Origin of the sequence: Neobacillus nitrireducens (genome assembly GCF_030915405.1) — a bacterium.
Taxonomy (GTDB): domain Bacteria; phylum Bacillota; class Bacilli; order Bacillales; family Cytobacillaceae; genus Neobacillus.
On record NZ_CP133262.1, the window covers coordinates 1,557,126 to 1,614,796 of the forward strand.

53 protein-coding genes (2 of these 53 cut by a window edge) are annotated in these 57,671 nt (G+C 38.4%); all 53 read right to left on the reverse strand.

Annotation, left to right across the window (positions count from 1 at the left end; translation table 11 throughout):
* A protein-coding gene (locus RCG22_RS07435; RefSeq protein WP_308106397.1) for a 2-oxoacid:acceptor oxidoreductase subunit alpha crosses the window boundary here: on the reverse strand, positions 1–808 show its 5' portion. Its footprint begins 926 nt before the window's first position; the window shows 808 of its 1,734 coding nt (coding positions 1–808); its start codon is at positions 806–808; its stop codon lies beyond the left edge, outside the window.
* A gap of 469 nt (positions 809–1,277) precedes the next feature.
* On the reverse strand, positions 1,278–1,538 hold the full coding sequence (spoVS, locus tag RCG22_RS07440; protein ID WP_026566505.1) for a stage V sporulation protein SpoVS: 261 nt from the start codon (positions 1,536–1,538) through the stop codon (positions 1,278–1,280).
* A gap of 208 nt (positions 1,539–1,746) precedes the next feature.
* The gene (locus RCG22_RS07445; RefSeq protein WP_308106398.1) at positions 1,747–2,544 is read right to left on the reverse strand and encodes a TIGR00282 family metallophosphoesterase; all 798 of its coding nucleotides are present in this window, start codon (positions 2,542–2,544) and stop codon (positions 1,747–1,749) included.
* A gap of 109 nt (positions 2,545–2,653) precedes the next feature.
* Positions 2,654–4,204 carry a ribonuclease Y gene (rny, locus tag RCG22_RS07450; RefSeq protein ID WP_176525523.1) on the reverse strand — a complete coding sequence of 517 codons (1,551 nt, stop codon included), beginning with the start codon at positions 4,202–4,204 and terminating at the stop codon, positions 2,654–2,656.
* A 269-nt stretch (positions 4,205–4,473) separates the two neighbouring features.
* Entirely contained in the window at positions 4,474–5,517 is a 1,044-nt protein-coding gene (gene recA, locus RCG22_RS07455) for a recombinase RecA (protein ID WP_098261214.1), read from the reverse strand.
* A 269-nt stretch (positions 5,518–5,786) separates the two neighbouring features.
* A complete protein-coding gene (locus tag RCG22_RS07460) occupies positions 5,787–7,040 on the reverse strand; it encodes a competence/damage-inducible protein A (protein WP_308106399.1) in 1,254 nt (417 codons plus the stop codon).
* A 36-nt stretch (positions 7,041–7,076) separates the two neighbouring features.
* Positions 7,077–7,661 carry a CDP-diacylglycerol--glycerol-3-phosphate 3-phosphatidyltransferase gene (gene pgsA, locus RCG22_RS07465; RefSeq protein WP_098261212.1) on the reverse strand — a complete coding sequence of 195 codons (585 nt, stop codon included), beginning with the start codon at positions 7,659–7,661 and terminating at the stop codon, positions 7,077–7,079.
* A gap of 51 nt (positions 7,662–7,712) precedes the next feature.
* Positions 7,713–8,612 carry a helix-turn-helix domain-containing protein gene (locus RCG22_RS07470; RefSeq protein ID WP_308106400.1) on the reverse strand — a complete coding sequence of 300 codons (900 nt, stop codon included), beginning with the start codon at positions 8,610–8,612 and terminating at the stop codon, positions 7,713–7,715.
* 21 nt (positions 8,613–8,633) lie between these two features.
* Complete coding sequence (locus RCG22_RS07475; protein ID WP_098261566.1) at positions 8,634–9,425, reverse strand: DUF3388 domain-containing protein; 792 nt, start codon at positions 9,423–9,425, stop codon at positions 8,634–8,636.
* Positions 9,426–9,591: 166 nt separating this feature from the next.
* On the reverse strand, positions 9,592–9,849 hold the full coding sequence (locus RCG22_RS07480) for a DUF3243 domain-containing protein (protein WP_308106401.1): 258 nt from the start codon (positions 9,847–9,849) through the stop codon (positions 9,592–9,594).
* Positions 9,850–9,926: 77 nt separating this feature from the next.
* Positions 9,927–10,646 (reverse strand): elongation factor P 5-aminopentanone reductase, encoded by a 720-nt coding sequence (ymfI, locus tag RCG22_RS07485; RefSeq protein ID WP_308106402.1) that lies wholly within the window; start codon positions 10,644–10,646, stop codon positions 9,927–9,929.
* 72 nt (positions 10,647–10,718) lie between these two features.
* Positions 10,719–12,011: an EF-P 5-aminopentanol modification-associated protein YfmH gene (gene yfmH, locus RCG22_RS07490; RefSeq protein WP_308106403.1), complete on the reverse strand. Its 1,293-nt coding sequence runs from the start codon at positions 12,009–12,011 to the stop codon at positions 10,719–10,721.
* Positions 12,012–13,292: an EF-P 5-aminopentanol modification-associated protein YfmF gene (gene yfmF / locus RCG22_RS07495; RefSeq protein ID WP_308106404.1), complete on the reverse strand. Its 1,281-nt coding sequence runs from the start codon at positions 13,290–13,292 to the stop codon at positions 12,012–12,014.
* A 190-nt stretch (positions 13,293–13,482) separates the two neighbouring features.
* Positions 13,483–14,442 (reverse strand): ABC transporter permease, encoded by a 960-nt coding sequence (locus tag RCG22_RS07500; protein ID WP_098261207.1) that lies wholly within the window; start codon positions 14,440–14,442, stop codon positions 13,483–13,485.
* 1 nt (position 14,443) lies between these two features.
* A complete protein-coding gene (locus RCG22_RS07505) occupies positions 14,444–15,490 on the reverse strand; it encodes an ABC transporter permease (protein WP_098261206.1) in 1,047 nt (348 codons plus the stop codon).
* The gene (locus RCG22_RS07510; RefSeq protein ID WP_098261205.1) at positions 15,483–17,018 is read right to left on the reverse strand and encodes an ABC transporter ATP-binding protein; all 1,536 of its coding nucleotides are present in this window, start codon (positions 17,016–17,018) and stop codon (positions 15,483–15,485) included. The genes RCG22_RS07505 and RCG22_RS07510 overlap by 8 nt, the downstream gene beginning before the upstream one ends.
* A 209-nt stretch (positions 17,019–17,227) precedes the next feature.
* The gene (locus RCG22_RS07515) at positions 17,228–18,310 is read right to left on the reverse strand and encodes a BMP family lipoprotein (RefSeq protein WP_098261204.1); all 1,083 of its coding nucleotides are present in this window, start codon (positions 18,308–18,310) and stop codon (positions 17,228–17,230) included.
* 87 nt (positions 18,311–18,397) lie between these two features.
* Positions 18,398–19,123: a GntR family transcriptional regulator gene (locus RCG22_RS07520; RefSeq protein ID WP_308106405.1), complete on the reverse strand. Its 726-nt coding sequence runs from the start codon at positions 19,121–19,123 to the stop codon at positions 18,398–18,400.
* 339 nt (positions 19,124–19,462) lie between these two features.
* Positions 19,463–21,808 (reverse strand): DNA translocase FtsK, encoded by a 2,346-nt coding sequence (locus RCG22_RS07525; protein ID WP_308106406.1) that lies wholly within the window; start codon positions 21,806–21,808, stop codon positions 19,463–19,465.
* A gap of 132 nt (positions 21,809–21,940) precedes the next feature.
* A complete protein-coding gene (locus RCG22_RS07530; RefSeq protein WP_308106407.1) occupies positions 21,941–22,177 on the reverse strand; it encodes a YlzJ-like family protein in 237 nt (78 codons plus the stop codon).
* Positions 22,174–22,929, reverse strand: coding sequence for a ClpP family protease (locus RCG22_RS07535; protein ID WP_098261200.1), 756 nt, complete (start codon positions 22,927–22,929; stop codon positions 22,174–22,176). The genes RCG22_RS07530 and RCG22_RS07535 overlap by 4 nt, the downstream gene beginning before the upstream one ends.
* Before the next feature lie 100 nt (positions 22,930–23,029).
* On the reverse strand, positions 23,030–24,724 hold the full coding sequence (locus RCG22_RS07540) for a ribonuclease J (RefSeq protein ID WP_374049432.1): 1,695 nt from the start codon (positions 24,722–24,724) through the stop codon (positions 23,030–23,032).
* Positions 24,725–24,925: 201 nt separating this feature from the next.
* On the reverse strand, positions 24,926–25,798 hold the full coding sequence (dapA, locus tag RCG22_RS07545; protein WP_308106409.1) for a 4-hydroxy-tetrahydrodipicolinate synthase: 873 nt from the start codon (positions 25,796–25,798) through the stop codon (positions 24,926–24,928).
* Between the two features lie 89 nt (positions 25,799–25,887).
* Positions 25,888–27,132, reverse strand: a complete 1,245-nt coding sequence (gene dapG / locus RCG22_RS07550; RefSeq protein ID WP_308106410.1) for an aspartate kinase — start codon at positions 27,130–27,132, stop codon at positions 25,888–25,890.
* A 34-nt stretch (positions 27,133–27,166) separates the two neighbouring features.
* The gene (gene asd / locus RCG22_RS07555; RefSeq protein ID WP_308106411.1) at positions 27,167–28,216 is read right to left on the reverse strand and encodes an aspartate-semialdehyde dehydrogenase; all 1,050 of its coding nucleotides are present in this window, start codon (positions 28,214–28,216) and stop codon (positions 27,167–27,169) included.
* A 193-nt stretch (positions 28,217–28,409) separates the two neighbouring features.
* A complete protein-coding gene (gene dpaB / locus RCG22_RS07560; protein ID WP_308106412.1) occupies positions 28,410–29,009 on the reverse strand; it encodes a dipicolinate synthase subunit B in 600 nt (199 codons plus the stop codon).
* Positions 29,006–29,908: a dipicolinic acid synthetase subunit A gene (gene dpaA / locus RCG22_RS07565; protein ID WP_308106413.1), complete on the reverse strand. Its 903-nt coding sequence runs from the start codon at positions 29,906–29,908 to the stop codon at positions 29,006–29,008. The genes dpaB and dpaA overlap by 4 nt, the downstream gene beginning before the upstream one ends.
* A 166-nt stretch (positions 29,909–30,074) precedes the next feature.
* Positions 30,075–30,320, reverse strand: coding sequence for a YlmC/YmxH family sporulation protein (locus RCG22_RS07570; protein WP_098261193.1), 246 nt, complete (start codon positions 30,318–30,320; stop codon positions 30,075–30,077).
* Positions 30,321–30,430: 110 nt separating this feature from the next.
* Positions 30,431–31,669, reverse strand: a complete 1,239-nt coding sequence (locus tag RCG22_RS07575; RefSeq protein WP_308106414.1) for a M16 family metallopeptidase — start codon at positions 31,667–31,669, stop codon at positions 30,431–30,433.
* 103 nt (positions 31,670–31,772) lie between these two features.
* On the reverse strand, positions 31,773–32,717 hold the full coding sequence (locus RCG22_RS07580) for a polysaccharide deacetylase family protein (RefSeq protein WP_308106415.1): 945 nt from the start codon (positions 32,715–32,717) through the stop codon (positions 31,773–31,775).
* Positions 32,718–32,831: 114 nt separating this feature from the next.
* Complete coding sequence (gene pnp / locus RCG22_RS07585) at positions 32,832–34,949, reverse strand: polyribonucleotide nucleotidyltransferase (RefSeq protein ID WP_308106416.1); 2,118 nt, start codon at positions 34,947–34,949, stop codon at positions 32,832–32,834.
* A gap of 241 nt (positions 34,950–35,190) precedes the next feature.
* Positions 35,191–35,460, reverse strand: coding sequence for a 30S ribosomal protein S15 (gene rpsO, locus RCG22_RS07590; protein ID WP_026566475.1), 270 nt, complete (start codon positions 35,458–35,460; stop codon positions 35,191–35,193).
* Between the two features lie 240 nt (positions 35,461–35,700).
* Positions 35,701–36,645: a bifunctional riboflavin kinase/FAD synthetase gene (gene ribF / locus RCG22_RS07595; protein ID WP_308106417.1), complete on the reverse strand. Its 945-nt coding sequence runs from the start codon at positions 36,643–36,645 to the stop codon at positions 35,701–35,703.
* A 30-nt stretch (positions 36,646–36,675) separates the two neighbouring features.
* Positions 36,676–37,596 (reverse strand): tRNA pseudouridine(55) synthase TruB, encoded by a 921-nt coding sequence (gene truB, locus RCG22_RS07600; RefSeq protein ID WP_308106418.1) that lies wholly within the window; start codon positions 37,594–37,596, stop codon positions 36,676–36,678.
* A gap of 59 nt (positions 37,597–37,655) precedes the next feature.
* On the reverse strand, positions 37,656–38,027 hold the full coding sequence (gene rbfA, locus RCG22_RS07605; protein WP_088086394.1) for a 30S ribosome-binding factor RbfA: 372 nt from the start codon (positions 38,025–38,027) through the stop codon (positions 37,656–37,658).
* Between the two features lie 17 nt (positions 38,028–38,044).
* Positions 38,045–38,326 carry a DUF503 domain-containing protein gene (locus RCG22_RS07610; RefSeq protein WP_308106419.1) on the reverse strand — a complete coding sequence of 94 codons (282 nt, stop codon included), beginning with the start codon at positions 38,324–38,326 and terminating at the stop codon, positions 38,045–38,047.
* Complete coding sequence (gene infB, locus RCG22_RS07615) at positions 38,323–40,641, reverse strand: translation initiation factor IF-2 (protein WP_308106420.1); 2,319 nt, start codon at positions 40,639–40,641, stop codon at positions 38,323–38,325. Before infB ends, RCG22_RS07610 begins: the two co-directional genes overlap by 4 nt.
* Before the next feature lie 19 nt (positions 40,642–40,660).
* Positions 40,661–40,963 carry a YlxQ family RNA-binding protein gene (locus tag RCG22_RS07620; RefSeq protein ID WP_098261185.1) on the reverse strand — a complete coding sequence of 101 codons (303 nt, stop codon included), beginning with the start codon at positions 40,961–40,963 and terminating at the stop codon, positions 40,661–40,663.
* Positions 40,964–40,971: 8 nt separating this feature from the next.
* Complete coding sequence (rnpM, locus tag RCG22_RS07625; protein ID WP_066252747.1) at positions 40,972–41,244, reverse strand: RNase P modulator RnpM; 273 nt, start codon at positions 41,242–41,244, stop codon at positions 40,972–40,974.
* 19 nt (positions 41,245–41,263) lie between these two features.
* Positions 41,264–42,385 carry a transcription termination factor NusA gene (gene nusA, locus RCG22_RS07630; protein WP_098261184.1) on the reverse strand — a complete coding sequence of 374 codons (1,122 nt, stop codon included), beginning with the start codon at positions 42,383–42,385 and terminating at the stop codon, positions 41,264–41,266.
* 36 nt (positions 42,386–42,421) lie between these two features.
* Positions 42,422–42,892: a ribosome maturation factor RimP gene (rimP, locus tag RCG22_RS07635; RefSeq protein WP_066252744.1), complete on the reverse strand. Its 471-nt coding sequence runs from the start codon at positions 42,890–42,892 to the stop codon at positions 42,422–42,424.
* A 215-nt stretch (positions 42,893–43,107) separates the two neighbouring features.
* Positions 43,108–47,433 (reverse strand): PolC-type DNA polymerase III, encoded by a 4,326-nt coding sequence (locus RCG22_RS07640; RefSeq protein ID WP_308106421.1) that lies wholly within the window; start codon positions 47,431–47,433, stop codon positions 43,108–43,110.
* A gap of 143 nt (positions 47,434–47,576) precedes the next feature.
* Entirely contained in the window at positions 47,577–48,836 is a 1,260-nt protein-coding gene (rseP, locus tag RCG22_RS07645; RefSeq protein WP_308106422.1) for an RIP metalloprotease RseP, read from the reverse strand.
* Between the two features lie 60 nt (positions 48,837–48,896).
* Entirely contained in the window at positions 48,897–50,039 is a 1,143-nt protein-coding gene (gene dxr / locus RCG22_RS07650) for a 1-deoxy-D-xylulose-5-phosphate reductoisomerase (RefSeq protein ID WP_308106423.1), read from the reverse strand.
* 36 nt (positions 50,040–50,075) lie between these two features.
* Complete coding sequence (locus RCG22_RS07655; RefSeq protein ID WP_308106424.1) at positions 50,076–50,870, reverse strand: phosphatidate cytidylyltransferase; 795 nt, start codon at positions 50,868–50,870, stop codon at positions 50,076–50,078.
* A gap of 24 nt (positions 50,871–50,894) precedes the next feature.
* Complete coding sequence (gene uppS, locus RCG22_RS07660) at positions 50,895–51,671, reverse strand: undecaprenyl pyrophosphate synthase (protein ID WP_308106425.1); 777 nt, start codon at positions 51,669–51,671, stop codon at positions 50,895–50,897.
* A gap of 272 nt (positions 51,672–51,943) precedes the next feature.
* Positions 51,944–52,501 (reverse strand): ribosome recycling factor, encoded by a 558-nt coding sequence (gene frr / locus RCG22_RS07665; RefSeq protein WP_098261178.1) that lies wholly within the window; start codon positions 52,499–52,501, stop codon positions 51,944–51,946.
* Positions 52,501–53,226 carry a UMP kinase gene (pyrH, locus tag RCG22_RS07670; RefSeq protein WP_098261177.1) on the reverse strand — a complete coding sequence of 242 codons (726 nt, stop codon included), beginning with the start codon at positions 53,224–53,226 and terminating at the stop codon, positions 52,501–52,503. The genes frr and pyrH overlap by 1 nt, the downstream gene beginning before the upstream one ends.
* A gap of 125 nt (positions 53,227–53,351) precedes the next feature.
* Complete coding sequence (gene tsf, locus RCG22_RS07675) at positions 53,352–54,233, reverse strand: translation elongation factor Ts (protein ID WP_098261176.1); 882 nt, start codon at positions 54,231–54,233, stop codon at positions 53,352–53,354.
* A 131-nt stretch (positions 54,234–54,364) separates the two neighbouring features.
* The gene (rpsB, locus tag RCG22_RS07680) at positions 54,365–55,069 is read right to left on the reverse strand and encodes a 30S ribosomal protein S2 (RefSeq protein ID WP_088086379.1); all 705 of its coding nucleotides are present in this window, start codon (positions 55,067–55,069) and stop codon (positions 54,365–54,367) included.
* 197 nt (positions 55,070–55,266) lie between these two features.
* Positions 55,267–56,046, reverse strand: a complete 780-nt coding sequence (gene codY / locus RCG22_RS07685) for a GTP-sensing pleiotropic transcriptional regulator CodY (protein WP_066252725.1) — start codon at positions 56,044–56,046, stop codon at positions 55,267–55,269.
* 51 nt (positions 56,047–56,097) lie between these two features.
* Positions 56,098–57,501: an ATP-dependent protease ATPase subunit HslU gene (gene hslU / locus RCG22_RS07690; protein WP_308106426.1), complete on the reverse strand. Its 1,404-nt coding sequence runs from the start codon at positions 57,499–57,501 to the stop codon at positions 56,098–56,100.
* 20 nt (positions 57,502–57,521) lie between these two features.
* Positions 57,522–57,671, reverse strand: the final stretch of a protein-coding gene (hslV, locus tag RCG22_RS07695; RefSeq protein WP_066252722.1) for an ATP-dependent protease subunit HslV. It continues 393 nt past the right edge of the window; the window shows 150 of its 543 coding nt (coding positions 394–543); its start codon lies beyond the right edge, outside the window — the gene reads right to left on this strand; it ends in the stop codon at positions 57,522–57,524.

A 57,671-nucleotide genomic window follows, 5' to 3' on the forward strand; every position in this document is an offset into this window, starting at 1 on the left:
TAATCGAACGTACACCACCATAGTTAGCTCCAATTGCCATTGTACAAGCAGCAATTTCATCTTCTGTTTGTATGACAGCCCCACCTAGTGCAGGAAGCTTTTTAATTAAATATTCCATTATTTCAGATGCTGGTGTAATTGGGTATGCAGCCATAAAACGGCAACCGCCTGCAATAGCTCCAAGTGCAATCGCATCATTTCCAATCATAAACATCCGTTTTTTGCCGTCAGCCTTTTCAAGCTCCATTGTTTTGATACCTGTGGAAAGATTTTCCTTCATCTTATCAAAACCGGCTTTAATTGCATCCATATTTTTTGCGACTACCTGGTCACCTTTTTTGCCAAAAATCTCGCGAACTACCACTTCAAATACATTAATATCTAAGTCTAATACTGCAGATGTTGCACCAATTGCCACCATGTTTTTCATTAATGAAGTTCCTAATTCAGTAGCTATTTCAGTAAATGGTACCGCATACAATGATGCTTCAGTATCTTCAGGTTTCTTTGGTGAAAACTTAGCATCAGCAAGAATTACACCTTTGCTATGGAGCTCTTTGTAGTTTAAATCAATAGTTTCTTGGTCAAAAGCTACCAGGATATCTAAGTCATCAGAAATAGATCGAACTTCTGTTGTACTAACCCTGATCTTATTGTTGGTATGACCACCTTTAATACGTGAAGAAAAGTGACGATAACCGTACAAGTAATAACCTAAGCGATTTAGTGCGATAGCAAAGATTTCCCCTGTACTTTCAATACCTTCCCCTTGTTGTCCTCCAACTTTCCATGAAAGTTGATTGATCATGACTTACACCCCTTTTGGATATGTAAAAATAAGTAGATTAGATAGAATCCATTATAGTCTAGCACTATTCCGAGTAAATCACTAGAAATTAGCTCAATATTTATCTAAATAAAACTAATAAAAGCTTTCAGAGATATGTACTAAACGCTTACAATTCTAGACCTATGCACAAAAAAATGCAACCCTTTAACGCGAAATATTGTCTAAAATATGAATATTTTTTTATTATTTGAAATATACTTGCATTCGATAATATCGACCCTTACCTTAACATTGATTATTCCCCGTTATATGCTAGTTTTTCAAAGTCATACTAAATATCAATATTCAATATTTATATTCTAGAAATCATCAAAATATATATTGGTATAATGTTTTTAATTTATCAAAACGAAAAAATACCTGCTTGTTGAACAAGCAGGTAACATAAATTCCTTATCGTCTGATCTCATGTAATAGTCTATCGCTTTCAACGCGGTTCTACAATTAGCTTGATAGCTGTGCGTTCTTCTCCGTCAATTAAAATATCGGTAAACGCAGGGATACAGATTAAATCAACTCCGCTAGGTGCTACAAATCCTCGAGCAATCGCTACTGCCTTAACGGCTTGATTCAATGCACCCGCCCCAATTGCCTGTATTTCCGCTGCACCTCTTTCACGCAGAACCCCGGCAAGCGCACCAGCTACAGAATTAGGATTAGATTTTGCTGAAACTTTTAATATATCCATTTCTAGCTCCTCCTTAGAAAATCCCGATCCCGCATGAGCAGTTTCATGAACAAATCAGGTTATAACATTCCACTGCTACTATATTCAGCTGTCAAAAAACATATTCCAGCTTGGACGAAAAAATTAGAAAAGCGGATGCCCCTTTTAATAACTCATGGAATTCAAAGAAAGTTAGTAATAATAAAAAAAGAGCAAATCAAATTTGCTCTTAAGAGTAAAACGGATGGTCATCATTAATTAGAATAGGTTGTATCTTTTTAGTGAAACCTGTTTTTCGATCAAGTTCAATTACTACTGCACTTAACTGACTTCTACCTGAGGTTGGAACTTCAAACCGGACTGGGAGGCTGGTAAGGAACCTTTTAAGGACAGCTTCTTTTTCTACGCCTAATATCCCATCATAAGGCCCCGTCATCCCTACATCAGATAAATACCCCGTGCCATCTGGCAGAACCCTGTTATCAGCCGTCTGAACATGTGTATGTGTACCGACGACAGCTGATACTCTGCCGTCTAAATACCATCCCATCGCCTGCTTCTCACTGGTTACCTCCGCATGAAAATCGACAAAGATAAATGGCGTTCTTTCCCTTGCAATTTCAACCAATTCATCAGCTTTCTTAAATGGACAATCCAGTGGTGCCATAAAGGTTCGTCCTTGCAAATTAATAACAGCAACTTCTAAATCATTTACTTTAAAGTATGCCATCCCCTTCCCAGGAGTACCTTCTGGAAAATTGGCTGGTCTGACCATATTTTTGGCACTATCGATAAATTCAAATATCTCACGATTATCCCAGGTGTGATTGCCTAGTGTGACAGCCTGTGCACCATAGCCTAAAAATTCGCGGTAAATTTTTTCGGTAATCCCTTTGCCACCTGCGGCATTCTCCCCATTTATAATCGTAAAATGAGGGCGATATTTTTCTTTTAATTTAGGCAGGTATTCCTTCACCATGTCCCGTCCTGGTGAGCCGACGACGTCTCCAATAAAGAGTAGAATCATTATTTGTCCCTTTCGTAAAAAAATTGTTATTGTTAAAATAGTATCACAAAATGGATCTAGTTAATCGGATAGGATATTGCAAAAAACAAAGCGGTGCATGTGCACCGCTTTATTTCGCGTATTCTACAGCCCGTGTCTCACGGATGACTGTCACTTTAATATGTCCCGGATAATCGAGCTCTTCCTCAATTCGCTTACGAATATCGCGCGCTAATCGATGTGCAGCAAGGTCATCCACTGAATCTGGTCTTACAATAATTCGCACTTCACGACCAGCTTGAATGGCAAAGGATTTCTCTACACCTTCATAAGACTCAGAAATCTCCTCTAACTTTTCAAGACGACGGATATAGTTCTCAAGCGTTTCACTACGTGCGCCTGGTCTTGCTGCTGATAAGGCATCCGCTGCAGCTACTAAAACGGCTATTATTGATGTCGCCTCAGTATCGCCATGATGGGAAGCAATACTATTGATTACTACCGGATGTTCTTTATATTTGGTTGCAAGTTCAACCCCAATTTCAACATGGCTGCCTTCTACTTCATGATCGATTGCTTTTCCAATATCATGAAGCAGGCCCGCGCGACGTGCTAAGGTTTCATCTTGACCAAGCTCAGCGGCAAGTAACCCAGATAGCTGTGCTACTTCCATTGAATGCTTTAATACGTTTTGACCGTAACTTGTACGGAATTTTAAGCGGCCGAGAATTTTGATTAAATCCGGATGAAGTCCATGAACACCCACTTCAAATGTGGTTTGCTCACCAACCTCACGAATATACTCATCTACTTCACGACGTGATTTTTCTACCATTTCCTCAATTCGCGCTGGATGGATACGACCGTCTTGGACTAATTTCTCAAGTGCTAAGCGAGCCGTTTCACGACGAATCGGATCAAATCCTGATAGAATAACTGCTTCAGGAGTATCATCAATAATCAAGTCAATTCCTGTTAATGTTTCAAGCGTACGAATATTTCTTCCTTCACGGCCAATAATGCGGCCCTTCATTTCGTCATTTGGTAGGTTGACGACAGAGACAGTCGTTTCCGCAACATGGTCAGCAGCGCAACGCTGGATTGCTAGCGAAAGTATTTCCTTTGCCTTCTTGTCAGCTTCCTCTTTTGCACGATTTTCGCTTTCCTTAATCATTATTGCTGTATCATGGGTTAGTTCCTGTTCCATTCTATCAATAATGATTGTTTTTGCTTCCTCGCGCGTTAAGCTCGATATTCGTTCGAGTTCAGTTTGTTGTTTTCTTACCAACTCGTCCACTTTGCTTTCCATCTCTTCAATATGCTGTTGTCTTTGGTTTAGAGAATCATCCTTCTTTTCTAAAAGATTTTCACGCTTGTTTAACGTTTCCTCTTTTCGATCTAAATTCTCTTCTCTTTGCAGTAAACGGTTTTCTTGTTTTTGCATTTCATTTCTTCGTTCACGAACCTCACGCTCTGCTTCTGTGCGAAGCTTGTGAATTTCATCCTTTGCTTCTAGCAAAGCTTCTTTTTTCAATGAATCAGCATCACGTTTCGCATCTTCAAGAATCTGCTCTGCAGCATTCTTTGCACCTGCTACTTTTGCTTCAGCAATGGATTTATGAACAAAATAGCCAACAACGGCACCGACGATAAGGCCAAGCAAAATGGAGATGATAGTCATTGGTTCCAATCGTTACACCTCCTCTTGCTATGAACTTTTGTTACATTTTTCAAGTGTCGGCATGTACATTGTTTAGACTCAACATACAGCAAGCACCAAGGCTTTTTCGGAATATAATAATACCAAAAATGTAAAATATACATGTTAATTGTAAAGGTGGGGATATTCATTGTCAAGGCTTAGTCCTATTGGCTTTTTGAAATATTTAGAATAGGACATCATTTAATCGAAAAAAGGAGCAAAACTTTATTTAGCTTTGCCCCTCAACTTTAGTCTATTAATTCAAATTGTTCATCGTCATCTTTCTCAGTGACAAATTTTTCACCATCTAAACCATAATGTTCACGGATTTTCCCTTGAATTTCGAGGCGAATATCTGGATTTTCTTTCAAGAATAACTTTGCATTTTCACGGCCCTGACCTAATCTTTCACCATTATAGGAGTACCATGATCCGCTCTTTTCAACGATATCTAAATCTGAGCCAAGATCAATGATCTCACCTTCTTTAGAAATTCCTTCACCATACATGATATCTACCTCTGCAGTTCGGAAAGGAGGAGCAACTTTATTCTTAACTATTTTTATCTTCGTCTTATTACCTACGATATCAGTTCCCTGTTTTAACGCCTCTGCACGTCGTACTTCAATACGGACAGTGGAATAGAATTTTAACGCGCGTCCACCTGGTGTTGTCTCGGGGTTTCCAAACATAACACCAATTTTTTCACGAACTTGGTTTATAAAGATAGCAATGGTCTTCGATTTGTTGATGGCACCAGATAATTTACGCAGTGCTTGTGACATCAAACGAGCTTGTAAGCCCATGTGAGAATCTCCCATTTCGCCTTCAATTTCCGCTTTTGGAACTAAGGCTGCTACTGAGTCGACTACAATAATATCAATTGCACCACTTCGGACTAATGCTTCTGCAATTTCAAGTGCTTGTTCACCCGTATCAGGCTGTGATAGCAATAACTCATCAATGTTAACACCTAATTTTTGGGCATACGCCGGGTCAAGGGCATGTTCAGCATCAATGAATGCTGCTTGTCCACCATTTGCTTGAACTTCAGCGATTGCATGCAGAGCAACTGTTGTTTTACCAGAGCTCTCAGGGCCATAAACTTCAATAATACGGCCCCTAGGATATCCACCCACTCCAAGTGCTGCATCAAGCGCTAAAGAGCCACTTGGACTCGTTAAAATCTTCGTATCTGTTTTCTCTCCCATCTTCATGACGGAACCTTTACCAAACTGCTTTTCTATTTGCTTTAACGCCATTTCTAAGGCCGCTTTACGATCATTACTCACGAATTATTTCCTCCCTTATATATAAACACATGCTAATTGCTATAATCTATTAAATAAATACCTATTAATAATATAACCGCTTTTCGGATATTTGTCGAGTAAAAAAACGAACATTCATTCGTTTATTTTCACAGCTAAATTGATGTAATAAAAGGGAATTCTCCCTGCTTTTTGCATATATTTGCAATTTTTGTTGGCTGATAAAGCTAAATTCATCCATTTTCAGAATTCCTTCCATTCTTAATCATTCAAAAAAAAATCACAGAACACTAATTAGCATTCTGTGACTCTTTTATGATGCGAAGAAGAAAATAGCAGCCAAATTTTACTGCACGATTCCGATTCGCTTCTCTCGTTCCGCCTAGGGTAATCTTTTCAACAGTGGTTGGTCTCCCCTTAACCGCAATTCCAATAAAAACGGTACCAACTGGCTTGCCTTCAAGTTCTTCAGGACCAGCAACACCCGTAAAGCTAATTCCGATATCGGTATTAAATAGCTTAGAGGCATTTTCAGCCAACTCACAAGCACACTGTTCACTTACGGCACCATATGTTTTAAGCGTTTCTTCCTGCACCTGTAATAGCTGTTGTTTTACTTTATTTGAGTAACAAACCACACCACCGTAAAACACGGAGCTTGCACCAGAAATTGTTGTTAACTCCTGTTGAAATAGTCCTCCTGTTAAACTCTCAGCGGCAGTAATCGTTAACTTTCTTTCTTTTAAATTTTTCATTACCTCTTTCAATAGAGACGTATCATCATAGCCATATAAAAATACCCCTACACGTTGGTTTATCGTTTTTTCCAACTCATCAAGCATCGATTGTGCAGTATTTTCATCCGCGTGGTTAGCAGTCAGCCGTAAAGTAACCTCGCCGTCTCCTGCAAGTGGGGCAATCGTCGGATTGCTTTGCGCATCAATTAAATCGATAACTTCAGTTTCCAACGCTGCTTCTCCAATCCCAAAAAACCTTAACACCCTTGAGACAATTTTCTCATTAGATTTGTTGACTTTAGAAAGAGCTTGAACGCCAAACTGGAGAAACATCGGCTCCATTTCCTTCGGTGGGCCAGGCAGTAACATATATGTATGACTTCCAAATTCTAATACCATGCCTGGAGCCATCCCATGATTATTTGGGAGAATATGAGATCCTGCTAAGACGAGTGCCTGCTTTCGGTTATTTTCCGTCATGACTCGATTGGTTCGCTTGAAAAAAAGTTCAATCGAAGCTAACGCCGTTTCATCGATAACGAGTTCTTTACCAAGATGACGAGCAATGGTTTCCTTGGTCAAATCATCTTTTGTAGGTCCAAGACCGCCTGTAAATATGATTACCTCAGCACGATTTTCAGCTAGTTCAATTGCTGATTTTAGCCTATCGGGATTATCACCAACAACTGTATGAAAATAAACATTAATACCGAGCCCTGCTAATTGCTGAGATAAAAACCTCGCATTGGTATTCACAATCTGTCCAAGCAATAATTCCGAACCAACAGCAATAATCTCAGCATTCATAACAACACACCTTCCTAGCCTTTAGTAAACTTTTGCTTACTTTGAATTTTTAAGTACATGACTATTTTTCACAAAGTAATCCCACCCAGACCATAAAGTAAAAATTAAGGCAACCCACAATGACACGACATCAAAACGAAATGGTATCATTGCAAAAATAATATTATGTAATAAAAGCGATGAAATTGCGACAATTTGTGCCCATGTTTTAATTTTGCCCAGCATATTAGCCGCGACAACTTCGCCTTCCCCTGCGAGCAATAGACGTAAACCAGTTACTGCAAACTCCCTGCTAATAATAATAATTACTAACCACGAAGGTGCATAAACATCATTCAGTTCAACTAATACGATCAGTGCAGCTGACACGAGTAACTTGTCCGCAAGTGGGTCTAGAAATTTCCCCATATTTGTTACAAGGTTATATTTTCGGGCATAATGGCCATCAACCCAATCTGTTGCAGACGCTAAAATGAAAATTAATGCACCGACAAAATGGGTAACGGGAAGGTCAGCCCCAAGAAGATGCATGTCACCCCATTTAAAGGGAACAAGCATAATAATCAAGAATATTGGAATTAATAATATTCTTGATACAGTAATTCTATTCGGAATATTCATAGTTTTCCTCCGTTTAATTAATAAAAGTGAAAAATAGTCATCAATAGATGACTATTCTTCTTTCAGAACATATTGAATCGTTATGTTCTGAACATTCGCAGTTGCTGGGACTGCATACTCAAGCTTTTGATCATTAACATAAATTTCAGTGTCAGCAGCGTTTCCGACTTTGATAACAGCCATACTTTCTGCTGATAAATCTTCTGTTTGGCTCTCCGTCCCACCTGTTTTAAGTGTTCCCTGGAAGAAGGATTTCCCTTTTCCATTTTTAATACTAACCCAGGTTTGACCGTTAGAAACCAACTTCACGACAAATTTATCTGCATTTTTTAATTCATACGTTGAATTCCTGCCGCTGCTTTGAACCGCTGTAATTTCTTGTTTTGGAGTCTCATCTACCGCTTTTTGTTCCTCTTCCTGTGTTGTAATATCCTTTTGTTCCTTATCGTCTTTCTTAACCACTTTATCATCTGGTTTGTCTTTTTCAAGATTCTTGGATTTTACAATTTTAGCCGGTTCAGTTTGCTTCCCAATTGATTCATTAGAATTTCCGCCAGCATGATTTGAAATAAAATAATATAAAAGGCTCGCTACCCCAATCACAAACACACCGATTAATACCTTTGGCAGAATAGCAAAGATTTTGGAATTACCTTCTGTAAGCGTTTTGTGTGTTTTCACTCTAGATAATTGCTGTGGTAAATCCTCATTATAAGTAGCAGGAATTTCACCTTGATAGGTTTCAAAAATCTCATCCGGGTTAAGGCTTAAAGCCTCTGCATATTGCTTAATAAATGCACGCACGTAAAAATTCCCGGGCATGCTCGAATAATTACCTTCTTCAATACCAATTAAATATCGCTTTTGAATTTTGGTCATGGATTGTAAATCATCCAAGCTTAATCCTTTAGCTAGTCGGACTTCTTTAAGTCGATTCCCTAATTCAGACACCTGTTAACACCTTCCAATTTATTAAAAATCAAAATCTCCAAAATCAGATCCGGAGAACATGTTATTCTGGTCAACGACCTCATATGTAATCTCTTCTTCTGCGTCATTCCTAAGCTCGATAATATAATCAAAATCCTCAAGCGTATATTCTGAGTTTTGTACAAAGATATCCGGATGCTCGATTACTTTTACTGACGGAAGCCGCATGATTTCGCGGACAAGTTGCCAATGACGCTCATTTGCTCGTCTTGTTGAGACGATTCCATCAAGAATAAATAAATTATTTTCGTTGTACTCATCCTCAATTAGTTGATTACGGATGGTTTGTTTTAACAGAGTAGAAGAAACAAATAACCAGCGTTTATTTGCACAAACACTTGCTGCAACTAATGATTCTGTTTTTCCGACCCGAGGCATTCCGCGAATACCAATCAACTTATGCCCCTCCTGCTTAAACAATTCTGCCATAAAATCAACCAATAAGCCAAGCTCATTCCTTACAAAACGGAAGGTTTTTTTATCATCAGCATCTCTTTGAATATAGCGCCCGTGTCTAACTGCGAGCCTATCACGCAGTTTCGGCTCTCTAAGTTTAATTAATTTTATTGTGTCCATAGTATGTAATATTGACTCAAGTCGTTTAATTTGATCATCGTCTTTTGCTAAAATGAGCAATCCTCGTCTGCCTTCATCAACCCCATTAATCGTTACAATATTTATAGAGAGCATTCCTAACAAGGATGAAATGTCCCCCAATAGCCCTGGACGATTTTTTTGTATCTCATATTCTAAATACCATTCTTTTTTCAAGATATAAACCTCCTTTAAAGAAGTTTCGACATATTTTTTACAATTCCTCATCTAAACCCTATAATAAATGATTTTGGTTGAAGATGAAAGTAAAAACAAAGATATTCGTTCTTTATCGGTGGTTTTAGAAATTTATGCACAGAAAAAGAGAGGAGAACCCTCCTCTCTTTTAGCAGCCGCCGTTATTCTGGATAAGTTTAATCATCATATTAGCAATCGCCTGTTGTTCATCCTTATCAGCGACTGACCAAAGGTCTGAAAGAATTCTTTCCTGCTCATTTTTAGGTTCTACCTGATTTGCTAAATAATCTCCAATTTGAAAGGCGAGATTACTAACTGCTCCCTCACTCATACCTTCATTTTGTGCATGGTGCAGACGATCAGCTAGAAAGTCCTCCCACTGTTTCCAGTTTTCTAAAACAGACATTGTTTTCCCTCCTTTGAATTAGTACATGGTTATTTTGTGATAAAGTGAAGCGAACTATACATGAATAAATATGAATTTTAGGTATACCATCCTCCATTTAATGAAAGAACTTGACCTGTCATATACGAGGATTCCTCAGAGAGTAAAAAGGCAACACTCCTAGCTACCTCTTCTGGCATCCCTAATCTTCCCATTGGAATTTCATACGAAATCTGATCCACCTCTTCTTGGGTAAAACCATCCATCATCGGTGTTGCAATCGCTCCAGGGGCTATTGCATTAACACGAATCCCATTTAGTGCTAATTCTTTGCTTAACGCCTTTACGAAGGCAATTTGGGCACCCTTGGCTGTTGAATAAGCGACTTCACATGCCGCACCTGTTTGACCCCAAATAGATGTAATGACGACAATGCTCCCTTTTTCTTTACTAAGTAATTTTGGCAGCAGTTCTTTTGTGAGCATTAATGGATTTAGCACGTGAATATTGAGTAATGCTTCCGCTTCAGTATGCTGCAAATCAACAAGCAGTCCATATTGACTGTTTCCACCGCAATGGATAATAGCATCTAGCGAAAAAATCTCTGAATAAACCTTCGTATATCCATTCGGAACCGCAAAGTCTGCACAGATAGGAATATATTCTCCACCGTAAGGCTGTAGTTTTTTGATTAATTCTCTGATTGATTGTTCATTTTTATTATAATGCAGATACAAATGATAGCCTTTTTCTGCTAGGTTCAACGCAATCGCTTGTCCGATTCCACCACTAGCACCCGTTATTAGTACATATTTCATTTTTCCCACACACTCTTTCTAGAAACTTAAAACAGAGAAAAAAGCGCCGGGTTTACGACGCTTCCTCGTTTGTTATTTTTTCTTTGGGATTACTTGACATACTGAAAAGCGTTCTTCCGAAATTACCTCAGATGCTAATGATTGTACATCGTTTAAGGTAATTTGTTCAAGTGTTGGAACCACATCAAACAGGTTCAAATCATTAAAGGCATAACGAGTAAATTGATTGGCAATATATTCAGGTGAATTGACTGCCCGTAGAAATCCACCTATCTTCTTTCTTTTCGCTCGTTCCAATTGCTCTTCATTAAAAATTGCTTGCCCTTTAGCTTTTAAAAGCATCTCCGCAATCGTTTCAGCTAGCTTATCTGGTTCCCCGGTATCCCCGCCAATCATTGCAAACCCAAAGCCTTGTTCTTGCGTGTAATCAAAGGAAAATGTTTCATCAATTAATCCTTCATTATAGAGCTGATTATAATTTTCTGAGCTTTTTCCAAACAAGAGATCAAGTAGTATATTCATGGTTAATTCATTCTTAAGCAATTCGTCGCCCGTTTGGTCGACATGGAGTGCTTTAATACCTAATAAACATTTTGACGTTTGCACATTCATTTCAAGAACTTGTTTCTTTTCAGCCGCCTGTGAAGGTTCTGTTTCAAATTTGCGCTTAATTTCAGGCATGGCCTTGTAATCCTTTTTGGATTGATTTTCTTTTACTTGATTCATAAAGCTCTCAGGGTCCACCGGACCAACAATAAATAAAAGCATGTTACTCGGATGATAAAATGTGTTATAGCATTCATATAGCCAATCTTTTGTAATATGTGAAATTGACTCGATTGTTCCTGCGATATCGATCTTAACCGGGTGATTTTGATAAAGATTTTGAATGAGCCCAAAATATAAACGCCAATCCGCATTATCATCATACATCGTGATTTCTTGCCCAATAATCCCTTTTTCTTTTTCTACCGTTTTTTCGGAAAAATAAGGCTCCTGAACAAAATCAATAAGTGTTTCAAGATTTTTTTCTACATCTGACGTGCTTGAAAATAAATAGGCAGTCCGTGTAAAGGATGTAAAAGCATTTGCTGATGCCCCTTGACGGCTAAATTGCTGGAATACATCACCGTCTTCCTTTTCAAAAAGCTTATGCTCTAAAAAGTGGGCAATCCCATCCGGGACTTTTACAAACTCTTCTTTGCCTAATGGAACAAATGTATTATCAACCGATCCATACTTCGTTGTAAAAGTCGCAAAGGTTTTATTAAATCCCTTTTTCGGCAATATATATACATTAAGTCCATTGGATAGTTTTTCATGAAATAGCTCTTCCTGAAGCTGGTCAAACGATATTTTCTCCATTTATTTGCCCGCCTCCGTTCCAGTTAAGAAGTATATGGTATCCATTTGAATTTTCTTCGCAACTTCAACAATTTCCTCTTTCGTTACCTTCTGCATTTCTTCGAGCCATGTATCCAAGTTAATATTCGTGGCGGCCACCACATTATGATAAAGAATTTCCGTTAACCCTCTGGAGGTGTCAATTGTTTCAAGGATTTGATTTTGAATCACAGCCTTTGTTTGTTCTAACTCTTGGTCTGTGAAATCACCATTTTTCATTGCTTCTAATTGTTCATGAATAATCCCTACAGCCTGATCATAATTCTTTAAATCAATTCCTGACATAACCATCATCAAGCCTTTGTGACTTTCAAGACGGCTCGCTGCATAATAAGCAAGACTAGCTTTTTCTCGGACATTAATAAATAGCTTGGAATGCGAAAACCCGCCAAATATTCCATTAAACACTTGCAAGGCAAAATAATCTGGGTCACCGTAGACAATATTTGATCGATACCCAATATTTAATTTCCCTTGTTTTACGTCTTGTTCTTCTTTTATCTCTTTTACATCATTAGCTCTGTTTATTTCCTGTGGTACTAATTTTTTCGATTCTCTGTCCTCAAAATGTAATAGTTCAGAAGCGTAACTCTTTACCTCTTCTTCATTTACATCGCCGATGATAAATAAATCCATTTCATCATTTAAGAAGGCACTCTTATAATATTCATAAAGATTCTCAGCTGTAATAGCTTCTACATCTTCTGCATCGCCGTTTACTTCTAAAGCATATGGTTCACCTTTACACATTTCTTGAATTAGTCGGACATTCGAGTAGCGCATTTTATCATCGAAAACTGATTGGATCCTTTGTTTTTGTGTACGCTTCTCTTTTACTACAGTATCTTGGTCAAACGCATTATCTTTAATATTTGGATTGGTTAATATTTCGGCTAACAATTCAAATCCTTTTTTTAATAATGGACTTGGGTCACTTAGGAATTTTTCATTAGCAATTTCGATGGAAAAACTCATGATATGGTATTCGCCTTTTTTAGAGAGGTCCACAAAAAATGTGGCACCATACAACTCATCGAGATACGACCGAAGTGCCGTAGTTGTAGGATACTTTTTGGTGCTGCTTTGCAATACCTGCGGAAGAAGTGCACGTTTGGTTACATCTTCCTTTGTTAATGGTGCCTTCATCTTCCATATCAGGGTATTCGTTTTATATTTTTCTGTTGGTATAATGTGCAGGTTATATCCCTTAAGTGGTGTTATTTTTTCTATAGCAGTGGCCATTTACATTCCTCCTTATCGGTTCAAGGTCATACATAACAATATGTAAACATTTTTCTTTATATCTTTTCCTTTGTAATAAAACCTATACTTATTATTACTATAATTTGACAGGCATGTTCATTACAAGTAATTATACTTTTTTCCATAAAATGAACCCCCGAAATTAATCAGGGGTTCGTTTTCAATAATATTATCGATTACCTTTGATATAGTGGGTTCCACTTGCTTTTGGTGCATCGGCTCGTCCGATGAATCCAGTTAAAGCTAAGATCGTTAATACATATGGAGCGATTAACAAGTAAACATTAGGAATTTCCTTTAAGAACGGTAAACTTGAGCCAATGATACTAATACTTTGTGCAAAGCCAAAGAATATTGCCGCACCAAGTGAGCCAAGCGGATGCCATTTACCGAAAATCATTGCAGCTAACGCCATGAAACCTTGACCACTGATTGTCGAGTGGCTGAAGTTAGATGTAATCGATTGTGCATATACTCCACCACCAAGTCCACCAAGTGCTCCAGAAAGGATGACGCCATAATAACGCATTTTCGTTACATTGATACCCATCGTGTCTGCTGCCATCGGATGTTCACCGACTGAGCGAAGGCGAAGTCCAAATGGTGTTTTAGCAACAATATACCAAACAATAATAGCAACAAGGATAGCAAGGAACGATGTCCAGTACGTATTTTGGAAGAAAATTTTACCAATGACAGGAATATCTTTTAAAACAGGAATATCAATTTTGCTAAACCCCTTACTGATAATTCCTGTTTCACCTTTATCAAAAATAAGTTTTACAAGAAACAGAGTAAGACCTGTAGCCAGTAAGTTGATGGCAACACCGGAAACCGTATGGTCTGCACGGAATGTAATTGCCGCAACCGCATGTAAAATCGAAAATAATGCTCCTGCAGCCATTGCTATTAATAGGGCAATCCAAGGTGTGGCACTTCCAAATGTGTCAAATGTAAATAAGTTAAACACAATCGCTGAAAATGCCCCAATGACCATTAAACCTTCAAGTCCAATATTTACTACCCCGGAACGTTCTGAGAAAATACCGCCTAATGCAGTGAAGACAAGAGGAGCAGCCCATAATAATGTGGATGGAACAAGAATGATTAAGATATCCATTAAACTCAACTTACTTCACCTCCTTCTTACTAATTCGGTCAAGAAATACTCTAATGAAATAACTTGATGCAACAAAGAAGACGATTAAAGCAATGATAATATCTACTAATTCATTTGGTACCCCAGCTTCAAGCGGCATGTTTAATGCTCCCACTTTTAGAACACCAAAAAGTATTGCTGAGAAAAAGACACCCAAAGCAGTATTTCCGCCTAGTAATGCAACAGCAATTCCATCGAAACCAACGCCGGAAAATCCACCCTTTACTGCTGCGTATTCGAAAGTACCCAGCCCTTCCATTGCACCTGCTAAGCCAGCAAATGCTCCGGAAATAACCATTGATAGGATAATATTTTTATTAACATTCATCCCCGCATATTGAGCGGCATGTTGGTTAAACCCTACAGATCTTAATTCAAATCCTCTTGTTGTTCTTTCTAATAAGAACCACATAATAAAGCAAGATATAATTGCAAGAAGAATGCCCCAGTGAAGTCTTGAATAATCTGTTATACTTTCTAACCAAGGTGAACGTAATGTTGCAGATTTATGAATAGGGCCCGAATTATCCCCATGATTTGTAATTACATTACGAATCAGATAGTTTGAAACATGTAAAGCAACATAGTTCATCATAATGGTAACAATTACTTCATGAACACGAAAACGAGCTTTTAATAGACCTGGAATGTATGCCCACAGCGCACCTGCAACTATAGCTGCTAGGATAGCCAGTGGTAAATGGATCACACGTGGCAGGTCAAAAGCTACCCCTACCCAAACTGAAGCAAGCCAGCCTACTAAGAATTGCCCCTCAACCCCGATATTAAATAACCCTACACGAAATGCAAAGGCAACAGCTAATCCGGCTAAAATATATGGGGTAAATTGTCTGACTACTTCCCCAATATAATAGACTTCTCCAAATGCTCCATTCCATAGTGCTGTAAAGGCTGCAACCGGATTGTACCCGCTGACTAACATGATAATTGTTCCAACAATGATGCCTAATAAAACAGCGATGATTGGAGTTAATATACTTTTAAACCGCTTAGACATGTGATTGTTCACCTGCTTCCTTTCTATTCGATCCAGCCATCAATAATCCAAGTTCCTGCTCCGTCGTTTCCTTTGGATTAACAATAGCTACGATTTTCCCTTCATATATAACAGCAATACGGTCACTAACATTCATAATTTCATCCAATTCAAAGGAGATAAGCAAGACACCTTTCCCATGATCGCGCTGCTCAATTAAGCGTTTATGAATGAATTCAATGGCTCCAACATCCAAACCTCGAGTTGGCTGAGCCGCAATCAATAAGTCAGGGTTCCGATCAATTTCACGTCCAATAATCGCCTTTTGTTGATTACCACCAGAGAGAGCACGTGCCAAAGTGTATTCACTTGGGGTCCGAACATCAAACTCACTTATAAGCGTTTTTGCTTTTTTATAAATTTCACTAAAGTTTAAGATTCCGTTCTTTGAGAATGGCTTTTTATTATAAGTTTGTAAAACCATGTTCTCGCCAATTGGGAAGTTTAAAACTAACCCATGCTTGTGTCGGTCTTGTGGAATATGAGCAACGCCCGATTCAGTAATTTGCCTTGGTGTATGATTGATTAATTCTTTGCCATTTAATTTTACACTGCCACTTTCAGCCTTGCGTAAACCTGTAATGGCTTCAATAAATTCAGATTGCCCATTCCCATCGACTCCTGCGATCCCGACAATCTCTCCAGCACGAACTGATAGATTTAGTCCATTTACTACCGTAACACCACGTGGGTCTTTAACGACTAAATCCTTGATTTCAAGTACTTCTTGTTTTGGAGTTGCTTCCTTTTTATCAGTTTTAAAGACAACCTCACGTCCGACCATTAAGCTGGCAAGTTCATTAGGATTGGTTTCGCTAACCGTTACAGTTCCAATCCCCTTCCCTTTACGAATAACAGTACAGCGGTCAGAAACTTCCATTATCTCTTTAAGTTTATGGGTAATTAAAATAATTGATTTGCCTTCTTTGATTAACGTTTTCATAATTTGGATTAATTCTTTAATCTCTTGAGGTGTTAATACAGCAGTTGGTTCGTCAAAAATAAGAATTTCTGCCCCTCGATAGAGTGTCTTTAGGATTTCAACACGTTGCTGCATACCTACGGTAATATCGGAAATCTTCGCTTGTGGGTCGACGGCTAATCCATAACGTTCAGAAATTTCTCTAACCTGCTGCTCGGCCTTTTTAATATCGATTTTTCCGGCAGATGTAATTTCTCTACCAAGAATAATATTTTCAGTAACTGTAAATGTGTCAACCAACATAAAATGCTGATGGACCATCCCAATTCCAAGGTCGTTTGCAATATTAGGGTTTGCGATGTTCACTGGTTTACCTTTAACACGTATTTCTCCTTGTTCGGGTTGGTATAATCCGAAGAGAACATTCATCAAGGTCGATTTTCCGGCACCATTTTCGCCTAGCAAGGCATGAATTTCACCTCTTTTTAATTGGAGGGTTATGTTATCATTCGCAACGAAGCCATTAAACTCTTTACGGATGTTGAGCATTTCAATTACATATTCCATTCTTTTTCTCACTCCCTGTGATAAGGTAAAAGGAAAAATTGACCAACAGTAGTAAGAGGTCAGACCTTTCCAACGTTTTAAAAAAACAGGGATTTCCTCCCCACTAAAATCTTAAATGAAAAGTAGAATATTTATTCTACCCTTCAGTTAAGATTCATAAGGAAGGAATAAGCAAGATGATAATCAATCCTGCTTATTCCTCACAAAAATTATTTTGCACTAAAATTCTTTAATTCATCACGAGTTCCTGGAACTTTTACTGCACCTGATTTAATCTTTTCAACCCAGTCTTTAATCGAAGCTTCAATCTCAGCTTTTTTATCTGCTTTAGCGTTAATTGGGGCTACGCCAACTCCATCTTCAGTTAATCCGTATAATGCAACTTCCCCACCAGGGAAATTACCATCCATTGCTTTTTTAGATAAATCCTGAACCGCTACGTCTACACGTTTTAATGCTGAAGTAAGGACAACATCTGGACCCATATCATTTTGGTCACGGTCTACGCCGATAGCCCAAATTTCCTTGCTAGGATCTTTTGCTTTTCTGTCAGTAGCTTCTTTGAAAAGACCATTACCAGTACCTCCAGCAGCATGGAAAATTACGTCCGCACCAGAAGAATACATTTTAGAAGCAATATTTTGTCCAAGTTCCGCTTTATCAAATGCACCAGAGTATTGAACATCCACTTTTACTTCTGGTTTTGCAGCTTTAACACCTGCTAAGAAACCAGATTCAAAGCGCTCAATTACAGGAATCTCCATACCACCGATGAAACCGATATGATTAGATTTTGTTTGGAGTGCAGCTGCTACACCAGCAAGGAATGCCGCTTCTTGCTCCTTGAAAAGTACACTTGCTACGTTTGGTTGTTTAACCTCTGCATCAATGATTGCAAATTTTGAATCCTTTTGTTGTTTCGCAATCTCTTCAACTGCAGCTTGCATTAAGAATCCAATTCCGTAAACTAAGTCAAAGTCTTGGCGTGCAAGAGTATTTAAGTTTGTAGAATAATCAGCATCTGATTTTGATTGAAGGTAATCATATCCGCCTTTACCTTTTGTCATTCCATTATCTTTACCGAATTTTTGAAGACCTTCCCAAGCAGATTGGTTAAATGATTTGTCATCAACGCCGCCGACATCAGTAACCATTGCTACAGAGAAATCAGTTTTCTTTTCTCCACTCTTTGCTGGTTCCTTAGTTGTGTCATCACTTTTCCCACATGCTCCTAAAAGTGTACCAGCAGCTAGAACTAGTGATAATGCCATTCCAATTTTACGCTTTTTCATGGTATTGACCCCCTATGAATGTGTTTGATTTAGTAAAAATGGTTATGTTGCAAAACTGTTTGCGTTTTCATTATGGATAAAAAAAAATTATATTCTTTTCCTTAAGACATGAAAACTAAACTTGTCCGCTTTAAAATAGTTTACCGAAAAAAGTATGGGTTCATCCATTTCATCGAAATGCATTTGTTTTAACACTAACAAAGCAGTTTCTGGGTCGCATTCTAGAATTGGGGAGATTTTGTCATGATAGCCAATTGGCTCGATTTGGGCAACCGCGTATGTAATTCTTCGGTTTGCCTCCTCATCCAAAATACGGAAAATAGATTCCTCTGTATGGGAAAAGGTTTCCGGCAAAATTCGTTCTGGCACCTTGTCGATACAGTAGACGACTGGTTCTCCATTTGCGGTTCTTACCCTCTCCATCACGAAAATCTCCTCACTAGTAGAACATGAGAAACGACGAATATCCTCTTCGGTCGGACCTTGCGTTGATGATCTAAGGAAAATTGTTCCTGGTATCATTCCAGCTTGTTTTATCATGGCAGTAACACTGTTAAGTTGTTCAATCCCTGACGTAAACAATGGCTTAACGTTAACAAAGGTTCCAACACCATGGCGCCGAATGATAACGTTATCCTCCTCAAGAATGCGTAATGCTTCCCGAAGCGTTGCCCTGCTCACACCAAGCTGTTTAGCAAGATCAAACTCAGAAGGTAACTTCTCTTTTTCTTTGTATACTCCTGTTGCAATATCTTGCTTTAACCGATCGATTACTTGTAAGTATAAATGCCGGTTATCTGATTTTATAGACATGCTGCTTCCTCCAGCCTTATTCCTTAGACATCAGACATCTGATATCATTTCTACTAATCGAAATTTATCTTAACATTATTTTTGGGATAAATAAATAGCTAATAAAAAAATTTGATTAGATAGGATGAATGGTGCTGTCACAAATAAAGCTAGGTACTTCCAACTATTTTTTAAATGGGAAATTCGAAGGAATTTCTTAACATATGTATATTTTTATTATGAACATTTAGTACCAAGTTCTATATTATTAATAACTCCTACTAAATTATTATCACGAAAAAAAACCTCTATTATGTATTTTTCGCATGAACATAATAAAGGTTACTACTTTCTATTTAATTATGAACTTTGTTCTTCTTTATCTTTAGGTTTTGATTGGAGAACAGCCCGTGGCTTACTGCCCTCATATGGACCAACAATACCACGTGCTTCCATTTCATCAATTAACCTAGCTGCTCTTGTATAGCCTATACGGAACCGTCTTTGTAACATCGAAACAGATGCTGTTTGCATTTCAATAATTAGCTCAACTGCCTCATCATATATATCATCATCAACCACACCTGATACTTCAGGGATATCATCAGGAATCATATCTTCCTGGTATTGCGCTTTCTGTTGGGAAATAACAAATTCAACCGTGTCCTCTACCTCTTGATCTGATAAGAAAGCTCCTTGCACACGAACTGGTTTGGCCTCTCCAACCGGAAGGAATAACATATCCCCTCTTCCCAATAGTTTTTCAGCACCACCCATATCTAATATTGTTCTTGAATCGGTAGCACTTGAAACTGCAAAGGCAATTCTAGATGGAATATTCGCTTTAATTACCCCTGTAATAACATCAACTGATGGACGTTGCGTTGCAATAATTAAATGAATTCCTGCAGCACGCGCCATCTGGGCTAGGCGGGTAATCGCATCTTCCACATCGGAAGAGGCAACCATCATTAAGTCAGCCAACTCATCGACTATAACAACGATATATGGCAGCAAAGGCTGCTTATCGTTTTCCTCTAAATTATGCCTTCTAACATGGTCATTATAGCCCTCAATATTACGTGTTCCCGTATGGGAGAACAATTCGTAACGCCTTTCCATTTCACTTACTACCTTTTGCAGAGCTTGTGAGGCTTTTTTTGGATTCGTTACAACTGGCGCTAATAAGTGTGGAATACCGTTATAGACATTTAATTCGACCATTTTAGGGTCAATCATCATTAATTTTACTTCATGAGGCTTTGCTCGCATTAATATACTTGTGATAATACCGTTTATACAAACACTTTTCCCACTTCCCGTTGCACCTGCAACCAGTAAATGGGGCATTTTATTTAATTCAGCTAACACGGCTTCACCTGTAATATCCCTGCCTAAGGCTATAAGAAGCTTTGAATCCGGCTTGTCATTTTGCGTAGCTTCAAGCACTTCACGAAGGGAAACCATGGCCACTTCAGTATTAGGAACTTCAATTCCTATGGCAGATTTACCTGGAATTGGAGCTTCAATTCGGATACCCTTAGCAGCTAGTGCTAAGGCTAAGTCATCGCTTAAACTGACAATTTTACTAACTTTAACCCCGACATCAGGATGAACCTCATATTTTGTAACAGCTGGTCCTAAGTGTACTTGTGTAACACGCGCTTTCACGCCAAAACTCTGGAAGGTCCTTTCTAGTTTTGCCGCATTCGCATGAATTAGTTCATACTCCCCACTTTGATCTGTTTTCTTGGGTAGCTTAAGCAATCGAAGCGGCGGCAGCTCATAGGAGGTATTTTCCACCTCAGTAAAGGTGATGGGCGGAATCGGATCATCGTTCTCTTCATGGGTTCCTTTTGCCTTTGTTTCCTCACTAGGATGGGAATCGTTCTCTAATTCTTCTATATTTGCTCGATCAGCAAAACTAGATATAATAGGTTCCGTTGTTAGGATTTCCTCCTGAAGAGATGGTGTTTCTACATTTGAGACAGGATGATTTTGTTCACGGGTTTCCTGCGCTTGTCTCTTCTGAGCTATTTTTTCTGCCTTTCGCACTTGTTGTTTTTGTTTCCAGTCTGTCATGTCCATTTTAAAGGCATCCCACTGACTTTTTGAAAAATCAGCCATTACAATCATGATCTTCCCAATAAAATCTCCAAAAGATTTACCTGTAAGTAAAATAATTCCAATTAAAATAAAGATAAATGCAATAATTTTCGTACCTGTTTCAGCAAATAAATAATGGAATAAGGCAAATAAAATTGCCCCTATCATTCCCCCGCCAAGATCGGTGGTGCTTGTTTCACCTCTAAGTTCCATCATGAACAATTCCCATGTATTTCCGATCACACTAGGATCTTTAAATTTCCCATCATTGGTCAGCAAATGAAAGAGGGTTACATGGCTTAAAAGTAGAATAGCAGAAGTAATAAAATAACTTCCTACCAATTTAATATGGAAGAAAAAAGGAATTGTTCGTTTCCACATCAAAAAAACACTTAATACAATTAGCCCAATTAAACTAAGCATATACCATTCTCCCATCCAAAAACGGAAGAAAATAACGGTTGCCTTGCCTACTGCACCGAGTTTTGCTATCGAGATGATCGCTATTGCTAGAAGAGCCAGTGCGGATAATTCAAATTGTACAGTCTTTTTGAGATGGTTATCTCTCTTTTTTGGTTGTCGTCTTTTTTTCTTTGCCATTTAATCACCTTGTTATTTCGTTATGGTATATTCATTTCTTATTTATTAATTCAAGATAAAAGGGTAAAAAAGGAAGAAAGCAGCCTAAGGTGGCTGCTCTTTTATCTTACCTGATTATACCATAATCTCCTATTACAATGCGGACAATCCTTCTAGGTTCGCGAAAGAAATTTTTGCACCCGGGCATATTTGATTGTCCATATAATGCTGTGGATCAGTACTCAGAATCCGGACAACTTGAACATTTTGCCCATCCATCATCTCTACTAAGAGTGGTATGCCTTGATAGCTTACCATTTGTTGATTACTAGGTGAATCGGCCTCATATGGAAAAATCAGTTCAGACGGCATCATTGTATAAAGAATCATTGAACTAACCCCTCGTTCTTTTCTTTATGAAGTTCCATCAATTCATTTAACTTTTTCATGGCCTTGCCTAGTCCGCCTACTTCATCAATTAGCCCTGTTTTCACGGCATCCACACCAATGACATTCGTTCCAATGTCTCTTGTTAAATTCCCCTTAGCAAACATTAGGTCTTTAAAGGTTTCTTCCGTTATTTTGGAATGCTTAGTTACAAAGTTGACAACCCGCTCTTGCATTTTATCCATATACTCAAAGGTTGCCGGAACTCCAATCACAAGACCTGTCAATCGGATCGGATGGATGGTCATTGTAGCGGTCTCCGCGATAAATGAATAGTCACAGGAAACGGCAATCGGCACCCCTATTGAATGCCCTCCTCCTAATACAATGGAAACAGTTGGCTTTGATAATGTGGCAAGCATTTCAGATATTGCTAGACCAGCCTCAACATCGCCGCCAACCGTATTTAAAATAATAAGGACTCCTTCGATTTTTGGATTTTGTTCTATTGCAACGAGTTGGGGAATTAAATGTTCATATTTTGTCGTTTTATTTTGTGGTGGAAGGGCTAAATGTCCTTCGATTTGTCCAATTATCGTTAAACAATGAATTTTAGAGTCTGTTGAAAGCTGTGGTACATTGGTTTGTCCTAGTTGCTGAATTTTTTCCATTAAAGTTGAAGAAGGTTTATCCTCTTTTTGAGGCTCCCCGCCCTCTTGATTTTCAGCTTCATTTTTTTGTAAATCATTATTCATCCTAATACTCCCTTCAAGCATGATATAGGTTAGTATTTACCTATATGAGGTAGTTTCATGCTTAAAATAAAAAGCACTGGATCGACCCAGTGCCTTCTTTTTAGATTTCCATAATGATTGGGAGAATCATTGGTCTTCTTTTCGTCTTTTCAAATAAATTTCGATTTAATTCTTCTCTGATATCCTGCTTCAAGCTTGACCATTCAAAGGAATCTTTTGCAATATTCCTTTCAACAATGTCCCGAACTAATTTGGTTGAATCCTCCATCAATTTTTCGGATTCGCGAACATAAACAAACCCTCTAGAGATTATTTCAGGTCCTGCGGCTATTTTCCGCTCATGTCTTGTTAGGGTTACTACCACAATAAGAATTCCATCCTGTGATAAAAGCCTGCGATCACGAAGGACAATATTTCCTACATCTCCAACCCCAATACCATCGATAAGGATATTCCCAGATGGTACTTTCCCGGCAAGTGTAAGTTTCCCTTCCTTCAATTCCACGATATCGCCGCGGTCAGGAATTAAAATTTGTTCATTAGTAAGTCCACATTCCATCGCCAATTTCCGATGAGCCTTCAGCATCCTAAATTCCCCGTGAACAGGTATCAAATATTTGGGCTTCATCAAGTTAATCATAAATTTTAATTCTTCTTGACTTCCATGACTTGAAACATGGATGGTCCTTTTCCCAGATATAACATTGGCACCAGCTCTAAAAAGCATATCAACAGTTTTAAATAAAAATACTTCACTGCCTCTAAGTGGTGAGGCCGCAATTAATACGGTATCACCCTTTTGAATATTAATCACTTTATCAATTTGTTTCGCCATTTTTTGTAAAGCCTCTATCGGTTCACCCTGACTTCCTGTCATTAACACGACAATTTCACGGTCTTGATAGTCTTTTATCTCACTAATAGGAATGATTAAATCCTCTGCAACTTCTAAATAACCTAAATCAAGGGCAATATGATAAATTCGTTCAAGACTTTTACCTACTACTGCTACTTTACGTCCGTTCTCCTGTGCTGCATCAAAAATATGCTGGATTCTATTAATATCAGAAGCAAAGCACGCAGCGATGATTCTCCCTGGTGCATTATAGAAAGCATTAGACATTTCACGCTCAACAATTGCTTCTGATGCCGTGTAGCCAGGCTTTTCTGCTTCTGTACTATCCGATAACAAACATAATACTCCTTGTTCCCCAATCGATGCCATTTTGCCTATCTCTGGTTTATAAAGCTTTGTCGCCGCTTGATCGAATTTAAAATCACCAGTATAAACAATGATTCCTTCAGATGTATGAATACAAACACCAACAGAATCAGGGATACTATGATTTGTTTTAAAAAAGCTTACTTCCACAGAATCCAAGTTAACAATCGTATCCGAATTAACCTCAATAAAATGTGCTTTACCAAAATAATCTTGCTCTTTAAGTTTGGCATTTGCAAGGGCAAGGGTTAACTTGGTTCCATACACAGGAACATCTAATTCACGAAGTACATACGATAACGCCCCGATATGATCTTCATGTCCATGTGTAAGGAAAATTGCTTTTACACGATCCTTATTTTCTCTTAAGTAGGTGAGATCCGGAATCACTATATCTATGCCAAGCATTTCTTCCTCGGGGAACATTAAGCCGGCATCAATGACAAATATATCCTTGTCCACCTCAACAAGATACATATTCTTTCCGATTTCTCCTATACCACCAAGTGTGATTAACTTAATGGAATTATTTAGTTTCTTTATCAATTTGTAAATCCTCCTATGCTGTATCATAATTTATATAATTGATCTCCGAAAAATGTCTAGCTCCAGCTCCGCTAAACGGCTGCTACCGCTTTTCTTATTTCCGTTCCAAATCAGTTATGATTATTATACTTGATTTTAGAAAACCTTTCCAACATTAATAATAATTGGTCTAATTTTATTAAAAAAATAAGCCAACCGAATCATTATCCGGTTGGCTTTAGTTATCTCTTATATCTTATTTAATAGGGTAATTAACGCTGAACGTTCTTGTTCTGTAAGGCCTACGAGAGGCAGCCTTACTGATCCAACATCTAATCCTTTTAGCTGTAAAGCTGTTTTAACAGGAGCAGGGCTAGGTGCAGTAAATAAACCTTGCATGATAGGAAGGAGTTGCTGATGCAATTTTGCTGCCTTTTCATTCTGTCCGTTAAGAAATGCGTTAACCAATTCTTTCAATTGGTTTCCAATGACATGGGAAGCAACTGAAACTATGCCTGCACCGCCAATGGAAAGAACAGGGATTGTTAGACTATCATCCCCACTATATAAAACAAAATCGTCCTCTGTATTAGCAATGATGTGTGTCATTGCACTTAGATCCCCGCTGGCTTCTTTTACTGCAACAATATTTGCTATCCTCGAGAGGCGAATAATCGTCTCAGGATGGATATTAACTGCAGACCGCCCTGGGATATTGTAAACCATCACTGGCAAGGAAGTGGCTTCCGCAATGGCTTTAAAATGCTGATATAAACCTTCTTGGCTTGGTTTATTATAATATGGTGCTACAGCCATAATCGCATCTACGCCTAGTTGCTCCGCTTTTTTTGTCAATTCCACAGATGCATAAGTATTATTACTTCCTGTTCCAGCAATGACAGGAATCCGTTTATTAACCGATTTTACTACATGATTAAATAATGCCAGCTTTTCTTCCTTAGATAACGTAGGTGATTCACCAGTGGTTCCAGCAACCACAAGTGAATCCGTTCCATTATCAATTAAAAAATTCACTAATTGCGTCGTCTTGGCTAAGTCAATATGCCCCTTCTTATCAAAAGGGGTAACCATTGCCGTCGAAACTCGCCCGAAATGAACCATATTCTTACTCCTCTCGATACAATCCATCATACAAATACACTAATCGCCTCTTCCGATTCGTTTGAATGATTTACCCATTCAAAAGTAAATTATAAATCGAAAAGATTAAATTCCAATGATTCTTCTTCTAATTGAAAAGCATCATGGAGGGCATTAACGGATTTAACCAAGTCCTCCTGCTTTACAAGTACCCAAATCGTCGTATGACTGTCTGCAGATTGTAATATACGAATTCCATGATCCGATAAGGCAGTTACAATTTTTGAAGTAACTCCAGGAACTCCGGCGATACCTGCACCAACAACTGAAACTTTTGCACAATGTCGCTCAACGACAGGGTCATGCCCTAATTCATTTAAGACCTGAATGGCACGATCGGTCATTTCTTCTGTTACTGTATAGATTACACCGTTCGGTGAGATGTTGATAAAATCTACGCTGATTCTTTCATTGGCCATTGCCTTAAATACTTCCGCTTGCAAATAATATTGATCCTTTTTAGCGAAAACTTTTATTTGGGTAACATTTGAAACATGTGCAATCCCTGTAACTACTCGTTCCTTAATATCACTGCCACGATTATTTTTATTTAATGAGGTGACCAATGTTCCTAAACCTTCAGAGTAAGTTGATCGAATCCGAATCGGTACTTTTGCCTGCATCGCAATTTCTACTGCTCTCGGATGAATGACCTTAGCCCCTTGATATGCCATATTACACACTTCGGTGTAAGTGACTATGGAAAGTGGTCGTGCATTTTCTGCAATGCGTGGATCAGCAGTCATAATTCCTTCCACATCAGTAAAAATGTCAATCCATTCCGCATTAAGCGCAGCACCGAGAGCTGCAGCAGAAGTATCACTTCCGCCGCGCCCAATTGTGGTCACATCTCCATTTTTTGCGGCTCCTTGAAAGCCCGCAACCACTACAACATCATTACTCTCTAATTCTTTAAGGAGTCTATCGCATTTCATATCATTGATTTTTGCATTTGTATGGTCATTGTTGGTTCGAAAACCTGCTTGAGCACCCGTTAGTGCAACAGCTTGAATCCCTTTTGCTAATAACATATTCACAAAAACGACACTAGAAATAACCTCACCACAAGACAATAATAAATCCAGTTCCCGTTTTGAGATTTTGCTTAAGTTTCCACCGATTAACGAAAGTAGTGTATCAGTTGCATAAGGGTCACCTTTTCTACCCATCGCGCTTACAACCACAACCACTTTATAGCCATCAGCTAACGCTTTCTCAATATGGCCTTGAGCATATTTCCTGCCATTTTCATCTTTTACAGATGTACCGCCAAATTTTTGAACAATAATTTTCATGGTGACACCAAAACCTGCCTTTTTTGTTGTAGCTTTATTTTACAATACCTAATTTAACTAAACTTTCCGCAATTTGAACTGAATTCCATGCTGCACCTTTGAGCAAGTTATCGGAAACTACCCACATATGAAAACCACGAGGTTCATCAATGTCTCTTCTAATTCGTCCAACAAATACATCATTTTTCCCAACGCAATTTGCTGGCATCGGATATAGTTGGTTTTCCGGATCATCTTGCAAAATAACACCTGGTGCATCCTTTAATAGTGCCTTAATGTCATTTGCACTTACATTATCTGCCTCTATTTCAAAATAAACAGATTCAGAATGACCCACGGCAACAGGAAGTCGAACACAAGTAGCGGAAACCTGTAATTCTGGCAAGTGCATGATTTTTTTTGTTTCATTAATCATTTTCATTTCTTCAAATGTGTATCCATTTTCTTGAAATTTATCAATTTGTGGAATGGCATTAAAAGCAATCTGATAGTGATTTTTATCAGATTTTACTGGTAATATCTTAGGCTCATAAGCTTCACTGTTTAAAATCGCCTGAGTTTGCTCCATTAATTCTTCAACCGCTGCTGCACCTGAACCCGAAACAGCTTGATAGGTTGAAACAATTACCTTTTTCAAGCCGAAGTGTTGACGGATCGGCTCAAGAGCAACCACCATTTGAATGGTAGAACAATTTGGGTTTGCAATAATCCCATTTTGATTGTGAAGGTCGGCTTCATTTACTTCAGGTACAACTAATGGTGTATTCTCATCCATTCTAAAAGCACTAGTGTTGTCCACCACAATCGCACCACGTTTAACAGCTTCCGGACCAAGCTCCTTTGATACACTGCCACCTGCACTAAACAGGGCAATCTCAACACCTTCAAAGCTCTCAGGCTTAGCTTCTTCAATGATATATTCCTGACCATTAACATCTACTTTTTTCCCTGCTGATCGAGCTGAGGATAATAGAGTTAGTTTTCTGATTGGGAAGTTCTCTTTAATTAATGTTTGTATCATTTGTTGTCCTACTGCTCCTGTTGCTCCAACAACAGCAACGTGAAATCCATTTTGTTGACTCATTACAGGTTCCCCTTCCAACTAGCTGGTCATTATATCAAAAAAAGGAATTGGCCTTTATATAGCTGCCAGCATGTTATCCATAATTTTTATTATCTCATCAGCGGGCAAATGATCTTCCCACTGATGATAGAATAATTTATTTTAACATATTCCATAAAAGAAATAACCTTTTTTGATGAATGAGGGGGGATAATTAGTCAGAATCTTTATACCTTTCTACTAACACAGGTTGAATTTGTTTTCCTTCGATTGCTGCTTCAACAGTTTCAGTGAGCAATGCCATTCTTGCAACCATTGAATTTGGCTTATTTTTGGGGTCATCCTGACCATAGGGAATAAAATATATATTCTTTGTTGCCATTAACCTCATTAAGTTTACACCATTTAATCCGAGTGCGTCGTTGGTTGAGATTCCAAGGACAACCGGCTTTAAATTTCGGAGCGTGGCTTTTGCAGCCATTAATACTGGGCTATCGTTCATGGCATTGGCAAATTTACTCATTGATACACCTGTTAATGGAGCAATGATCATACAATCAAGTGGGATTTTGGGACCGAGTGGTTCCGCTTTTACAATTGAATCAATAATCTTATTCCCTGTTAAATCTTCAATTCGCTGAATCCAATCCTCCCCTTTACCAAATCGAGTATCTGTATTTTTTACTGTAAAAGTTACAACTGGCAAGACCTCAGCTCCAGCTTGCACTAATTTTTCTATTTCCGGGAATACTGCATCATACGTACAATGTGAACCGGTTAAGCCAAAGCCAATTCTTTTACCCTTTAAACTCATTTCACTTTCCCCTTTCGCTTTCTTAAATCATCTTGAAGCAGTTGGGCAAGAACATTCGCCAGAATTTGACCCGCTGTTTTCGGCGCTACAATTCCTGGCAATCCTGGGGCAAGTAATGCCTTTATTCCCCTTTTTTCTGCGTATCTAAAATCAGTTCCACCCGGTTTTGATGCAAGGTCAATAATGAGCGTGTGTGAAGGCAATTTAGAAATAACTCTTGCTGTTACGATTAAATGTGGCGCTGTGTTTATTAAGATATCGCTATTATTCACTTCATTTTCCAAATCCTTCAAATGAAAAGGCGTTAAGCCCATTTCAGTGATTCTTGCCAAATGTTCACTCTTTCTAGCTCCAACCTTCACATTTGCTCCAAGTGCCGCAAATGTTCTTGCAACACTCATTCCAACTCTACCTAACCCAAGAACCGTAATATTCGACCCATGTATGGTAAAATCAGTGTGTTGGATCGCCATCATAATTGTCCCTTCTACTGTAGGGATTGAATTATAGATAGCCACATCATCCCTTTCAAATAACTGAATAAGAGTCCGCTTGGCTTCCTTGGTAATCCCATTTAAATAGGCATTGCTAATTCCTGAATAAATCGTACAATGTTCTGGAGTCTTAGAAATTATATCTGCAGTCAAAATAACCTTTTCATTTGAAAAGATTGTTTCTACCTGTCCTTCTAAGTTAGTACCCGGCACTGGTAGGATAAGGGTATCCATTATTGAAAAATCGACTTCATCCAGTTTTTCCTTGACCGCACCCGTAAAAGCATGGTCAAGCTGTTCAAAACCAATAAGCGATAGTCTCGCATCTAATTCGGTTAACTTGCGGATGATTTCCAGCTGTCTGGCATCCCCACCAATCACGGCAATTTGCATCCCTGTCAGCATGAAAACATTCACCTTCTTTTTTTTAAAATCCTACTATGAATTCCCTTTTCTTTATATCACTTCACCATATTATGTCGGTTAACTTCATTCGGTGAGTTTTCCATCCATACTAAATAAAAAAGCCCAAGCAAGTTGACACTTGCTTGGGCTTTTTTGCCACAGTACGTTACTGTTCTTCATCTGGTACATCGATTATGATCATATCAGAGCCAATTTTTTTAATGTGCTGCCAAGGGACCCTGATTTCTTCCCCTTGTTTTCGAAAACCAAACCATTTAATTGAAGGTATTAGCAGAGCCTGAATTTGACCGGTGCCTTCATTAATTTCTAAATCGGTTTGGCCAAGTACACCAAGTCGTTCTGCCTTTTTTACATCAACAATTTCTTTTCCGCTTAGTTCACTTAACCTCAATGCTTTTGTCCCTCCTTCATTACCCCTTACTATTAGTTTATAAGAGGAAGCTCCCCTTTAGACTAACTAAAAAAAGAGGTAATCCAACTGTGTGGATTACCTCTTTTCTGTTATGTTAATGAAGTTGGGAATTCTCCGTCTGGACTGATTAGGGTTACGGAATAGTTGTCATTAAAGACTGCCTTGGTCATTTCGTCTACACTCTGTTTGGAAACTGCATCGATCTGATCGATAATTTCATCGAGTGAACGGTGACGTTTCAATAAAAGTTCATTTTTACCATTACGACTCATCCGGCTGTTTGTACTTTCCAGACTTAACATCAAGCTGCCCTTCAGCTGCTCTTTACTATTTGTTAATTCTCGTTCAGTAATTCCTTCTTGCTTTAATTTATTGAGTGTTTCTTGGATGGTTTCATATAGAACATTAAGCTGTTTAGCCCCTGTTCCACCATAAACCGTCACAATCCCACTGTCTTGATAGGCAGAATGGTACGAGAAAACTGAATAAGCTAAGCCCCTTTGCTCACGGACTTCCTGGAATAATCTTGAGCTCATGCTGCCGCCCAAAATATTATTTAATGTAATTAGGCTGTAGATATCTTCATGCCCAACCTTTAATCCTTCAAAACCAATACATAAGTGGGCCTGTTCCGTATCCTTCTTTCGAGAAATCCGATTGGAATGGAAGGTTGGAATATTTTCAACTGCTTGGTTGTTCGCACCTTTATAGGATCCAAAATATTTTTCGACTTCTTTAATAAAGGATTCCGATACATTACCTGCAATTGAAATGACAACATTTTCAGGAGTGTACCTCTCATGAATATATTCCTTTAACGTTTGGCCGGTAAACGTATTAAGTGTTTCTTCTGTTCCTAAAATAGGATATCCTAGTGGATGTTCTCCATAAACTGCTCTGCTCAGTAAGTCATGAACAATATCATCAGGAGTATCTTCGTACATTTTTATTTCTTCTAAGACTACATTTCTCTCTTTGTTTAGTTCCTCTTCCACAAAAGTTGAGTTAAAGAACATATCAGCTAACACATCTAATGCAAATTGGGAGTGTGTATCAAGGACTTTTGCATAATAGCAGGTATACTCCTTTGATGTAAACGCATTCACCTGTCCACCAATACTATCAAAGGATTCGGCAATTTCTTTTGCTGACCTTGTATTTGTGCCTTTAAAGAACATATGCTCCAGAAAATGTGAAATACCATTGTTCCCGGGGTTCTCATCTCTAGATCCCGTACCAATCCATACACCAATTGCAACTGATCGTACAGTTGAGATATTTTCTAAAACAATTCTTACTCCATTTTGGCATGTGTATTTATTAATCATCGACTTCCTCCAGTCTCTATAACAGAAGCTGCTGCTACTCCATTTATCATTATACTTATTAAAATGTATTTTCTCCAATTTTCAGTATATCTTACTACGATTATTACTCAACTCTTTCTTCACTCATTAATTCAGAAACTGTTCCAATTTCTAAGTTTTTTTGTTTAATTTGTGTGATTAAGCGATCGAGCGATTTCGCAGTCGATTCTGTTGGGTGCATAAGGACCATTGACCCGTTGTTAATCTTTGACATCACACGATTTACAAGAACATCTGCAGTTGGTTTCCTCCAGTCCACGGTATCAACTGTCCACATAACAGTCTTCATTTTTAATTCACTGGCAACTTTTATCGTCTCATCTCGATAACTGCCACTAGGAGGAGCAAACCAGACGCATTTCTTACCTGTAGCCGCTTCGATAATTTCATTTGTTTTCACGATTTGTTCCCTGGCGCTACCACTGGTTAGTTGCTTCATATCTGGATGAGAATAGGAATGGTTCCCAACCTCATGACCAGAACTAACAATCATTTTTGCTAGATCGGGATTTTTTTTGACCCAATTTCCTTCAAGAAAGAAACTAACCGATATATTATGTTTTTTTAGAGTTGCAAGCATCTCTGATAAATATTCATTTCCCCAAGCCACATTAATAATAAACGTTACCATTGGTTTATTTGGATTCCCTTTATAAATAGGAGCTGGCGGTAAATCGTTGAGATGAACCTTTGGCTTTATCTGAGTAAAGATTAGTTTCTTTTCATTAAAAACGCCTTTTTGTTTCATATTCTTATATGAAGCTGGAATATCAACCTTTCGCCCATTATAGCCAGGAATAGCTTTCCAGACCCTGTCATTGGTCGCATCGATAGGCGGTATTTCGTATGTAGGGGCTTTTTTAATAATACTCTGATAAAGAGGGTCTGACTCTTTCGCTGCGGGCAATGCTGTTTCCTTTTTTAAAGTTAAATATTTGCTAACAAATGGATTACTTACTGCGATCCATCCTGCTAAACAAATCATTATTTTGATTGAAACTTTTTTCATCTAACCTTCCCCCTTTCCATACAGAGTATGTATAAAAGGGACAAGGTAGAACTGTAGGTTCACTTATACAACATATGTAAAAAGCCAGGGTAATTACCCTGACTTGCCTATTTATTATTTACTTTCTTCGGCCTTTTCACGCTGTTCTTTTAAGACGGCTTTGCGAGAAAGGTTTACACGACCCTGTTTATCAATCTCAGTTACTTTAACTAATAGTTCGTCCCCGATTTTGATAACATCCTCCACTTTACCTACTCGCTCTTCAGCAAGTTCAGATATATGAACGAGACCATCTTTACCAGCAAAGATTTCCAAGAAGGCTCCAAATTTTTCAATTCGTTTTACCTTACCAAGATACATTTCGCCTACCTGAACTTCACGAACAATATCTTCAATGATTTTCTTTGCTTTTTGGTTCATTTCTTGATTTGTGGATGCAATAAATACGGTACCATCCTGCTCGATATCAATCTTTACGCCAGTTTCTTCAATAATCTTATTGATTTGCTTACCGCTCGGTCCAATAACATCACGAATTTTATCTGGATTGATTGTCATCGTCAAGATTTTCGGTGCAAACTGTGAAAGCTCTGCTCTCGGTTCAGAAATAGTAGCCAACATAGAATTTAAAATATGCATCCTGCCCACTTTTGCCTGCTGAAGGGCCTCTTCTAAAATTTCACGGGAAAGACCTTCAATCTTAATATCCATTTGCAGTGCAGTAACACCTTTTGCAGTACCCGCTACTTTAAAGTCCATATCTCCTAGATGATCTTCCATCCCTTGAATATCAGATAAAACGGTATAATGCTCTCCTGATTTTACAAGTCCCATTGCAATACCTGCTACTGGAGCTTTAATTGGAACACCAGCATCCATCATAGCTAATGTACTAGCACAAATACTTGCTTGAGAAGTGGAACCATTCGATTCAAGTACTTCAGATACAAGACGAATCGTATATGGGAAATCCTTTTCAGAAGGAACAATTGGCTCAAGTGCACGTTCGCCGAGGGCACCATGACCAATTTCACGACGTCCCGGACCACGGATTGGACCGGTTTCTCCAACACTGAATTGAGGGAAGTTATAATGATGCATAAAGCGTTTTTCTTCCTCAATTCCAAGACCATCAAGGATTTGTACATCCCCCATTGCCCCAAGCGTACAGATACTAAGCGCTTGAGTTTGTCCACGTGTGAAAAGACCTGAACCGTGGGTACGAGGCAAAATACCTATCTGTGAGGACAATGGTCGAATTTCATCAATTTTCCGTCCATCTGGACGAACCTTTTCAACCGTAATTAATCGACGAACTTCACCTTTAACAATCTTGTCCAATATTTGTTTCACTTGCTTCATATCTTCATCTGTGGCTTCTTGTTCCACATATTTGGAAATAACCTGGTTTTTGACTTCTTTAATGGCATCTTCACGGGCATGCTTTTCTTGTACCTGAATGGCATTTAACATATCAGCTTCACAGATTTCCCGAACCTCAGCCTCGAGTTCTTTATCAATTTCATAAAGAGAAATATCTCTCTTTGGTTTGCCAATTTCAGCGACAATTTTTTCTTGAAACTCAATTAAGCGTTTTATCTCATTATGACCAAACATAATGGCTTCAAGCATTGTTTCCTCAGGAACTTCTAACGCCCCTGCCTCTACCATGTTGATTGCATCCTTAGTACCGGCAACAGTTAAATGAATGTCACTTTTTTCAGCTTGTTCAACAGTTGGGTTAACGACAAATTCATTGTTAACTCGACCTACAACCACACCTGCAATTGGACCTTCAAACGGGATATCGGATGTACTTAGTGCTAATGAAGAACCAAACATTGCAGCCATTTCTGTAGAACAATCTTGGTCCACACTCATGACAATACTAATAACTTGAACATCATTGCGAAATCCATCAGCAAATAGCGGACGAATGGGTCTGTCAATAAGCCTGCTTGCTAATATTGCCTTTTCACTTGGACGGCCCTCACGTTTAATAAAACCGCCCGGGATTTTTCCCACTGCATATAACCGCTCTTCATAGTTAACTGTTAATGGAAAAAAGTCCAAGTTTTTTGGTTCTTTTGAGGCAGTAGCCGTACTTAATACTGCTGTATCTCCATAGCGTACTAGGACCGCACCGCTTGCTTGTTTAGCTAATTGTCCAATTTCGACAGTTAATTTACGGCCTGCCCAAACAATGGAATACTCATGTTTCAATTGTTCCATATTTTTACCCCTCTCTATCTAAATCACTTAGGAGGATGATGCGAAAATTTTCACTCCCGCTATACTCATCATACTAAATTTACTTTTATTAAAAAGCTTAAAAAGCTGTTGTTTCAATAGGTAATCACCTTAATAGTATGCACAAAAATTACTGACTTAAAAATATGTATAAAAAATTCTTTATTTTCTTTTCTTCTTTTTAAGGCTAATAAAAAAGCGGGAATAATCCCGCTTCTGTAAATTAACGACGTAGACCAAGCTTATTAATTAACACACGGTAACGTTGTACGTCTTTGTTACGTAAGAATGTTAAAAGATTACGACGTTTACCAACCATTTTCAAAAGACCGCGACGTGAGTGGTGATCTTTCTTATGAGTACGTAAGTGCTCATTTAAATTGTTGATTGATTCTGTAAGGACAGCGATTTGAACTTCTGCAGATCCAGTGTCGCTTTCATGAGTTTTAAACTCATTGATAAGTTCATTTTTACGTTCTTGAGTGATTGCCATCCGGATTCACCTCCTAAATTTTACAAATCCCCTGTTACTGAGCAAGCGTTGGTGATTCGCCTTGCCAAGTAGAGGTTATTTTTAATACGTTAATAAGAATACAACTTTTCTCGTCAAAAAGCAAGGCTATACCTAAGTTTATTGTAAGAAAAACACTTTTTTAAGATTAGAATTAAGAAGATTGTCTTATTTATAGTCTCTGTTGATTTCCGCTCCAGGCGCTCCCTCAACATGGCAAGCCTAATTTTTAAAATAATTTAATGAATTTTGCTTATCTTTTTCTATTTGGGCAACCAACTCTGCAATACCTGAGAATTTCTGTTCTTTTCGTAAGGGAAGATGCCACTGAATGACCACTTCTTTACCATAGATATCCTCATTAAAGTTGAATAAATGTACTTCGACAGAAGTATGTAAGGCTTCCTTATTAAAGGTGGGTTTGTAACCAATATTACAAACTCCATTGTACCATTGCGAATCTGTGTCTACTTTCATTCTTACGGCATACACACCGAGCGGCGGGATAATATAATCATCATTTATGTCAACATTTGCCGTTGGAAAGCCAATCGTTCTGCCTCGTTTATCTCCGTGAATGACAATGCCCGAGGTAGTATAATATCGACCAAGAAGTGAAAGAAGCGTGTCTGTTCTTCCCTCTTTAAGCAGCTTTCGAATTCTAGTTGAACTAACCTTTTCGTCTGCCTGAGTGAACTTTGGAACGACAGAATAAGAAAATTGATTTCTTGAATGAAAGGGCAATGTTTCCATTGTTCCTTTTCCCATGCGCCCATAAGTAAAATCAAAACCAGCAACCACGTGCATTACGTTCAGTCCAATCACGTATTGGTCAATGAATTCCTGTGGCAGCAAATTAGCAAATTCAGTGGTAAAATTAATGATAAATAAATAATCAATACCAAGTTCTTCAATGATTTTTATTTTTTCAGTTAATGGGGTTATATACTGAATCTGCTGCTCGGTTTTTCCTAATACAACGGAGGGATGGGGATCAAATGTCATGACCGCACTGCAAATACCCTTTTCATCAGCATGCTTTTTTGCCTCAAGAATCACTTGTTGATGTCCACGATGCACTCCGTCAAAATAACCCAGAGCCAGAGCTAGGGGTGGATTTTCAGCATTTATGTTTTTATATGGAAATCTAAGCCTAATTACTTCCAATGAAACTCACCTTTTCTATACCGTACCTTTTTAATCTAAATCATTACGTAACACTTTAACTGGTTTAAAGAGGTCTGGCTTGCTGGGATGTCTTGAATAAATAGCCAGAGCTAGTCCATCAGCAGTTTCAGTGACAATTGGTCCGTTACTTGTTGATAAATGTTCTGGCATCTGTAATAATGCACCATTTTTCACTTTCTCTGCTACTTTATCATTAATTAGTAATTTCGGCAAATCAGAAAGTGCAGTTTCTAGTGGTCTTAATACACTCGAAATTGTTCCTTCTTCCATATGTCTTTCAATCTCTTCGAAAGTCAAACAATCTTCTAATGAATATGAAGCTGATTGAACTCTTTGTAAGTACGACATATGTGCGGGGTAGCCTAACATTTCACCTATCATGGCTGCTAAGGTTCGAATATAAGTTCCTTTACTACAACTGACTCTAAACCTAAATGTAATGGTTTCACCAATAAATTCAGAACGATCATCTAATAGTACAATTGAATAAATCGTTACCTTCCTAGTTGGCCGTTCGACCTCAATCCCCTTCCTTGCTAATTCATACAGACGGACCCCGCCTACTTTTACCGCTGAGAACATTGGTGGGGTTTGTTCAATTTCACCTGTGATTGATTGAAGTATTTGGAGAATCTCTTCTCGTTGAATGATTCGGTTTACCGGTTTCTGTGCCACTATTTCACCTGAGGCGTCTTCCGTTGTGGTCGAAAAACCAATCGTTACTTCTCCCTCATAAGTTTTACCAGCCTCTGTTATGTATTCAGCAACTTTTGTCGCCTTTCCTATGCATATAGGAAGCACTCCAGTGACGTCTGGATCTAATGTGCCTGTATGACCTACTTTTTTTGTTTTTAATATTTTCCGTAACCTAAAAACACAGTCATGGGATGTTAAGCCTGCAGGTTTAAATAAAGGTATTATGCCTTCCAATCAGTTGTCCTCCAATCAAAAATTTCATCGAAAAAAAAGGATAGACAATGTCTATCCAATTATTCTTCTTCACTTTTTTCTAAAGGTTTTTCATCCTTATGGAGTTGATGAAGAAGTGTATCAATTCGATTTCCGTAATCAATAGATTCATCCCATTCAAAGATGATTTCAGGTGTTTTACGAAGACGGATACGGTGGCCGATTTCAGTTCGAATAAAGCCTTTTGCTTTGGCCAAACCTTTTAACGTATTTTCCCTTTGCTCTTCATCGCCTAATACGGAAATATATACTTTTGCTTGTTGTAAATCTCCTGTTACTTCAACGTCGGTAACCGTCACAAAACCAATCCGTGGATCCTTGATTTTACGTCCGATGATGTCACCTAGTTCTTTTTTCATTTGTTCGCCTACACGATTTGCTCTGTGGCTCATCACATTCACCTCTTAACTTAAAGCCATTCAATCTCGGTGATCGTTCTCTCTATTTCTGGAAAAGAATCGATTAATTTCAAAGCATTTTGCAACTCATGTTCCGTCGTTACACGTGTGGAAGTGACAACAACGATGGCAATTTTCGTTCGTTGCCACATATCTTGAAACCCCACTTCTGATACAGAAACATTATATTTCTGTTTTAAACGTGTAAGAATCCGTTGCAGAACAGCCCTTTTCTCTTTTAAAGAATGAGCATCATAAATCAGACATTCACAAACGGCCGAACTGATGATCATTTCCGTTCAATTTCTTCCATTACATATGCTTCAATGATGTCGCCTTCCTTAACATCATTAAAGTTTTTAATGGTAATACCACATTCGTACCCTTGGGCAACTTCTTTTACATCATCCTTAAATCGTTTTAACGCGTCAATATTCCCTTCAAACGTAACAACACCATTACGTATTAAACGAATACCGCTATCCCGAGTAATTTTACCATCTGTTACATAAGAACCGGCAATTGTTCCGACCTTTGAAACTTTAAAGGTCTGGCGAATTTCTGCTTGACCAATAATTTTTTCTTGGAATTCAGGGTCTAGCATACCTTTCATTGCTGCTTCTATCTCTTCGATTACTTTATAGATAATCCGGTGAAGACGAACGTCCACTTTCTCCGCTTCAGCTGCGCGTTTTGCATTTACATCAGGGCGAACGTTAAAACCGATAACAATCGCATTTGAGGCAGCGGCAAGACTAATATCTGATTCATTAATCGCACCTGCACCACTATGGATAATTTTGATGTTAACACCTTCAACATCAATTTTTTGCAATGAAGCGGCAACCGCTTCAGCAGACCCTTGAACATCGGCTTTAAGGATGATATTTAAATCCTTCATTTCACCTTGCTTCAATTGGTCAAATAATGTTTCTAAGCTAACAATCGACTTTTCACCACGCTGAGCAACTAACGCTGTTTGAGCGCGCGCTTCGCCAACTTGACGGGCAGTTTTTTCGTCCTCAAACACAACAAAACGATCTCCTGCTTGTGGCACGTCATTGAGTCCAGTTATTTCAACTGGTGTTGACGGACCAGCTTCTTTGACGCGGCGCCCTTTGTCATTCACCATTGCACGGACACGACCAAACGTATGCCCAACAACAATTGGATCACCAATCTTTAGAGTACCGTTTTGAACGAGTAAGGTTGCGACAGAGCCACGACCCTTATCTAATTGTGCTTCGATAACAGTACCAACGGCTTTACGATTTGGGTTGGCTTTGTATTCCTCTACTTCACCAACCAGTAAGATCATTTCAAGAAGCGTGTCAATTCCTTCTCCGGTTTTTGCAGAAAGAGGTACAAAGATAGTTTCCCCGCCCCATGCTTCGGATACTAATCCATGTTCCGTCAATTCTTGCATTACCCGGTCAACATTTGCAGCTTCTTTATCCATTTTATTAACAGCTACAATAATTGGAACCTCAGCAGCCTTCGCATGGTTGATTGCTTCAACAGTTTGCGGCATAACACCGTCATCTGCGGCTACAACTAAGATTGTAATATCAGTAATTTTAGCACCACGTGCACGCATCGTCGTAAATGCAGCGTGTCCAGGTGTATCAAGGAAGGTTATTTTTTTGCCATTTTCCACTACTTGGTAGGCACCAATATGCTGGGTAATTCCCCCAGCTTCACCTTCTGTCACCTTTGTGTTACGAATGGAATCGAGCAAGGTTGTTTTACCATGGTCAACGTGACCCATTATTGTTACAACAGAAGGTCTTTCAATGAGTGATTCCTCAGAATCCTCTGTAAAATACACTTCAAGATCTGTTGTATCTATTTTAATTTCTTCTTCCACTTCAACCCCATACTCACTTGCAATTAATTCAATCGCATCTTTATCTAAGACTTGATTAATAGTTGCCATGACACCAAGTAAAAAGAGCTTTTTAATAATCTCTGAAGGCTCACGATAAATCTTTTTCGCTAATTCACCTACAGTTAGAGATTCACTAAAAGTAATTTTAGCTGGAAGCTCCTTCTCTTTTCTTTTCTGTGGCTGGGCTTGCTGTACTGGAGTATGAGTCTTCTTCTTTTTATTATTATTATTGCGATTTTGATTAAAATTATTATAAGGCTTGGCCTTAGCTTTATCAGCATTGTTGAAGACCTTATTTTCTTTCGATTGAGTTTCCTGGTTTTGCTTCTTGCCTTCGACCGTTTTTGGAGGAGAAACAACTTTAACTTTGCTAGGAGCGGCATTTTTATCTGCAGCCTCTTCAAATGCTTTAGGAGTTTTCGTCTGAACTTGCGGCCTTTGCGTTGACTGTGCAGGTCTTTGGTTTTGACGCTGCGCTTGAGTTGGACGAGAGTTTGTAGATCGTTGTGGCTGTTGTCCAGTTTGACTATTCTCTTGTTTTTGCTGTGGTGCCTTGTTATCCTTTTTAACGAATGTTTCGTCAAGCTTTTTAACTTCTGCGTCTTCTATTGTTGCCATATGATTGGAGACCTCTATGTTCATTTCTTTTAGTTTTGTGATGATTTCTTTACTTGAAATGTTGTGTTTTTTTGCATACTCATATACACGTATTTTACTCATCTTTTCACCCCCGCTAGATTTAATCGAGCAACGTTACCATTTTCTTGGCAAATCCAACATCCAGAACAGCTACAACAACGCGGGCTTCCTTGCCAATTGCTTGACCAAGAAGGTGACGATTTTCCACAATTTTATATGGAACCTCATACGAATTACACTTATCAGTAATCTTTTTTGTCGTATTTGCAGAAGCATCTGCGGATAATAAAATGAGATACGCCTTTCCGCTTTGAATCTGCTTCACGGTTAGTTCCTCACCTGATATGATTTTGCGTGCTCGATTGGCCAAGCCAAGCAATGACATCCATTGATTTTGTTTCATTTGGATTGTCAGTTCTCCTTCTCTATAAGCTCAAGTAGCTCTTCGTATAACGAATCATTTATAGAAACCTGTAAGTGATTAGATAGGGTATTCTTTTTCTTGGCAAGTAAGACAGCTTCCTTGTCCCTTGAAAGGTAGGCACCCCTTCCGGATTTCTTCCCCGTCAGGTCAATGGATACTTCCCCTTCTTTTGAGCGAACGATGCGAACAAGTTCTTTTTTCGGTTTCATTTCACCGGTTGCCACACATTTGCGCATAGGAACTTTTTTCTGATTGTTCATTCATCATTCACCTCACTTTTTAGTCCAACTCTTCTTCATAATCGAAATCAGTGTCAACTTGATCATCAAAAAGTCTTATGGTTTCTTCACGTGGATAAATTCCAATCTCACGTGCATCAGTTTCTGATTTAATATCAATTTTCCAGCCAGTTAATTTTGCAGCTAAGCGGGCATTTTGTCCGCGTTTCCCGATTGCTAAAGAAAGTTGATAATCAGGAACAACAACTGTTGTTGCTTTTTCATTCTCGTTAACCATTACATCTAAAACTTTTGAAGGGCTAAGAGAGTTTGCCACAAACACTACCGGGTCTGCTGACCACTTGACAATATCTATTTTTTCACCCTTTAGTTCATTGACTACCGCTTGAACTCTAGCACCTTTAGGTCCAACACATGAACCAACCGGGTCTACTTCAGTTTTGTCAGAATGAACTGAGATTTTCGACCGATCTCCGGCCTCACGGGCAACTGACTTAATTTCAACAGTTCCGTCATAAATTTCCGGAACTTCAATTTCAAATAACCGTTTTAAGAGTCCGGGATGTGTCCGAGATACGAATATTTGCGGTCCCTTCGTCGTCTTTTCAACTTTGGTAATAAATACTTTTATTCGATCATGAGGCTTATAACGTTCATTTGGCATTTGTTCATTTACAGGTAACAATGCCTCAATTTTCCCAAGACTTACATAAATGAATTTCGAATCCAGTCTTTGGACAATACCGGTCATAATATCTTCTTCACGGTCGATAAACTCTGAATAAATAATTCCACGTTCTGCTTCTCTTACACGCTGAGTAACCACTTGCTTTGCCGTTTGAGCAGCAATCCGCCCAAAGTCCTTAGGTGTTACTTCCATTTCGACAATATCTTCCACTTGGTAATTAGGTGTGATTTGTCTGGCATCCTCTAAGGAAATTTCGAGACGAGGGTCAAAAACTTGATCGACCACTTCTTTTCTAGCAAAAACACGCATGGATCCTGCCTGTAAATTCAAATCAATCCGAACATTCTGGGCCTGATTAAAGTTTCGGCGATATGCCGATACAAGAGCTGCCTCGATTGCCTCAATTAAAATATCTCTGGAAATACCTTTTTCTCTTTCCAGTATTGTAAGAGCATCTAATAATTCGCTGCTCATCTGTTTGTATCCCCCTATCCTTTATCTATTATTTCATTACGAAAAAGAGACGGCTAATCGCGCGTTGGCTACTTTTTCATAGGGAATTTCAATCGTTTTCTTTCGTGTTTTAATCTTCATTTCGATTTTTAAATGTTGACCGTTAAATTCTAATAATTCCCCTTCGAAGCTTTTCTCCCCATCGATTGGTTCATAAGTCTTGATAAAGACGTTTTTCCCGATTGCCTTTTGGAAATCTTTATCCTTTTTCAATGGACGCTCTGCTCCAGGTGAAGAAACTTCAAGAAAATAGTTATGGGGAATCGGATCAAGCTCATCGAGTTTTTCGCTGAGTTTTTCGCTAACGAGTCCGCAATCCTCAATATCAACACCGTTGTCTTTATCGATATATACGCGAAGAAACCAACTTTTCCCTTCTTTCAAATACTCAATTTCCACTAATTCTAAACCAAGTTCTTGAAAAATAGGCGTGGCTATTTCTTCTACAACTTCCGTTACCTTGCTCATGCTTTACCTCCTTTTTCCGATAATTTCACCCATATTGTATGTAGTTCACGGAAAGTTTTATCATGTTACACTAAGAAAAAACATTTATACAAAAACGAAAGAGCGGGTTTCCCCACTCTTGATCACGAGAGTATTTCTTAGTATTTCCAATAAAACTATACCATAACCAACATTTTTATGCAAATAGCATCGAGGTTTGTCAAGTATTTTCCTATTTAGAACAACGATAACTGGTTTTGCTCCGGAAGAGCTGCGAGACATCCTTGTTTGTCTAAAAACTCAAGAATAGTCTTTGATACTTTTCCACGCTGCTGCAAATCTTCTTTCGATAAAAATTCACCTGTTTCCCGAGCCTTGACAATATTATAAGCCGCATTTGTCCCTAATCCCGGAATGGAATTAAAGGGCGGTATTAGGGTATTGCCTTCGATGGTGAATTCAGATGCTGATGATTTGTATAGATCGTAGTTTTGGAAAACAAATCCTCTTTCTGTCATTTCAAGTGAAAGCTCCAAAACCGTTAATAAGTTTTTTTCTTTATTAGAGGCTTCTAAACCCTTAGCATTAATTTCTTCTATTTTTGCCCGGATTGATTCTGAACCACGTGACATGGCTTCAATGTCAAAGTCTTCCGCACGGACAGTAAAGTAGGCTGCGTAATAAAGTAATGGCAAATGGACCTTGAAATAAGCAATTCTAACGGCCATCAGTACATAGGCAGCAGCATGTGCCTTTGGAAACATGTACTTAATCTTCTTACAAGAGTCAATATACCATTCTGGAACTTCGTTTTTCCTCATTTCCGCTTCCATTTCTTCACTTAAGCCTTTACCCTTACGTACAGATTCCATAATTTTAAAAGCAAAAGAAGGGTCCAGTCCCTGATAAATAAGGTAAACCATGATATCATCACGACAGCCAATTACTTCACTTAAATTACAGGTTTTATTATGAATTAGCTCTTGAGCATTCCCAAGCCATACATCAGTCCCATGAGATAATCCCGATATTTGGACAAGTTCTGAGAAGGTAGTTGGCTTTGTATCCTCAAGCATTTGGCGGACAAATCGTGTTCCGAACTCCGGAATGCCGAGCGTCCCTGTTTTACACATAATCTGTTGTTCTGTTACGCCCAAGGACTCGGTCGTGCTAAATATTTTCATAACCTCAGGGTCATCTGTCGGAATCGTTTTTGGATCCATTCCGCTCAAATCCTGAAGCATCCTTATGACAGTGGGATCATCATGTCCGAGTATGTCTAGTTTTAAGACATTATCATGGATGGAATGGAAATCGAAATGTGTTGTCTTCCATTCTGAATTTCTATCATCGGCCGGGAATTGAATCGGTGAAAAATCATAAACATCCATGTAATCCGGGATGACGATAATTCCACCGGGATGCTGTCCCGTTGTTCTTTTTACTCCTGTACAGCCCGAAGCGAGCCGATCGATTTCAGCTCCACGAAGTTGAAGGTTGTTATCCTGTTGATATGCCTTAACATAGCCAAAAGCTGTTTTATCAGCAACTGTTCCAATCGTCCCTGCCCGAAAAACATATTCTTCTCCGAAAAGAACCTTCGTATAATTATGGGCCCGCGGCTGATATTCACCAGAAAAGTTTAAATCGATATCGGGAACCTTGTCCCCTTTAAAGCCAAGAAACGTTTCAAACGGAATATCGTGTCCGTCTTTATGGTACTTCCCACCACATTCTGGGCAATCTTTATCAGGCAAATCAAAACCGGAACCGACAGAACCATCATTAAAAAACTCCGAATGTTTACAGCCTGGACACACATAATGAGGCGGCAGCGGATTTACTTCGGTAATTTCTGTCATAGTCGCAACCAGAGAGGATCCAACTGACCCCCTTGAACCTACTAGGTAGCCGTCGTCCAAGGATTTTTTAACCAGCTTGTGAGAAATTAAATAAATAACCGCAAATCCATGTCCAATAATACTTTTCAGTTCTTTTTCTAACCGTGCTTCCACAATTTCCGGTAAGGTATCACCGTATATTCTCCGTGCCATCGAATAACTCATTTCACGCATTTCTTCATCGGCACCCTCAATTTTAGGTGTATATAAATCGTCTTTAATCGGTTTTATTACCTCAATCATATCAGCGATTTTATTCGTATTCGTTACGACAATCTCCTTTGCCTTCTCTTTTCCTAAAAAGGAAAAAGCGTCAAGCATTTCATTCGTTGTTCTAAAGTGAACGTCTGGAAGTTGATGACGATTTAAAGGGTTTGCTCCACCTTGAGAGTTTATTAAAATTTTTCGATATATTTTATCATTTTCATTTAAGTAATGAACATTTCCGGTGGCAACAACTGGAAGTCCTAATTTATCGCCAAGGTTTACGATTTTCGCAATAATGTCTTCCATTGCTTTTTCATCGCTAACCAATTCCATTTCAATCAATGGTGCATTTACTTCTTTCGGCATAACCTCAATATAATCGTAGAATCCAGCATGGGCTTCCACTTCTTCTGGAGATTTTTGCATCATCCCTTCAAATACTTCACCTTTACTGCAACCAGAGCCAACGAGAATCCCTTCCCTGTATTTTTGCAGGACAGATCTTGGTAATCTAGGAACACGGTAAAAATATTCAATGTGAGATATGGATACAAGCTTAAACAGGTTTTTTAATCCTGCTTGAGTTTGGGCTAATAATGTACAATGATAGGGTCGCGCCCGTTGATAGGCATTACCTTTTCCCATATTATCATTAAATTGGTCATGGTATTCGATTTCCTTTTCGAGTGCATCCTTTAACATTTTCAAAAGTAAATAACCGGTAGCCTCAGCATCATAAATGGCACGGTGATGCTGTGTTAATTCAATGTCAAACTTCTTGGTTAATGTATTTAAACGATGGTTTTTCATTTCAGGATAGAGAAACCGTCCAAGTTCCAATGTATCAATAACAGGATTTTTTGCCCTATCAAAGCCGATCTTTTTATAACCGACATTTAGGAAACCCATATCAAACGAAGCATTATGTGCAACAAGAATGGAGTCGCCAGCCCATTCTTTAAAATTCCGAAGAACTTCCTCAATTTCCGGGGCAGTTTGGACCATATCATCGGTAATGCCAGTGAGGTTGATCGTTGTTGCCGATAAACGGTGATGCGGATTAGAAAAGGATTCGAAACGGTCAATGATTTCCCCGTCATGTATCTTAACAGCTGCAAGTTCAATAATTGAATTATACACAGCTGAGAGCCCTGTCGTTTCAACGTCAAATACAACATAAGTGTCTTCTGCAAGCAAACGGTGTGTGTCATTATAAGCTATCGGTACCCCATCATCCACCAAATTCACTTCAACGCCATAGAGAATTTTTATATCATTTTTCTTCCCAGCACCATAAGCTTCGGGGAAGGATTGGGCAACGGCGTGATCAGTTACCGCAATTGCTTTATGTCCCCACTTACTCGCTTGGGCAATCAGTGTACTAACAGGTGTAACTGCATCCATTTGACTCATTGGTGTATGAAGATGGAGTTCTACGCGTTTTTCATTTTCGGGTGCCGTATCCTTCCGGCCAGCAGGCTTTATTTCATTAATATCATTACCAATCATCACTAAGTCACGGACAAAAGTATCATTCTGAATACTGCCTCGAACCTTTACCCACATTCCTTTTTTAACAAGTTGGAATAGGGCTGCGTCCTCTTTGTCACGTGAAAACATTTTTACCATGATAGAGCTGGTGTAATCTGTGATTTTGAAGGTCAACAGTGAACGGCCGCTCCTTAGCTCACGTATCTCAGCATCAAAGATATACCCTTCTACAGCTACTCTTCTTTCTTCGTCAACAATATCAATCAGACTGCGGAAGTCGTTATTATCCTTTATGGTTAGACCAATCGTAAGTGGTCCAGATGGCAATTCACCGGAAGCTTGATCTTTTTCAGCTTCTTTTTTCTGCAATTCCACCATTGCTTGAAGTCCACGTTCTTGGTCTTCCTTTTGCTTGGCAAGTAAAAATCGTTGGTAGTCCTCATTTTCCTCTACATTTTTCAATTCTGTCTCGATCGCTAAATTGGGAAATCCAAACGATTGATATATCTTAGAAATCGTCTCGGCATATTTACGCTTTAATGCTAGCCCTTCTGTATCGTTACGAACAGAAACAGTAAGCTTATTTCCGTTCACTTCGGGAAGTTGTTCATGTAATAGCTTTAAAAGCGGCGGAGCAATTCCATCAATTTGCTGAATGCTATAACTCCAATAATCTCGTATTAATTCTGGAGAAATGGTTTGATTTGTCACATTGATATGGTATGAAACCGTAGCGATGCTGGAAAATGCTCGTTCGAGCTGTGACGAAAACAGAACATAAACATTATAAGGAAGGATATTTTCAAATAAAAATTGAAAATGCCACTTTCTATTCTTTTTCTCAACTAATAACCTATCTATTTGCGCATTGTTGAAATGCACTACTACAGCATCCTCAATCAATTGCATCTGCTGGAGCAAGAGTTGGAATCGCTCTTTTTTGCCTATGGCATCTTCGCTCATCGTTCTCTCTCCCATCTATAAAAAATGACTATTATGATCTCATCAAAAAATAATTATATCATATGGCACGAGATGATTCGGTTTTATTTTTTTCCAAAATAATGCCCCCGTTTCAATTAACAGGGGCATTAAAAATTCCAATATTACAAGAAAAACCTTTGAATATCATTCCATGTTACCACAAGCATAAGCAGCATCAAGAGTGCAAATCCAATAAAATGAACCATACCTTCTTTTTGACGGTCAATTGGCTTGCCTCTAACAGCCTCGACAGCGAAAAACATCAATCTTCCACCGTCTAAAGCGGGAATAGGTAATAAGTTCATAATACCTAAGTTAATGCTTAAAATCCCTGCCCATTTCATTAAATAATAAATTCCCGATTTAGCAACGGAATCTGTTGCTTGGTAAATACCAACTGGTCCTGAAAGTGCATCAATTGAAAATTGACCTGTAACTAATTTACCAACCATGACAAAAATCTGTTTCGTCCAGAAATAAGTTTCAGTGAATCCTGACTTAACTGCTTGAATTGGTGACTTTTCGACAGGGCTATAAACACCGATCAGCCCAATTTTCTTTCCTTCTACCGTTTTTTCAATTGGGGTTACCGTGATATCTAAATCCTTTTTGTCACGGAGAATCGAAAAATCTAGTTTCTCATTTGGGTTTTTCCGAATGACCTCGACAACATCAGACCAACTAGAAATTTCTGATCCATTGATTGTCTGGATAAGATCACCTTTTTTAAGTCCCGCAGTCATTGCGGCCCCGTCAGGTGTTATCTCACCTAATTTAGGTTCATTCGTAGGTACACCCTGTAAAAAGGCAATAATAATAAATACAAAGAACGCAAGCACAAAATTCATCATCGGACCTGCAAAAATAGCCATCGTTCTTTGTCCCAATGTTTTTGATCCGAATTGACGGTCAATTGGAGCAATCTGGGATTCAGTCCCATTTTCAACAATGACAGCTTTTGGATCTATCCTAAAGGTTTTTAATACTTCGTCTTCATCGTCAGGAAATCCTTTAATAATTAAATCCTTTTCGATATCTGCAAATTCTACTTCAACAATCCGGCAGTTTGGAAACTTCTCTTTATTATTTAAGATGATTTTATTTACTATTTCATCCTTATCCAATACCAAGCCAATTCGATGCCCAGGCTTTATTTCAATCATTTCCTGGTCTTCCCCAGCCATGCGGACAAATCCTCCGATCGGCAGTAACCGAATCGTGTAGGTTGTTTCCGCTCTTTTATGGGAAAATACTTTTGGACCAAAACCAATGGCAAATTCACGGCATAAAATCCCAGCCCTTTTTGCGAAAATCAAATGACCTAATTCATGAAAGAATACGAGTGCGCCAAAAATCACAATAAAGGCAATAACTGTAGTCAAAATAAAACCACCTTTTTATCAGGATAAGAGAGATTCTTTTACTTGAGTTTTAAGTTTGTTTTAGAGGAGCGAATGTACATACTCCCTAGTTTCTTTGTCTATCTCTTGGATTGCAGTAAGGCTTGGGTGATTCGTAATTTGATGAGCGGTTAATGCTTTCTCAATCAAATCTTCAATCTGTAAGAATCGAATTTTCCCTTCTAGGAAAGCTGCCACGGCCACTTCATTAGCCGCATTCAGTACCGTTGGCATTGACCCGCCTTTTTTTCCAGCCTCATAAGCAAACCCTAGGCATCGGAATCTCGCCATATCCATTTCTTCAAAATGTAATTTTCCGATACTCGCCAAATCCAAACGTTTGGATGAACGCAATGGCAGTCGATCAGGATAGGTGAGTGCGTATTGGATTGGGACCCTCATATCCGGTGTTCCCAGCTGGGCAATGATACTGCTATCATGGAACTCTACCATTGAATGGATGATGCTCTCTTTATGAAGCAGGACATCAATCTTTTCATATGGCATATTGAATAGCCAATGTGCTTCAATAACTTCCAAACCTTTGTTCATCATTGACGCGGAATCAATTGTAATTTTTGCCCCCATTGACCAATTGGGATGGTTTAGTGCCTGTTCAACGGTAACGCTTTCCAATTCATTCCTGGTGAAATCACGGAAGCTTCCCCCTGAAGCAGTTAAAATTAATCTTTCGATGTTTTTTTCCTTTTCCCCCTGCAAGGCTTGAAAAATGGCAGAATGCTCACTATCGACTGGAAGGAGTGGGACATTATTTTTTTGGGCGGCCTCCATAACTAAATGACCTGCAGTAACCAGTGTTTCTTTATTAGCAATAGCAATTACCTTCCCGCATTCTATCGCTTGTAGAGTTGGATGTAACCCCACACTTCCAAGCACCGCATTAACAAGAATATCCGCCTTTTCATATACGGCTGTCTCAATAAGTCCTTCCTGACCAAAAGTGAACTTAATAGTAGGAAACTCTGCTTTTAATGTATTACAGTCATGGTAGTCTTGTACAGAAACTAGCTCTGGCTGAAATTCAACGATCATTTTTCGAGCCAAGTCCATATTTTTCCCAACTGAAATAGCTGCTATTGTAAATTCAGACGGATGTTCACGGATAATATCTAACGTTTGGGTTCCAATCGATCCTGTTGCACCCAATAAGCTAATTGTTTTCAATAAAAAGTCAACTCCTATATGTGAAGCGCACGCGCTTTATAACCAAAGGTGAAAGAAATGTAACAAGGGCCATACAAATAAAAGGCTGTCAAATCGATCTAGAATACCACCATGACCCGGTAAGATTTTACCAGAATCTTTGACATTAAAGTGACGCTTAAATGCCGATTCAACTAGGTCCCCGATTTGTCCAAAAATGGAAAGTACAACAGTTATCCCCATTAAGGATATAAGTCCAACGCTAATGTTTGAGAAGAGTACAAAGAGCACTGCAATTACAACTGCACAAACAACACCGCCTATCGAACCTTCAACCGTCTTATTAGGGCTTATTTCGGGCCATAGCTTAGTTTTACCAAGCGCCTTTCCAATAAAATAAGCACCAGAATCCGTTGCCCACATAATAAATAAAGAATACAAAATATAGACAAGGCCACCATCCTGCCTCGTTTCAAAGAAAAAGTAAAAGCCAATACCTACATAAATGGCTGATAGAATCGAAAATGAAACGTCTTCAAATGTATATTGATTTTTGGTTATTACCGTGAGAGTTAATAGCAAAAGAATTAATGCTATGCATATCTCTATTTTTGAATAATAAAAGGAAGCTAAAATATGATGATACTTTGCAGGGAATAGAAGCACCCAGAGAAACAAAAGTGCTAACACACCATGGACTGAAAAAATAGTTAACTTTTTCATTTTTAATAACTCGTACAAACCTATCGTTGCTAAAAAATAGGTTAAAATCACCAGCGGAAATCCACCAAAATAGACTATAGGTAAAAATAGGGCAGCTGCAATGACTGCTGTTATGATTCGTTGCTTCATTAATTTTTCAACACCTTTGTTGTTCTATATGCCACCAAATCGACGCTGGCGTTTCTGGAACGTTTCAATTGCTTCAAGTAAATGTTCTTCATTAAAATCCGGCCACAAAACATCAGTAAACCAGAACTCTGAGTAGGCCAATTGCCAGAGCATAAAGTTACTTAAGCGGATTTCACCACTCGTCCGGATTAACAGATCCGGGTCGGTAAATTCAGCTGTCATTAAGTAGGAAGAAAAGACTTGTTCGTCTAAGTCTGTCTCCTTCAGTTTACCACTTTTACAATCATTTAAGACTTGCTTCACACCATCGAGTATTTCAGCTCTGCTCCCGTAATTTAGTGCAAAGTTTAAGACTAAACCATCATTATTTTTTGTGTCCTCTATAGCTTTTTCTATTGCACGCAGTGTATGTACAGGAAGTTGATTTTTATAACCCATCATTTTGACTTGAACATTTTCTTTAATTAAATCCGGCAAAAATGTTCCTAAAAATTCGTCAGGCAGACTCATAATATATTCAACTTCATTTTTTGGTCTTTTCCAGTTCTCAGTTGAAAAAGCATACAAGGTTAAGGTTTTTATCCCGAGTTCACTTGCTAACTTCGTTGTTTTTCGAACAACTTTCATTCCCTCGTGATGACCAGCAATACGTGGTAATGCCCGTTTCTTAGCCCATCGTCCGTTGCCATCCATTATAATAGCCACATGCTCAGGAATAGGCGATTTTTTTATATCATCTATTTTATTTCGGAGTGTGGAAGTGTTATTTCGGTTCTTCCCAAGCCTTAATTTATTAAACATAACATTGCTCCTCCATTTAATTAATCATTTCCTCCGAAAATAAATCATCGATCAAATCCATTGAAGCATGTGTGTTGTTATGTAATGGACATTTCGGGGTAGCATGTTTTTATCATACCAAAAAAGCAAAAAGATATCTCTAATAATTAACTTATGTAAAATAGCAGGAATTAAGAATTATATTCAGACAACTTTCAGTGGACAATTAAAACTCTTAAAATTCCTAATAAAATAGTGAAAAACCCCCTAAAAAGAGGGTTCTTATTTAATAATTATACTTCCAAAATTTCCTTTTCTTTCTCTTTAGTGATTTGATCAATTTTGCTAATATATTCATCAGTTAGTTTTTGCATATCTTCAGAATGTCCGCGAAGACCATCTTCTGTAATTTCACCATTCTTCTCGAGCTTCTTTAATTCGTCATTCCCATCTCGACGAATATTACGGATCGCTACTTTGGCTTCTTCTGATTCCTTTTTGACTAATTTCACTAACTCCTTGCGGCGCTCCTCAGTCAACTGTGGAATTGACAGGCGGATTACCATCCCGTCATTGGTCGGATTTAGACCTAAATCAGATTTCAGAATTGCTTTTTCAATATCCCCAAGCGTTGATTTATCATATGGTTGAATAACAATAAGCCTTGCTTCAGGTGTTGAAATACCAGCCATTTGATTGACAGGAGTCGGAGCACCATAGTAATCAATTGTAATTCTGTCCAACAACGAAGCGCTCGCTCTTCCCGCTCTGATGCTGGCAAGCTCACGTGAATATGACTGAATCGCTTTTGTCATACGTTCTTTAATGGTAGAAATGACTTGTTTTGGCATTAATGTTTCCCCCTCACAATTGTTCCTATTTTCTCTCCCATAACTGCTCGTTTAATATTACCTTGTTCCATGATTGAGAATACAATCAACGGAATATCATTGTCCATACATAAAGAGGAAGCAGTAGAGTCCATGACTGCTAATCCTTCTTTAAGAACATCTAAGAATGATAAATCTTCATATTTTGTAGCAGTTTCATCTATACGAGGGTCTGCAGAGTATACTCCGTCAACATTATTTTTCGCCATTAAGATGACCTCAGCATCGATTTCTGCTGCACGTAGAGCTGCTGTTGTATCCGTTGAAAAATATGGATTCCCTGTACCAGCCGCAAAAATAACGACACGGTTTTTCTCTAAATGCCTAATTGCACGTCGTCTAATATAAGGCTCTGCTACCTGGCGCATTTCAATAGAAGTTTGCACCCGTGATTCAATCCCTAAGTGTTCCAAACTGTCTTGCAGTGCTAATGAATTCATAACCGTTGCAAGCATCCCCATATAATCAGCTGTTGCCCGGTCCATCCCCATTTCACTGCCTATTTTACCGCGCCAAATGTTACCGCCGCCAACAACGACAGCTACTTCTACACCAAGCTCTGCGATTTCCTTTACCTGAATAGCAATCGATTTGATTACTGAAGGTTTAATTCCAAAGCTTGATTCACCTGCAAGTGCTTCTCCGCTCAACTTTAATACCACGCGTTTGTACTTAGGACCGCTCATATAAACCTCCATTTATGTATGTAATTCTTTTTAAAAAAGGGAACACACCGTGTCCCCTATTTAAAAACTTATTTCATTAACATTCCCTTAAAACGAATTATTTTAAACTCAAGAAAAGTTATAAATTATTTTTTAATTTGATTCATAACTTCTTCAGCAAAATTGTCTTCGCGTTTTTCGATACCTTCTCCTACTTCGTAACGAACGAATTCACGGATTGTAGCACCTTTAGACTCAACAAATTGACGTACTTTTTGATCAGGGTTTTTAACGAAAGTTTGATCAAGTACACAAACATCTTCAAAATATTTTCCAAGACGGCCTTCAACCATTTTTTCAACGATTTTTGCAGGCTTGCCTTCGTTAAGAGCTTGTTGTGTTAATACTTGACGCTCATGCTCTACTTCTTCTTGAGAAACTTCATCACGTGAAACATATTTTGGCTTAAGTGCAGCAATATGCATGGAAACATCTTTTGCAGCGTCAGTTTCAGTTGTACCTTCAAGAACCGATAATACAGAAATGCGTCCACCCATATGAATGTAAGCGCCAAATGCATCATTGTCTGTTTTTGATAATACTGTAAAACGACGAAGTGTTAATTTTTCACCAATCTTTGCAATTGAAGCATTGATATGGTCTGCTACTGTAGCACCATTTTCCATTGTTTGAGTGGATGCTTCTTCAACAGATGCAGGCTTGTTGTTTAAAAGATGTGTAGCTAAATCTTTAACAAGCGCTTGGAAAGCTTCGTTTTTCGCAACAAAGTCAGTTTCAGAGTTTACTTCTAGGATAACTGCATCGTTTCCTTCAGTTACAACATAAGTTAAACCTTCTGCAGCGATACGGTCGCCTTTCTTAGCAGCAGATGCAATCCCTTTTTCGCGTAAGAAATCAATTGCTTTTTCCATATCCCCATCAGTTTCAGTAAGGGCCTTTTTGCAATCTAACATACCAGCACCAGTTTTTTCACGTAATTCTTTTACCATTTGAGCAGTAATTGCCATAATGTAAATTCCTCCTTTATTTTACTATGTATCCATATCTTAGCCAATGACAGCTAATATAAAACTTTTAATAAAAACCTTCTTTAAAAAAAGGTGATAAAGGGTCTCCCTCTTATCACCTTTATTTTTAATTAAGCTTGAACTTGAACTTCTTCGCCTTGTTTCGCTTCAAGGATAGCATCTGCCATTTTACCTGTTAAAAGCTTAACCGCACGAATCGCATCGTCATTCGCAGGAATAACTACATCGATTTCGTCTGGATCACAGTTTGTATCAACAATACCTACGATAGGAATGTTCAATTTCTTAGCTTCTGCAACTGCGATACGCTCTTTACGAGGGTCAATAATGAAAAGTGCATCTGGAAGTTGTTTCATATCTTTAATTCCGCCTAAGAATTTCTCAAGACGTTCTTGTTGTTTCTTTAATTGAACAACCTCTTTTTTAGGTAAAACTTCAAAAGTACCGTCTTCAGACATTCTCTCAATATCTTTTAAGCGGCCAATACGCTTTTGAATGGTTTCAAAGTTTGTTAATGTACCACCTAACCAACGTTGGTTAACATAGTACATACCTGAACGGCCTGCTTCTTCTTTAACTGAATCTTGAGCTTGTTTCTTTGTACCAACAAAAAGAACTGTTCCGCCGTTACCAGCAAGTTCCTTCACCCAGTTATAAGCTTCTTCAACCTTTTTAACTGTTTTTTGTAGGTCAATGATATAGATACCGTTACGCTCTGTGAAGATATATTTCTTCATTTTCGGGTTCCAACGGCGTGTTTGGTGACCAAAGTGTACACCAGCTTCAAGCAATTGCTTCATAGAAATGACTGACATGTTTTTTCCTCCTAATGGTTTGTTTTCCTCCGCTCACTTCATTTCTAAACAGAAACTGTTTTTAAGGCAGCACCATCTGTTTGGATCAATGAGCGTGTGTATTAACACCATGAAATAATATAGCATATCTAATTCTAACAATCAAGCATTAGTTTAATAAAAAACAAAATCCCCAGAATACTGGGGATTAGTTTTTATTAATTTGATCTTAATTTATCCAATTCCATCAGAAACTTATCATTTAAGACCTTAATATATGTTCCTTTCATACCTAGGGAACGTGATTCAATGACCCCTGCACTTTCAAGCTTTCTCAGTGCGTTAACAATTACTGATCGAGTTATTCCAACACGATCAGCTATTTTTGAAGCTACTAATAATCCTTCACGACCATTAAGCTCTTCAAAAATATGCTCGATTGCTTCAAGTTCACTATAAGATAATGAACTAATCGCCATTTGTACTACCGCTTTGCTTCTAGCTTCTTCTTCGATTTCTTCTGACTTTTCACGTAAAATTTCCATCCCTACAACTGTTGCCCCATATTCCCCAAGAATTAAATCATCGTCGTGGAATTTTTCTTGTAATCTTGCAAGGATTAAGGTACCAAGACGTTCCCCACCGCCAATAATCGGAACAATCGTAGTTAACCCTTCTTTAAATAGTTCTCCATTTTCTACTGGAAAAGCTGTATATTGGCTTTCAATATCAAGGTTTGATGAAGTTACTTGAATATTAAATAAACTATTTGTATATTCCTCAGGGAATTGACGATCCTCAAACATCTTTTTCATTCTTTCGTTTTCAATTTGCTGATAAATTGAAAACCCAAGAAGTTTACCGCGACGGCTTACAATGTACACATTTGCTTCAATTGTTTCACTTAATGTTTCGGACATTTCCTTAAAGTTAACTGGTTTACCTGCCGCCTTTTGCAATAATACGTTAATTCTTCTAGTTTTTGTAAGTAAATCCATCTGTTTCTTCCTCCTAATTAGCTGCAACCATTATTAAATTTTAAATTAATTTTATAAGATAAACTGACTTAAATCTTTATTTTTTGAAATTGCCCCAAGTTTATCGTCTACATATTTTGGAGTAATATCAATCTTCTCCATAGAAATATCCGGAGCTTCAAAAGATAAGTCTTCTAAAAGCTTTTCGAGAATCGTATGAAGTCGTCTTGCACCAATATTATCAGTGTTTTGATTCACTTCAAACGCAACTTCTGCAATTCTACGAATAGCATCGTCAGAAAATTCAATTTGTATACCTTCTGTTTCCAATAATGCTTGATATTGTTTAATGAGCGCATTATCTGGTTCGATTAGAATCCTGAAGAAGTCATCCACAGTTAGCTTAGTCAATTCAACTCGAATCGGGAAGCGGCCCTGAAGTTCCGGGATTAAATCTGAAGGTTTCGCCATGTGAAATGCTCCGGCAGCGATAAATAAAACATGGTCAGTTTTTATTGAACCATATTTGGTCACCACTGTTGACCCTTCTACGATAGGCAGAATATCTCGTTGAACCCCTTCTCTGGATACATCTGCAGAAGAGCCTCCTGAATTTTTACTAGCAATTTTATCAATTTCATCGATAAAAATAATTCCAGCTTGTTCAGCACGATAAATGGCTTCAGAATTTACTTCATCCATATCAATAAGCTTAGAAGCTTCTTCATTCGTCAACACCTTGCGAGCTTCACGTACAGTCAATTTACGCTTTTTACGTTTTTTCGGCATAAAGCTGCTTAAAGCATCCTGCATATTCATTCCCATTTGCTCAATCCCTGAGCCCTGAAGCATATCAAACATAGAGGGTGCCTGCTCATCTACTTCAACGGTAACAATTTCATCCTCGAGCTGACCAAGGGATAATTTTTCTTTAACAATTTTCCGTTTTTCAGTAATCGAATAATCTTCTTGATTTGTTTCTGGTTCGGTAGATGTATTCCCTCCGCCAAATAACATTTCAAGGGGATTTTTATAGTTATTAGCTTTTTTTGCTGATGGAACAAGCAAATCGACTAGCCTGCTATTAGCATTCTCTTCGGCACGTTCCTTAACATTTTGCATCCGCTCCTCTTTTACTAAGCGAACAGAGGTTTCAGCAAGATCTCTAACCATGGATTCTACATCGCGTCCAACATAGCCAACTTCAGTAAATTTCGTTGCTTCTACTTTAATAAAAGGGGCACCAACTATTTTTGCAATCCTTCTGGCAATTTCGGTTTTCCCAACCCCAGTCGGACCAATCATCAAAATATTTTTGGGGATAACCTCATCCCTAAGCTTCTCGTTCAATAAACCTCTTCTGTAACGATTCCTTAAAGCAACAGCTACTGCTTTCTTAGCATCTTTTTGTCCAATGATATATTGATCAAGTTTTTCAACAATTTGACGAGGGGTTAAGTTTGTTGTTCTTCCCATGATAATTAGTCTCCTTCCGGTTATAGCTCTTCAACAATAATGTTATGGTTTGTATATACACATATTTCTGCTGCTATTTCTAAAGAAGCTTTCGCAATTTCCTTGGCAGATAAGTGGTCTCCAGAATATTTCTTTAAAGCACGTCCTGCGGATAATGCATAGTTTCCACC

What these genes read in the sequence shown, in the direction of transcription:
- tsf (WP_098261176.1), bottom strand. Translation starts at nt 54,233, where the DNA reads ATGGCAATTACTGCTCAAATGGTAAAAGAATTACGTGAAAAAACTGGT.
- RCG22_RS07525 (WP_308106406.1), bottom strand. Translation starts at nt 21,808, where the DNA reads ATGGCAAAGAAAAAAAGACGACAACCAAAAAAGAGAGATAACCATCTC.
- spoVS (WP_026566505.1), bottom strand. Translation starts at nt 1,538, where the DNA reads ATGGATATATTAAAAGTTTCAGCAAAATCTAATCCTAATTCTGTAGCT.
- RCG22_RS07530 (WP_308106407.1), bottom strand. Translation starts at nt 22,177, where the DNA reads ATGATTCTTTATACAATGATGCCGTCTGAACTGATTTTTCCATATGAG.
- RCG22_RS07540 (WP_374049432.1), bottom strand. Translation starts at nt 24,724, where the DNA reads ATGATACAGCATAGGAGGATTTACAAATTGATAAAGAAACTAAATAAT.
- yfmH (WP_308106403.1), bottom strand. Translation starts at nt 12,011, where the DNA reads ATGGAGAAAATATCGTTTGACCAGCTTCAGGAAGAGCTATTTCATGAA.
- yfmF (WP_308106404.1), bottom strand. Translation starts at nt 13,292, where the DNA reads ATGGCCACTGCTATAGAAAAAATAACACCACTTAAGGGATATAACCTG.
- RCG22_RS07520 (WP_308106405.1), bottom strand. Translation starts at nt 19,123, where the DNA reads ATGTCTATAAAATCAGATAACCGGCATTTATACTTACAAGTAATCGAT.
- RCG22_RS07620 (WP_098261185.1), bottom strand. Translation starts at nt 40,963, where the DNA reads ATGAAACAAAATCAATGGATGTCATTGCTTGGCTTGGCCAATCGAGCA.
- infB (WP_308106420.1), bottom strand. Translation starts at nt 40,641, where the DNA reads ATGAGTAAAATACGTGTATATGAGTATGCAAAAAAACACAACATTTCA.
- nusA (WP_098261184.1), bottom strand. Translation starts at nt 42,385, where the DNA reads ATGAGCAGCGAATTATTAGATGCTCTTACAATACTGGAAAGAGAAAAA.
- rny (WP_176525523.1), bottom strand. Translation starts at nt 4,204, where the DNA reads ATGACTATCATCTCCATTTTGCTTGGCCTTATCGTCGGTGCCGTTGTT.
- frr (WP_098261178.1), bottom strand. Translation starts at nt 52,501, where the DNA reads ATGCCAAAACAAGTCATTTCTACCATTAAAGAACGTATGACAAAAGCG.
- dpaB (WP_308106412.1), bottom strand. Translation starts at nt 29,009, where the DNA reads ATGAGTTTAAAGGGTAAAAGAATTGGCTTTGGCTTAACCGGTTCACAT.
- pnp (WP_308106416.1), bottom strand. Translation starts at nt 34,949, where the DNA reads ATGGAACAATTGAAACATGAGTATTCCATTGTTTGGGCAGGCCGTAAA.
- RCG22_RS07445 (WP_308106398.1), bottom strand. Translation starts at nt 2,544, where the DNA reads ATGATTCTACTCTTTATTGGAGACGTCGTCGGCTCACCAGGACGGGAC.
- RCG22_RS07460 (WP_308106399.1), bottom strand. Translation starts at nt 7,040, where the DNA reads ATGAATGCTGAGATTATTGCTGTTGGTTCGGAATTATTGCTTGGACAG.
- rpsO (WP_026566475.1), bottom strand. Translation starts at nt 35,460, where the DNA reads ATGGCAATCACTCAAGAACGTAAAAATGAACTTATCAATGAGTTTAAA.
- asd (WP_308106411.1), bottom strand. Translation starts at nt 28,216, where the DNA reads ATGAGTCAACAAAATGGATTTCACGTTGCTGTTGTTGGAGCAACAGGA.
- hslU (WP_308106426.1), bottom strand. Translation starts at nt 57,501, where the DNA reads ATGGGAAGAACAACAAACTTAACCCCTCGTCAAATTGTTGAAAAACTT.
- RCG22_RS07575 (WP_308106414.1), bottom strand. Translation starts at nt 31,669, where the DNA reads ATGATTAATAAATACACATGCCAAAATGGAGTAAGAATTGTTTTAGAA.
- pyrH (WP_098261177.1), bottom strand. Translation starts at nt 53,226, where the DNA reads ATGAGCGGTCCTAAGTACAAACGCGTGGTATTAAAGTTGAGCGGAGAA.
- rbfA (WP_088086394.1), bottom strand. Translation starts at nt 38,027, where the DNA reads ATGAGCCACAGAGCAAATCGTGTAGGCGAACAAATGAAAAAAGAACTA.
- rpsB (WP_088086379.1), bottom strand. Translation starts at nt 55,069, where the DNA reads ATGTCAGTCATTTCTATGAAGCAATTGCTTGAAGCTGGTGTACACTTT.
- RCG22_RS07655 (WP_308106424.1), bottom strand. Translation starts at nt 50,870, where the DNA reads ATGAAGCAACGAATCATAACAGCAGTCATTGCAGCTGCCCTATTTTTA.
- dapG (WP_308106410.1), bottom strand. Translation starts at nt 27,132, where the DNA reads ATGAAAATTATTGTTCAAAAATTTGGCGGTACATCTGTAAAAGATGAA.
- rimP (WP_066252744.1), bottom strand. Translation starts at nt 42,892, where the DNA reads ATGAGCAAGGTAACGGAAGTTGTAGAAGAAATAGCCACGCCTATTTTT.
- RCG22_RS07515 (WP_098261204.1), bottom strand. Translation starts at nt 18,310, where the DNA reads ATGAAAAAGCGTAAAATTGGAATGGCATTATCACTAGTTCTAGCTGCT.
- RCG22_RS07610 (WP_308106419.1), bottom strand. Translation starts at nt 38,326, where the DNA reads ATGATCATCAGTTCGGCCGTTTGTGAATGTCTGATTTATGATGCTCAT.
- uppS (WP_308106425.1), bottom strand. Translation starts at nt 51,671, where the DNA reads ATGTTTAATAAATTAAGGCTTGGGAAGAACCGAAATAACACTTCCACA.
- RCG22_RS07480 (WP_308106401.1), bottom strand. Translation starts at nt 9,849, where the DNA reads ATGTCTGTTTTAGAAAACTGGAAACAGTGGGAGGACTTTCTAGCTGAT.
- rnpM (WP_066252747.1), bottom strand. Translation starts at nt 41,244, where the DNA reads ATGAACAATCAGAAAAAAGTTCCTATGCGCAAATGTGTGGCAACCGGT.
- RCG22_RS07535 (WP_098261200.1), bottom strand. Translation starts at nt 22,929, where the DNA reads ATGAATAATGATTTACAAAAAAATGAAGCTGAAAATCAAGAGGGCGGG.
- RCG22_RS07505 (WP_098261206.1), bottom strand. Translation starts at nt 15,490, where the DNA reads ATGTCTAAGCGGTTTAAAAGTATATTAACTCCAATCATCGCTGTTTTA.
- RCG22_RS07580 (WP_308106415.1), bottom strand. Translation starts at nt 32,717, where the DNA reads ATGAAAAAAGTTTCAATCAAAATAATGATTTGTTTAGCAGGATGGATC.
- RCG22_RS07510 (WP_098261205.1), bottom strand. Translation starts at nt 17,018, where the DNA reads ATGGAATATGTAATTGAAATGCTCAACATCCGTAAAGAGTTTAATGGC.
- RCG22_RS07640 (WP_308106421.1), bottom strand. Translation starts at nt 47,433, where the DNA reads ATGAGCGAAGATGCCATAGGCAAAAAAGAGCGATTCCAACTCTTGCTC.
- dpaA (WP_308106413.1), bottom strand. Translation starts at nt 29,908, where the DNA reads ATGCTGACAGGGATGCAAATTGCCGTGATTGGTGGGGATGCCAGACAG.
- codY (WP_066252725.1), bottom strand. Translation starts at nt 56,046, where the DNA reads ATGGATTTACTTACAAAAACTAGAAGAATTAACGTATTATTGCAAAAG.
- pgsA (WP_098261212.1), bottom strand. Translation starts at nt 7,661, where the DNA reads ATGAATATTCCGAATAGAATTACTGTATCAAGAATATTATTAATTCCA.
- ymfI (WP_308106402.1), bottom strand. Translation starts at nt 10,646, where the DNA reads ATGAAATATGTACTAATAACGGGTGCTAGTGGTGGAATCGGACAAGCG.
- dapA (WP_308106409.1), bottom strand. Translation starts at nt 25,798, where the DNA reads ATGGTTCATTTCGGGCGAGTTTCGACGGCAATGGTTACCCCTTTTGAT.